Consider the following 57671-nt stretch of genomic DNA (forward strand, 5'->3'; position numbering starts at 1 on the left):
TTTCTTCCTCCGCTCCATTCTCATAGTCTGATTAAAACACAAATGACCCGTAAGAGGGCACTTTTTTCAAAGTGTCCATCTTACGGGTCACAGTTCATCTCACCCAGCAGACTGCTTTTTTCTTATGCGCATATAACGTCAATTACTCGCCCACCTGAGCGGTAGGCATAGCTGATTTACAATCGGCACAATAGCCAAATATTTCAAACCGATGGCTTTGAATCTCAAAGCTCTCCGGCAAATCCTTTACAAGCTTCATCGGACAGAACTCAAACGTCACAGTCTTCTCACAACTGACACAAATCATGTGATGATGATGATGGGACAAACAGCTCGCTTTAAACTTCAAGCCATCCGCCAAATGAAATTGCTCCAGAACACCCATCTCGCTCAACAATCGGAGATTACGATACACCGTATCGAAGCTTACGCCTGGATATTTCATTTTCATATGCTCATAAACATCCTTCGGCGATAAGTAACTGCCCGATTCTGCGAATAAGGTCGCTAAGCTTCTGCGTTGTTCTGTAATACGCCAGCCCTTCTGCGACATCGCTCTTAGCATCTCATCGATCGTATCCGTATGCGTACTCACTTGCATTACCCCTCTGTGTTGAAATGTTCTCCTATTATAGTGCAGCAAATAGGCCACTTGCGTCAAGTGTAGAACGATGACGAAAATTGTATTCACCGGATTTAGCCCAGGACTTGCCATTTCGGCTAGTTGTTCTTCTAGGTATCGGACTGCGCTTCTAATTTCAGCAATTCTGCGCGAATGACATCCTTGGCAAAGTTCTCCCCAATGAAGACTGCTACGTCAGGCACGTCGCCTTTAGGCGTTATTTTCACAAAATCCATTTCTCTATAGGCATATTGGAATAAGAACCGACTCGATGTATCCGAGAAGCTAAGAATCCCTTTGGCACGATACACTTCCTGAGGAAGTTGGCTCACGAATTGTTCAAATGCGTTACTATCTACAGCCCGTTCAAAAAAATGGGTATATGCCATTACATGGTTATGCGAATGATGATGCTCGTGGCTGTGCGGAACTGCCTCTTCGTTCGATTCTACCTGCATAGGTGACCCGGCAGAACCCTCTGTATGAATGTCTTCAATTAACTTGATATCAATCTGACTGAACACGGTATAATGCAAATCCGCATAAGGATTCCATTCCCGTACGAGATCATGCACTTCTTGAAGTGCCGATTCCTGCAGCAAGTCCGTCTTATTGAGCAAAAGTAAGTTCGCACAACGAATTTGATCACGCATAAGCCGGTAGGTTTTGCCGCGACTTGTTCGATTTAATTCAAGCAGCTGTGGGGCATCCACAACCGTGATAATGGCTGAAAGCTCTATCGGAAGTATGAGCGAAGCGTCCGTTATCTCATCAATAATTTCCATAGGGTTCGCAATTCCCGTCGATTCAACGAAAATTATATCTGGCTGCTCCCCTCTCACTAATTCGTTCAATGCTGTGGCAAGATCACCGCGACTCGAACAGCAAATGCATCCGCCAAGCAGTTCCGACATGGGGACTTCATTGGCGATTAACTGTCCATCCAAATTCACTTCGCCTATTTCATTCATGATCACAGCCGGCTTTCGGCCCGCTTCGGTGAAATAATCAATAGCTTTGGTAAGTAAAGTCGTTTTACCGCTCCCCAGAAATCCAGATAACACATAGACATGAACCCGTTTGTTGACCATTCGTGCTGCTCCCCCTTTGTCGTGAGGCTTATACGCCCACTACTCTGTCTTCACTTCAAATTTCGTAGCCAAGATAGGCCATTTCCCAACGATACCAGCTAAAAAAGGAAATAATTTTGCCCACAATAAACTTGTACTTGGATCTGCTGGTTTCAACGGAAGCTCTATGCGTTCGTACAGGATTTTCGCTGCTTCTTGGACAAGCTCAAGCGCCAAATCTGCTGGAGCCGCCTTGGCTATTGCCTCTAATCTAGGGAGATAATGCTCTACAATCGCTTCCGATAGTCGATGCTCCGCTAAGTTGTCTGAAGCCATCACTTCGCCCATACCCAAGCTGACTAGACGTGCTGTTTCTTCCTCAAAAGCGTGCGGGATACAGTAAATCTCCAGCGCCAAAGCCGCTACGTAAATGTCTCTTAACAGCTCATCTTCTTTGGCCATCGTTAAGACAGGTTGTGGTAGATAGGCAATGATAGTAGGCTTCAACGTGTCCCAGCTATTTTCTATACTTTTCATCGTAAACTGCATCATCGCTGCCGCCAGCTCCACAGGTGTAATTTGTTTCTTCTCTAACTCTTGCATAGGTGTTACCCCTCTTCTCTATCATTACTTGTAAAATGGAGCGTCAGCTCAATAATTTCCGATTGGCTGCCCAATCGTATCGGAGGTCCCCATGTACCGAAGCCCGAGGACACCAGCGCATGTAAATTCCCTTTGCGTAAATAGCCCCAATCTAGTTCAAAGATCCGTCTAGTGAACAAATGGTTCGGCGCTATTTGACCACGGTGTGTATGACCTGACAAATTCACATCAACGCCTGCGGCGGCCGCTACGTCTAACTGGTACGGTTGATGGTCCATAACGATAATCGGCTGCGCAAGGTCTAGTCCCTCCATCAAGGAGACTAACGATTTACGTCCCCCAGCGGCATGTTCCGCTGATTTATCTTTACGCCCCACTATAAATAAGCGTTCTTGGACATGGATGACTTCATCCATCAGCACACGAATGCCGATTTGTTCCATTTGTTCCACGAAGGCTGGAATATGTCCGCCATAGTATTCATGGTTGCCAAGTACAGCATACACGCCTAACGGAGCCTGCAACTCTCGCATGGTCTGTCCCATTTGATAACGAATAAAAGGTTTAATATCATCATCAATGACATCACCCGGCAGCAGAATCAGATCAGGTTTCATCCCATTCACATGCTTGACAAGCTTGCGCAAATGGCGGTTGCCAACGACGGCACCTAAATGAATATCTGAAGCGACTGCGACCCGAAGCTGTTTCCAGTCCCCCGCTTGCTTAGGAATCGTAATCTCATATTTGCGGATAACCGGTGTTCGCGCCAGATAAGAGCCTGCTAGGAGGAGAATAAGTACAATGGCTATAACGATCCACCCTAGGATAGGCACATAACTAGCTGACGAAACAGACGCACCATAAAGCACACCAATCGCCACATCCGTGACCGGCAAAATAAGAACACCGAATTGGATGAGAGCCAACCAGTAGGAACCCATGATGTTAAGCAGTCGTGTTAGCGTTGGAGGCAGCACCTTCGTTCCAAACCGTCCGATGACATAGGAGAACGCAACGATCCAAAACACAGGCCAATACAACCAGGGATGAAATGAAGCACCAAATAGATGCGATAAAAAAACCTTCAAGTGCCAGCCTATATAGCCGTTGATCGCCGCTACAATAGCAAGTATAATCGTGACCCTAAGCAACATACCATTTCTCATGTTTCTTGACGCTCCTATTCTCTACTACCCTCTACCGTTTAAAGCAAAAGACTGATCGGCTCTATACATAGCTCATCATCATTCCGCACATTCCCCACGCGGCTAGACACCGGGTACGCCATCATAAGCTCCGAAGGATATGGCTGCAGAAGTGGACGAAGTTGATCCACACTCTTCCTACTGCGATCTAACCAAACAGCTTCCTTCTCCCGTGGCAAAATGACTGGCATACGCTCATGAATATCCTTCATCATCTCGTTCGATTCCGTTGTAATGATCGTACAAGTTGAGATACGCACACCTTCGGGAGATGTCCATGTATCGTAAAGCCCTGCCATACTGAACAGTTCCTTGCTGCGCAACATGATGCGCATGGGCTGCTTATGCTTGCCGCTTCCTTTCCAGTCATAGAAAGAATCTGCTGGGATCAGGCAGCGTTTACGTTCAAATGGCTTGCGGAAGGCAGGCTTGTCCGCCAAGGTTTCGGAGCGCGCATTAAGCATCTGATAGCCAATTTTCTCATCTTTGGCCCATTCTGGAATCAGCCCCCAGCGCAGTTCACCTAGCTTATTTCGCTGCCCGTCATGGACGATCGCCATCACCTGCTGTCCGGGCGCAACATTATATTTAGGGCTATATCTCGGCATAAAAGTATCGTACATATCGTAACGCAGCATCAATTCCTCTAACGTTACAGTGATCGTGTAGCGTCCGCACATAGGTTAACATCCTTCTCCTTCACACCGTTATCCCATTCCCCTTTCTCCATTATGGAAAAAAGATAGGCTTACGTCAATTCGTACAGCCTGAAGAACTGTTCTTCTTCAGGCTGTACGAAGGGGCGCTAGCGATATATTCAGGCAGATTCACGATTTCTTCTTCGTTTCCTTCTCTAACACACTCACACGCGGATCCGTTCCATAAATGGTTGTAACCAGACTGTCGGCATATCGACCGATTCGCGCACCAATTTCCGCACGCATATAGTCCCTCGTCATCGTAAATCGATCTTCATGCTCACGGCACCGATACCGGTAACGGATCATCTGATCGTCTTTCTCCTCTTCCGCGACATGCATGTCATTCTCAAGCATATGACGCTTCACTTTGGCTAAATCGGCGTGCATATTCTTGGCCAGCACCTGGGCTACCTTCGAATAGAGTGTCCTTAGCATCTCGGAGGAACGCTCCACTTCACGCGCCCTTCGTACAATAATCGTATGCATGAGCGGCAGAAGCACAGATTCTCGTATAATATTAATGTCATCCGCTGTCGGGCGCTTCGTAGAAACTGGTTTGTCATGACGCTGGCTTTGCGCTGCTTCCCGGTGCTGGGGCAGCATCATGCGGCTTGACTCCCATAAACCGTTATTCTGCAATTTTTTGCTCATTTATAATGACCTCCGATTTTGAGCGAGCGAACCTTCGCTTGGCCAGCTGTCGTCAAGGAGGACGCGCGAACAATCGCCGCATTGCCGAACCGATCCTTAATGCTATCCGTTACCTTCTCCAATTCACGTGCCTTCACCTGATCTTCAAAAAGGGTGAGCTGATACGTTTTATCGTCCACAAACTGGCTTAACATAACACCTGCACGACGAACGGGCATCGTGTCCCAGAATTTATAGAAAAGCTGCTTCACAGCTTGGAAAACAGTGCCAGTATGATTCGTCGGATCTGGCATCTTCATCTGGCGCGAGAAGCCTGTCGGCGCATCAAAGGGACTGCACATACAGCTGACCGTCACGATAGAAGCCATATAGCCTTTGCGCCGGCAATCCCGGCACACCTCCTCTGTCAGCTCCATGAGGATCGTATTTACTTCTGATGATTCTGCATAGTCCCTCGGCAGCGTCATCATATGGCCGATCGACTTCGGAGGCGTATCGAACGTACCCGGCGTGACTGGGCTATCGTCTAACCCGTTCGCGGTTCGCCACATGACCTCCGCGTGAATGTCCGACTGCTTGCCAAAACGCGCACGAAACTTCTGCTTCAGCTGCGGCAGCGGCGTCCGCGCCACATCACCAATGCTATACATGCCCAATTTGGCAAAATGGGCCGTCATCCGCGAACCCACACCGAACATTTTACTGACAGGTTCCTTCCACAAGTGCTCCTCGATAGCGGATGGCAGCAGTGTGAAAATGCCGGTTGCATTCTTTTTGGCCCAAATATCTGTCGCGATTTTCGCTAGGATTTTATTGGAACTAATCCCCACCCGTAGCTTAACACCCGTTTGTTTGAGTACTTTATACTGCAAGGTCTCAGCAATTGTCATCGCATCTCCGAAATGCGGAATACTTCCAGTTACATCCAAAAACTGTTCATCTATACTGAAGATTTCAACTAGATCCGTAACTTCCTGGTAAATTTCGGTTATTTGCAACGAAACATTAATATAATGTTGCATCCGTGGCCGCATAACGATCAGCTCAGGGCACTTCTTCAACGCTTCACCCAACCGTTCGGCTGTCGATACACCATATCCTTTGGCAACAGGGCAGGCAGCTAAAATAATACCTGACCTTAACGCAGGGTCTCCTGCTACGGCAACCGGCTTATTATCTAGACCTGGATGATCGGCCTTTTCTACACTTGCGTAGAAGCTCTGACAATCCGCCAGGAAGATCGTTCGTTCCCCACCCTTGTTCCCCTTACTCATCGCAATTCCCCCCGCATATTCATCAGCATAGTCATAAGCTCAGCCTTGACCAAACTACGCAGCATCGTGAAATGATGAATGTAACCACGAACTTTGTATTCGACTTGAATCCCTAAAGCATTCATTTCCGTGTGAATCACCTTAATCTCTCGCTGCTTCATCTTACTTTTCAACTGCTGTAATTCTGGATAAATCCCCATCTCAACCTCTCTGAGATAGAAAAGAATATGATTATAAACAATTTTATCTTTATAAACCTTAAGCTCCTCCATATCTCTTGCAAGCATATCAAGCAAAATCGGCAACAGTGTGTATTCCTTAATCATTTGAACATCCTCTTCTGTCTCTACTCTTGATGAACCACTCATGTTCTCACCACCATATGCGAACATATATTCGTTTTTCCATATTATATACCGAACACGTATTCGTTATGCAAGTGGTTTTTTGGATATTTTTTCACCAATAAAAGGATGAACTACAGTTAATTTCAATTACTCTACCTAATTTTTACCTATTAATTGAAAACATTCAGGCAGATGTCCAAGCGTTCAGTGTAATGAATTTCAGCTTAATATGCTTGTACTCATGTCTCCCCATGGATAAAAATGTACCCATATGAAAAAGGACCTTACGGAGTTTACCCAAAGGTCTTTCGCAGCTATTCGATTAGATTGCGGTAAGCGTAGCCATGACATCAAATATCACAGGAGAGCTTTGTGTCACTCTCTGCTATGCCACATCGGCATAGGAAGAAACGCCACAAGCAGAGCATCTCACGCTCCACATGTGGCGTTTTCATCACGCAGCTATCGAAATATAGACCATAATCGAATCAAGTGAAACGTGTTGTTCGGATCAATCTTTTGCGCCAGGATAAACGTTAAAATCTGATGCGTTTGGTTCCCACTTAGCTTCTCTCCAAAAATGCCCGCAGCGAGACCGATTAGGCGCGTAACCTTCGCCGTGTTTTGTAAATCCGCCTTCGTGACGCCTTGCAGCAACATTTTGATGCGTTCCTTTACCTCGGGGTTTTTCAACTTGAACTTTACACGCTCCACGAGCGCAGGATCGATGCCATATTGCTGATAACTCATACCCGCACCTCCGATACCCGTCATGCTCCTATCTTATGAGTGAATGTAGGCAAACTTGACTGAGGCGGATGCATATAAGAAAAACCTAAGAGGTTAGTTGTAAACGGTACAAGATATTTACAGCAAAATGATCGCTACTCGGGTACTTTCCCCGCTGTACACGCAGCGCGTGAATCCGGGGCCGCGGTGAGGTTCGACGCAAGGCAGGGGTATCATATAACTGGAAAAGGTACAGTTAAATACGAACTATTTATCGAAAAATCACAATTAACTGGGTTTCATACATGTATTCTGCTCAAATATACGAAGAACTTCTAAAATCATTGATTTTACCTGCACAATATCCATCTAATCTTCAATAGTGGGGTATTTCAGAGAAAATAACTGGAGTTTTTCCCGTTAAATTGTCAGGGGTAAGTGCGCGACCGGCTAGGTGGGGGTTCGCGGTTCGGCAGGAGCCATCATCCTACCTAATACCACAAAAAAAACAGCCACCGTTCCCGGCAGCTGTCCCCTTCACTTACATATACACGGCAATGAAAATAACGCAAATGCAATTTAACGCAATGAGCAGCGGAAAGCCCACAACAAACGAAGTATGCTTCGTTTTGTGACGCCACATGCGCATGCCGAGCCAACCGCCTATCCCACCGCCGAGAGCAGCGAGTAGGAACAGGCGTTTTTCCGGTACACGGCGTCCGCCTTTTTTGGCTTGTCCTTTGTCATGTCCCATCTCAATAAACGTAATGATATTCATCAATAATAAATAAATAAGAAAATAAGTCACGGCAGTACACCTTCATTCCCCTAAAATAGTGCAACTACTCCTATCTTAAAAGGGAACTCGCTAGGGGTCAACTTGTGTCGCAGTCCATTATCTACTAATCTAGCACTTCGCTGTCAAAAATATGAGCCCGCTCCAAATACGCCCTCAGCGGCATGAACGAAGCCCCCGTCCAGAAGGACGAGTCGCCGACCAACTCGGCTGCATCATCTCGCGCCTGCTCCATGATTTCGAAATCCGCCATCATATCGGCGATGCGGAACTCCGGCAGCCCGCTCTGCTTCGTGCCGAAGAAATCCCCCGGCCCGCGCAGTTCGAGATCGCGCCGGGCAATCTCGAAGCCGTCGGTAGTCTCCGTCATCGCCTTCATGCGCTCCTTGCCGACCTCCGTCTTCGGGTCGGCGATGAGCACACAGAAAGACTGGTGCTCGCCCCGCCCGACCCGGCCGCGAAGCTGGTGCAGCTGCGACAGCCCGAAGCGGTCAGCGTCGTAGATCACCATCAGCGTGGCGTTCGGCACGTCCACGCCCACCTCGATCACCGTGGTCGACACGAGCGCCTCCACGTTGCCTTCCTTAAAGGCGCGCATGATCGCTTCCTTCTCCTGCGCGCTCATACGCCCATGCAGTAAGCCGATCCGCATCTGCGGAAAATGCTGCTGCAACTGAATATGGACGTCGATTGCATTCTGCACGTCCAGCTTGTCCGACTCCTCGATGAGCGGACAAATAATATACGCCTGACGGCCAGCGGCCACCTCGCGCTGAATAAAGCCGAGCACACGCTCCAGCATCGCATGCTGAACCGCGTACGTCTTGATCGGCTTACGCCCCTTCGGCAGCTCGCGCAGCGTCGAAACGTCCATGTCGCCGAATGCCGTAATGGCCAGCGTGCGTGGGATCGGCGTCGCCGTCATCGTCAGCACGTCCGGATTCATCCCTTTGCGCCGCAGGATGCTGCGCTGGTTCACCCCAAAGCGATGCTGCTCGTCCGTCACAACCAGACCTAACTGGCGGAAATACACATCCTCTTGAATCAGTGCATGCGTCCCGACCAATACATGGATCAAGCCCATCTGTAAAGAGGCCAGCAGATCCCGTCGCTGGCGGTCTGTTGAGCTTCCGGTCAGCAAAGCGACCTGCAGCCCATAAGGCTCGAACAACGTGCTGAGCGAGCGATTATGCTGCTCAGCGAGAATCTCCGTCGGCACCATCAACGCGCCTTGGTAACCGGCCTTCACCGTCGCGTACAGCCCGATAGCCGCGACGATCGTCTTCCCCGCACCGACATCGCCCTGCAGCAGTCGGTTCATCGCGTAGGGCTCCTGCATGTCGTGCAGGAGCTCACCAACGACCTTCTTCTGCGACTCCGTCAGCTGGAAGGGGAGCGCGCGCACGAAGGCGCGTACAGCAGGCAGATCGACCTGCTGCTTCAACCCATCCGTCCGGCTGCGCGTCACAGCCCGGTAAGCTTGAAGCTTGAGCTGGAATAGGAACAGCTCCTCATATACCATGCGCCTGCGCGCCTGCTTGCCCTCCTCCACGCCACTCGGCGTGTGGATGACAGCCAGCGCCTTGCTGCGCGGCATAAACCCATACCTGCCGGTAATAACCGCCGGCAGCACTTCACTGATCAAAGCGCTGTACTGCGTCAGCGCCTGCCCGATCACTTTACGCATCCATTTCTGCGTAATCGAGCCCGCAACCGAATACACCGGCTGAATCGTGCCGCTATTCGAATCCCCTTGTCCGGGGAACTCCGAATCGGACACACTCATTTGCCGCCGCTTGGCGTCCCACTTGCCAGTCAGGAGTATCTCCTGCTGCGGCCGCAAGCGATCCTTCAGAAAATGGCGGTTAAACCACACCGCCGTCAGCAAGAAATCATCGACCATCACCTTGCAGGATAGGCGAGATTTGCCGCTGTAGCGCTGCATGACCGGCTCGCCGATGATATAGCCTTTTACAGTGACACGATCGCCATCCTTAACACTGGCTAGATCGCGAACCGTATAATCCTCATACCGGAACGGAATATATTCCAGCAAATCCATAACCGTAAAAACGCCCATGGCGTTTAGCTCAAGTGCTTTTTGAGCGCCAACTCCATGGACTTCACGTACTTGACATTGATTTAGATCCATCTCTTACACCGTACTCACGAAGGCTGCTATAGTACCTGGACCAGCATGTGCGCCAATAACAGGGCCTAGGGTAATATACGCCACGTTCTCCACAGCAAACCGCTGCACGATGGCCTCCCGCAGCTGCTCCGCACCTTCCAAATTATTAGCATGAGCAATATGCAGCGAGCGAATCGTCTTGTCCGACACATCCGCCGCTAACAGTTCAAGAATGCGTGCAATCGCCTTTTTGTTACCACGAACCTTATCAACGACGCTCACTTCACCTGCGCTGTCCAACGAAAGAATTGGCTTAATGTTCAATAAAGAACCAAGAAGCGCGGACGCTTTGCCAATTCGACCACCCTTTTGAAGAAACTCCAACGTATCGACAAGGAAGTATATATAAAAGTTCGCTCTCATGGTCTGAACTAGCGCTACAATTTCATCGACACTCTTGCCTGCCTGAACAGCCTCAGCAGCAGCCACAACGAGCGCGCCAATACCATACGAAGCAGAGCAGGAATCGACGACGTGAACCTTGCCGAGCTGATCGCCCTCTAGCAGCGTAGAAGCTAGCTCAGCCGTCCTGTACGTACCACTCAACACAGAAGACAAATGAATAGAGATGACCTCTGTATCAGGCTTTTCTAACAAGCTTTGATACACGTCCAGAAACTCACCTGGTGATGGCGTTGATGTTGTTGGAAAATGCGCAGATGACGTCAGCTTGCGATAGAAGTCCTCCGACTGAAGCGTCACCGTATCCAGATACTGTTCTTCGCCAAAATTAATTTTGAGCGGCACCATTTCGATGTTCAACGCTTCTCTGACAGCCAATGGAATATCGGCCGTGCTATCCGTTACAATACGAATATTTGTCACAGGGCTCACTCCAATCACGAATTTACACTACCTGCTTGTACGATCCTATTCAACGGAGAAAAGGTAAGCATACAAGGGTTGTCCACCTGGATGAAGCTCAATTTCCATATCCGGATACAACGTCTGGATAAAAGCTTCCAGCTCGCCCGTTCCTTCCTCCGTCGCATCTTCGCCCGTCAGGATCGTTACAATTTCGCTGCCTTCATCGATCATTTCCTCCAGCAGCTTCTTGCAAGCGTCCATCAGACTTGGCTGTGAAGAAACAATCCGCCCATCTTGAATACCGATGAAATGCCCCTGTTTAATATCTATCCCATCCATGTTCGTATCACGCACCGCATACGTCACTTGACCGGATTTCACACGTCGCAGTGATTCATTCATCGCGTCCGTATTCGTCTGTGCATCCGCCTTCTCCTGGAAAGCCAGAATAGCTGCTAGTCCTTGCGGAATGGATTTGGATGGGATGACGATCAGTGTTTTGTTATCGACTAGATCAACCGCTTGCTGCGCGGCCAAAATAATATTCGAGTTGTTCGGAAGCACATAAATCGTATCCGCATCAATACTGTTCACTGCGTTCACGATATCCTCTGTACTTGGGTTCATCGTTTGTCCGCCAGACAGCACGACATCCACACCCACACTGGATAAAATGTCCGTAATCCCGTCACCCAGTGCAACTGCAACGAAGCCATACGGCTTATTTGGCACTGTGATTACTGCAACAGCAGCAGGACTCACGACAGGAGCCTCGTACCCATGCGTCACGTCTTCTAATATATGTGAATGCTGATCACGCATATTTTCGATTTTGATCCGGCTGAGTGCGCCGTAATTCATCGCTTGATTCATAACCTCGCCCGGGTATTCCGCATGAATATGCACTTTCACGAGCTCTTCATCAGCAACAACAAGGAGCGAATCTCCTAGCTTGCTAAGCTGATCACGGAACGTACCTTCATCGAATGTAAAACCCTTGACCTTGCCTGGAGCAATCGTAAGCATAAATTCCGTGCAATAGCCGAATTCGATATCTTCCGTGGCTAAATGGGCCTGTGCTGGCATGTGAGCATGTACTTCTTTGGCCAAGTTCATGCCAGGAAGAAGCGATACCTCACCTAGATTCGTATCCATCGTTGCAAAGTCCTCGTCGACTTGTACCAATCCGCCGCTTAACGACGTAACGAAACCTTCGTAGACACAGACAAGACCTTGGCCTCCCGCATCAACAACGCCGACCTGTTTAAGAATCGCAAGTTGATCCGGTGTTTTGGCCAGTGCTTCCTTGGCTCTGCCCAAAACCTCGTTCATCAAATCCAATACATCACTGCTGCGGCGGAATTGCACGGCATGTTTAGCGGCTTCCTTGGATACCGTTAAAATCGTGCCCTCAACCGGTTTCACAACAGCCTTATACGCTGTTTCTACGCCTTGCTGCAAGGCAGCCGCGAATTGTTGACCATTCACACTTTCTAATTCATGCACATATTTCGCGAAACCGCGGAACAATTGTGACAAAATCACACCGGAATTGCCTCTTGCACCCATCAGTAACCCTTTGGACAATGCATCAGCTGCTTTCCCAATATGAGAAGATGGCTTCTTTTTCAGTTCCTCACAGCCTGCTGTGAGTGTTAAATTCATGTTGGTGCCAGTATCTCCATCGGGTACAGGGAATACGTTCAATCCATTAACCTTATCTACATTCCTGCGAAGGTTATCCGCACCCGCCAAGACCATGGCAGTGAAGTCATTTCCATTTATTGAAATAAAGCGCTTACTCAAAGTGATTCCCCTTCCTGGTTATCGGGCTTTTATTTGGCCACTCGCACGCCTTGAACAAAGATGTTCACATCGTCTACTTGCAGCCCTACAACTTCATTTAAAATATATTTGACTTTCGTTTGGACATTACCTGCCACTACGGATATTTTGGTTCCATAGCTGACAATAATATAAAGATCAATTTCAAGTCGGCCGTTCTCTCTACGAACTTCGACACCACGGCTCAAATTGTCTCGACCTAGCAGCTCAGCTATACCATCCTTCAATTGCTTTCTCGTTGCCATGCCTACAAGTCCATAGCAATCTAATGCAGCAGATCCGGCCAGAGTTGAAATCACTTCATTGGTAATATACACTTTTCCATACTCGGTTGTGAGTTCAATCGGCATTATGTAACAACTCCTTCAAGTTTCGCTTTACCAAGACTAATCTTCATTGTACTATAACATACTTCATAAATAAACGGCAAAAATGCGCTTAATTCGTTGACTAGGCTCCTTTTGCTATGCTATTATGTTTAAGTGTGTTTTTGCTGGTTACGTTCACGTATCACAAGTAAAAATTTGAGGAATACTGTCATGTCAAGCTTAGGCTTGCCACCCAGGCTTCTTTGTATACTGCCGAAGGAGGTGTCAAACATGTCCCGCAAATGTTTCATTACAGGTAAAAGTCCTAGTTCAGGAAATCACGTGTCCCACGCTAACAATAAAAACAAGCGTACTTGGGGAGTTAACGTTCAAAAGGTTCGCATCCTCGTTGATGGTAAACCGAAACGGGTTTACGTAAGTACTCGTGCGTTGAAATCCGGAAAAGTGGCTCGCGTTTAATTCGTAGCTACGGATACTTAACTTACTTATGTGAATGACAAAAAGCACCTTAATCGGTGCTTTTTTTGCATTCCTGGGGAGAATGACGTAAGTATGGGCAAACCCTAGTTTTTACTAAACGTATTAAGTACAGCTTTCACGAATCCTCCCAAAAATCTCGGCAGTTTGATTGTGTAGAATTTCATTCTCTACCCCTCCTTAGAGTTTTCGTCAGAAAACTGGCTTCGAAAGCATCAGCTTAGAATTGTCGTCAGCTCACTGACCTCGTTCAAGCATTCACTTCGCGGCCCGTCAGCCGCCTTATTCACAAGCTTCTGCTTGTTCTAGCGCCAGTTCACTGACCTTCTTGAGCAAACGTTTCACAACGTGCATGACTGCTCCTAAAACATCATTACAACAGTGTATGCCCAGAGCGTAGAAAAAGTGCCTTCTATTTTTACTTCCTCCCACAATTCAGTTGCTTCCAGAAAGCAAAAAAAGCTACAAGAGCGCATCACTCTTGTAACTATATGTATGCGGCTATGGAGCCGTTATGCCCACCTCATTGTACAATGCAACAATTAAACTGAAAATGAAATAGAAGAATACCGAGATGACGATAAACCATACGCGGAAGCTAATTTGCTCAAATCGACGGAAGAACCGCATCCCTACGTAAAGAGCACCAAGCGAGAAAATGTACTTCACAAAATCGTCTATGTGTGAGAAACACGTCAATAATACCGCGCAAAGCAGACTGTACATCAGTAACCAGAGAAATCTCATTGTTCTTCGTCCCCTTTTAGCCGCGTATTCGTCTAATGGCCTCAGCACGGTCCTGTTGCCCGAATACGGCATTGCCGGCTACTAAGACGTCAGCCCCCGCCTCTATGACCTGACGAGCTGTTATCTCGTTGATACCGCCGTCTACTTCAATGTGAAGCCCCGTGAGACCCTTCGCATTCGCCTGCTCACGCAGCGCGCGAATTTTAGTCAGCATCCCAGGGATGAACGCCTGCCCACCAAAGCCTGGATTCACCGTCATAATAAGCACGAGATCCAAGTGCTCATCAAGCACATGCTCAATCAGCGAAATTGGTGTAGCAGGATTCAACACAACGCCAGCTTTAATACCGCTTTGTTTAATTAGGTCGAGCGTCCGGTGTAGATGCGTACAGGCTTCTACATGCACAGAAATCAGATCCGCACCAGCTTTTACAAAATCAGGAATATAGCGGTCCGGCTTTTCGATCATCAAATGAACATCCAGCGGAAGCTTGGTGACTGGACGAATCGCGTCAACGACTAAGGGACCAATTGTAATATTTGGCACAAAATGTCCATCCATAACGTCGACATGAATCCAGTCCGCTCCGCCCTGCTCCACTGCCTTAATCTCATCGCCAAGCTTGGCAAAATCGGCAGATAAAATAGAAGGTGCTACATATACCATTACGCCTAATACCTCCTCTTCCGATCCTTGATTTCAGTTAAAAATAACAAGTAATGATCATAACGAGAAGCTGCGATCGTCCCACTGGCCACGCCGTCCCGCACTTTACAGTCCGGTTCATGCAAATGCAAGCAACCTCTAAATCGACAGCCCTCAGCAACAGCCGCGAACTCTCTGAAGCAGCTGCTAAGCCCTTCCGCCTCGACCTCCATGAAGTCCAACTGGCTGAAGCCCGGTGTATCGGCAACAAGGCCCCCATTAGCAAGAGGCAACAGCTCCACATGACGAGTTGTATGCTTTCCTCTCCCTAATCGTTGAGAGATCGCATTCGTCTCTAGATCAAGACCGCTAATCATTTTATTCAATAAAGAGGACTTGCCAACACCGGATTGTCCAGCAAACACACTCACTTTGCCATCCAAATGCTGTAGAATCGCTTCTACGCCCTCTTCAAGTCTAGAACTCGTCGTAACGAAGGGATAACCTATTCCCTCATAGAGGGTCGTAATCCGCTTAAATTCCGTCGAAGTCATTTCTTTGGCATGAGAGGCATTGTCATCCGTCTCCGTCAGCAAATCGCTTTTGGTGAAGCATAACAGCACATCAATCCCTGTATTCTCGATATGAACCAGAAACTTGTCCAACAGCTGTGTATTCAGAACAGGCTCTGTCACCGAAAAAACAAGCACAACCACGTTCACATTCGCGATCGGCGGACGAATAAGCTCCGAAGAGCGAGGAAGGATTTCCGTAACGGTTCCCTCCCCGTTCTCTGTGGCTTCGTACACGACACGGTCTCCAACAAGCGGCGTTATATTTCTATTTTTGAACACGCCTCTTCCACGACAAGTAACCGTATTCCCCTCTAGAAGAGCAGCTCCTTCAGGCAATACATAATAATAACCGCTAAGCGCTTTGACAATGAGTCCTTGCGGCATTAATTGGCCCCTCCAGCAGGTGGTTTAGAAGCTGTTCCACCAGTTTGACCTTGGCCATTCCCACCAACGGGGATAGCGGGTCCGGTATTTTGTGTCTTCGGAGTCGGGGATGGACTAGGCGATACGTTTTTCCCATTTTTTTGATCCAAATAATCTTGATAGGTGCGTGTGATTGAATTAACCAAGCTGTCTCCTTCTTTGATCAAGATTACGGCTTTTTTGTCCGGTGAAACAATGACTTTGACATCCAAGTTTTGCGGCTTCGAGACTTTTTCCGTCAAGTATTCGAAGTTCTCATATTGGGCGTCGCTCACAATAATTTTGAACACAGAGTCCTTGCCTTCTGTTGTCGGCTTTACAGGTACGCTAACCGTGAGTTGACCAGCTTCCTCTGGCAAACCATCACTAATGACGAGTGAAATTTCCCCGCCAATGGAGGCTTCCTCATCTTTTTTATAAGGAAACTGGGCGATTACTTTCCCTTTAGCTACTTTGTAGCTCTTCTCACGAGTAATGCCATTGACGGGGAGCTTCAGACCCAGCTTCGTAATTTGTGCCTTCGCCTCTGCTTCCGCCAAGCCAACTAAGTCTGGCATTTTAACCGTTTCCTTCGCTTTGCTCACCGTTAAGGTAATTGCGGCTTTTTCCAGTTCAAACTCCTCACCAGGAGGCGGTGACTGCCTGAGAATCAGATCCGGCGCATTGTCGGATGTTTCAGGTTTGATCGTAATTTGGTCATCCTTAATACCGAGTCCCTGCAGCTTTAATTTAACATCGTTTAGGGTTTGCCCTGCATAGTTGTCCATTTTGACTTTCGGTATGCCTTTACTCACGTAAAGAATGACCTTAGTACCAACATTCAGCCTTAACCCGCTTGGATCTTGACGAATGACCGTATCCTTGGGCAATTTGCTATCCGCGTCGTATTCGACCGTCCAGCCTAATTTGGCAACCGTTAGTTCAGCTTGCGCTTGTGTCAGTATCTTGTTCTCGACATTCGGGACCTCAACGGTCTCAATGGCGAACATCCCTTTCACATAACCAACCATGTACCACATGGCGCCCAGCACAATTAACAACACAGCAATCCAGATGAGCGGCTTAATCCAGCCTTTCCCCTTGGAAGGAGCTGGCTCTTCTCGCCAAGCTGGCTTGTCTGGTTCATCATCGTCGTCGTCATCGAATTGAGCTAGCTGATCAGCGCGAATGGCTGGCATAACCAGCGTACGCTCTTCATCCATACCATAAGCATCCCAGAAAGCAACCTTCGCTTCATTCCGACGATCTGGAGCCAAGCACGTATCGAGATCGGCCATCATCAGCTTCGCAGATTGATACCGTTCTTCCGGCTTTTTGCGCATCGCCTTGAGTATAATGTTCTCTACACTTTGCGGAATCAGCGGATTCACCTTACGCGGCTCTTCCACATCTTCCTGCAAATGCTTCAAGGCGACGGAAATCGGACTTTCCCCTAGAAAAGGAAGTCGACCGGTCAGCATTTGATACATCACAATGCCAAGCGAATACAGATCGGATTTCTCCCCCGTATTCGTGCCTTTCGCGTGCTCAGGTGAGAAATAGTGAACTGAACCGACGACAGACCCCGTTTGGGTAATCGTAGATGATGTCGCAGCTCTAGCAATACCGAAATCCGTCACCTTCACACGGCCGTTCTTGCCAATTAGAATATTGTGCGGCTTGATATCGCGGTGAATAATTTCATTATGGTGGGCGTGATCAAGTGCATCTGCAATTTGACTTGCATAATGAACCGCGTCTTCCACCTGTAATGGGGCCTTTTCCTTAATCAAATCATTCAGCGTCTTGCCTTCGATATATTCCATCACGATGTAATGGACATCCTCTTCTTGCCCAACGTCATAAATACTGACAACATTAGGATGAGATAGGGAAGCGGCTGCTTGTGCTTCTCTGCGGAAACGACGAATGAATTCTTCATCGTGCACATACTGTGAACGCAGCACTTTGACAGCCACTTTACGATTCAAAAGCAAATCATGCCCTTTGTAGACTAAAGCCATGCCGCCTCCGCCAATACGTTCTAAGATCTCATAGCGGCCTCCAAGCTTTCTACCGATCAATTCCCATCACCCCTTTTTTCGTCCGAATCCTGATCATGTGCAAATAAAAGGACCGTTACATTATCATCTCCGCCTTCGCGAAGCGCGCTCTGGATTAACGCATCTGCCGCATCTTCCAACTGCTCGTTTTCCCGAACAATTCGCAAAATATCCGCATCATCGACCAATCCGCTCAAACCATCCGAACAAATGAGAATAACATCGTCTGGACGCCACGTGTACTCATACAGATCCACTTCCACACTAGGCTCAGTGCCTAGTGCACGTGTAATCCAATTACGTCTTGGATGATGGTCAGCCTCTTCCATCGTCAGCTGCCCATTCTTAACAAGCTCGTAAACTAAGGAATGATCCTCCGTCAGTTGTTGGATAGATTCCCCAGTCAGTTTATACGCACGGCTATCCCCGATATGTCCAATAATGAGAAGCTCCTGTGAAGCAATAATGGCAACGACAGTCGTTCCCATGCCATGGTACTTTTCTTGATCCGACGCAAAAGCATAAATCTCCTCATTCGCCTTCTCAATCGCTTCCCTCAATATTTGCTTACAGGACTCCACCGACATTCCCCAATGGATGGATTGCAATTGCGCTCCAATCGTGTCAATGGCCATTTGACTGGCAATATCACCAGCTTGATGCCCCCCCATTCCATCCGCAACAATAGCCAAAGATAGACCATTGAGTTGATGGTAGATAGCGGCACGGTCCTCATTGACTTGACGGACCTTCCCTATATCGGTACGACTTACCATCTTCATCCGGCTCTCACCTCATTTACTGCTCTCCATATGCTTAGCTCGCAATTGTCCGCAGGCAGCAGCAATATCACTACCTTGTTCACGGCGTATGGTGGCATTAATTTTGCCCTTCTCCAGAATACGTTGGAAGGTAAAAATATCATCTCGGGGTGTACGCTTGAAATCACGTTCAGCCACAAAATTGACAGGAATCAGATTCACATGGCTGAGCGGCATATCTTTCAAGACAAGCGCCAACTCTTCCGCATGTTCAGGCTGGTCATTCACTTCGCCCATGAGGGCATATTCAAACGTAATCCGTCTGCCCGTTTTGGCAATGTAGTACTTACAAGCTTCGATGAGATCTACGAAAGGGAACCTGCGATTAACCGGCATTAGCTTCGATCGCAGTGCATCATTCGGCGCATGGATCGAAATCGCCAAATTTACTTGCAAATTCTCATCCGCGAACTTATAAATGTTCGGTACGATGCCACTCGTGGATACCGTGATGTGACGCTGTCCGATATTCAACCCTTTCGGGTGAATCATGACACGCAGGAAATTCATGGTCGCTTCATAATTTTCGAAAGGCTCACCAATCCCCATGATCACGATGGAAGAGATACGCTCCCCCGTCTCATCAAGCAATTTCTGCGCTTTCACAACCTGAGCGACAATCTCACCTGGTCGTAGATCCCGCTTCAACCCGCCCAAAGTGGACGCACAGAACGTACAGCCGACTCGACAGCCGACTTGGGTCGTCACGCAAATACTGTTGCCGTAATTATGCTTCATCACGACGGTTTCAATAGCGTTCTTATCTTCAAGTTCAAACAAGAACTTGACCGTGCCATCCTGGGATTGATATTTCGTAATCTCGGAGAGGGTAACGAACTCAAACTGATCCTTCAACTTGTCGCGAAGTGTTTTCGGCAAATTCGACATTTCGTCGAAGCTGAAAACGCGCTTAATGTATAACCAATCAAAAATTTGACCGGCACGAAACGCAGACTCCCCATTTTCTTTGACCCAGTTTTGCCACTCATCCCAATTCAAATCATATACAAACGGTTTCTCTTTCAGATACGGCTTAATACCCACATTTATCACAACCTGTTGTTATTTCGTCTATTTTAAAATATTTTAACACAAAGCAGGAACGAACACACGTCCCTGTCTGTTACACGTCACGCTTACGCAGGCGAGCGATAAAAAAACCGTCCGAGTGGAACTGCTGCGGCAAAATTTGCACCATGCCAGACGTAGCCGCCTTCGGGTCAATCTCCGTGAAAACATCCGCTGGCAGCGGAGCTAGCTCGAACTCGCTGTGTTCGGCAAGAAAACGCTCGACCATGCCCTCATTCTCTGCCTGTTCAATCGTGCACGTGCTGTACACCAGCACACCGCCTGGCTTAAGCAGACGATGTACATGACTCAGAATCGCATACTGCGTTTCACTGATCGCTTCGATCTCCGCCTCCTGTTTCGCCCACTTGAGATCCGGCTTGCGGCGAATAACCCCAAGGCCAGAGCAAGGTGCATCAAGCAGGATGCGGTCGAACGACTCCGCCGCAAAATGCTCATCCAGCTTCGCAGCATCCATCACGAGCGTCTGAATCGACGATAGTCCCAGACGCTCCGCTTGATCTGCGATTAATTTCTGCTTGTGCTCATGCAGATCACAAGCCCAAATCTGACCCACATCGTCCATCTTCTCCGCGATGTGGGCGGTCTTGCCGCCAGGGGCGGCGCAGCAGTCCAGCACCTTCATGCCTGGACGCGGGTCAAGAGCCTCAGCGACGAGCATCGAGCTCTCGTCTTGAATCGAGAAGTCCCCTTGCTGGAAGCCGGGGACTAACGCCATGTTCCCGGCCCCCTGCACAAGGATGCCGGCCGGGGCCAGCTCTGACGCTTCCGCGCTGAGGCCGCTAGCTTGGAGCTGCTCCAGCAGCTCCAAGCGGCTGCGCCGCCTCGCGTTCGCGCGAATGCTCACGTGCGGCGGCTCGTTGTTCGCCGCACAGATCTGTTCCGTCAGCTCAGGTCCGAGCTGACGGATCCACCGGCGCACAAGCCATTCCGGATGGGAATGGCTCAGTGCGATGCGCTTCACGTCGCCGAGCGCAGCCGGCAGCGTGAGCTCGTCCTTGCTGCGGATGATCGCGCGCAGCACGCCGTTGACCATGCCCGAGATGCCTTGGTGGCCTCGGCGCTTCGCAATATTGACCGCTTCGCTCACGACCGCATGGTCAGGGATGCGGTCCAAGTAATGCAGCTGATAGAAGCTCAGCCGCAGCAAGCACCTCACCCAAGGCTCCAGCTTCGCAAGACCCTTGCTGACGAAACGCTCCAAGAAGAAGTCAATCGTATTCTGGCGCCCAATTGTACCGTACACTAACTCCGTCGCCAATCCCGCGTCTGCACGCTCAAGGGCATGCTTCTGCAGCACTTGGTTCAACAGCAGATTGCTGTAGGACTGATTCTCTTCAACTCGAATAAGTACATCCAGTGCCGCATCACGGGCAGAACGCTTAACAGCGCTGCTCTTCGCAGCGCCCGAGGATGATTTTGGCGCAGAGGGCTTACCCGATCTCTGCGAATTCGTATGTCCATGTTGCGGACGAGTTGGTTTAGTCGTAGACAAAATCAAATACCTCATTTTTTTCGTGGCATTGTAAATTGATTTTCATCAATCTCAAAAATTATTCTTACATGAGCCCATTCGGCCCAAACGTGCGCAATATTTCGATTTTACCTTTACGCGTTCCCCAGTACCGTACCCGCAGGAATTTGCACGCCGCGAATGAATTCAGATACTGGCATCGCCTTTTTGCCAGCAGGTTGAATCTCCGTTAGCCACAAGGTACCTGCTCCCGTCATGACTTCAATCCCTTGCTCGCTGCAGCTAAGCACAGTTCCTGGCACTATACCAGACCGATCTTGACCTGATTGCTTAGGCTTCAAGCTCGCCCATACCTTCAGCACATCTCCATTCCAGAACGTGTAAGCGCCAGGATATGCGTTTAATCCCCGAATGTGATTCCATAGCTCCGTTGCAGAGCGTGACCAATCCAAAAGCTCATCTTCCCTGCGAATATTAGGGGAATAAATCGCATCAGCCTCATTCTGAGGAACAGCCTTGATCCGACCAGCCAATAAATCTGGCAGCGTCCGCTTCAGCAAATCAGCCCCAGCTATACTCAGCTTCTCAAACAACATCCCCGTCGTATCCGTATCCTCAATCGGAAGTGCAACACGCGAGATCATGTCTCCCGTATCCAATCCAACCGCCATATACATGATGGTTACGCCGGTTTCGGCCTCACCTCGCATGACAGCATGATGAATCGGCGCTCCTCCCCGATATTTCGGAAGCAGCGATGCGTGAATATTAATGCAGCCATACTTAGGTAAATCTAACACCGATTTCGGTAAAATTTGGCCATAAGCCGCTGTTACGATTAAATCTGGTGCAAGCTGGCGAATCAGCTCAACGGAATCTGCTTCACGCAGCTTCACTGGTTGAAGCACCGGAATCCCATGCTTCTCCGCCTCTACCTTCACTGGCGTCGGCGTAAGGACGCGTTTGCGTCCCTTCGGCCGATCCGGCTGCGTGACAACCGTTGTCACGTTATAGCCTTCCTCCAAGAGTGCCTGCAAGGAGGGTACTGCGAAATCTGGTGTACCCATGAAAATAATATTCACGCTTCTTCTTCCTCTTCTTCATCGGCCGTATACGTTTTGACCGCAAGATCCGTAAACAATACGCCATTTAAGTGATCAATCTCATGGAAAATACAACGAGCAAGCAGCTCCGTGCCTGTCACTTCAATCGGGTTGCCATTACGATCTTGCCCTTTCGCCGTTACGTTCAGCGCACGAAGGACATCACCACGAAGACCAGGAATACTCAAACAGCCTTCTGGCCCCATTTGCTCACCACTGGAAGTAACGATCTCTGGGTTTACCATTTCGATCAAACCGCCATGTTCTTCACCGCAATCCATAACAATTACACGTTTCAGAATACCGATTTGTGGAGCAGCAAGACCTACGCCTTCCGCCTCATACATCGTATCTGCCATATCATCAAGCAATTTATGCAGATTGGAATTAAATTTCGTAACTGTGATCGCTTTCTCGCGCAGCACAGGATCTGGATCTTTAACAATAATACGAATAGCCATGAATGTGCACCTACCTTTAAGTCTTCTCGATTAGGGGTTATTACATCAAATATTGCGGGTCAACATCCACGCTTATTAGCAGCTTTTCTTTGGCTGAGCGTTCCTCAAACCAAGCTACTGTCTTCCCAACGATCTCTGCAGCTAAATCTTCCCCACGATATTTTACCACGCATTGGAATCGATATCTATCTTTGATTCGGGAAATAGGCGACGCAACAGGTCCTAACACATCAAAATGAAAGGATGAATCCATCGATACGGCTTCCGAAAACAAATCTACCTGCTGTCTCGTATAAGGGAGCGCGATCTCTTTCAACCGTGTAACAAAGGCTTCCGCCATGCGCACCAAGAGCGGTACTTGCTCGTGTGAGAACGTAATTAAAATCAATCTTTGATAAGGCGGATAACCTAAATTAGCACGAATATCCATCTCATGGTTGGCAAACGCAATATAATCATGATGACTCGCATATTGCACACTGTAATGCTCAGGGGTATACGTTTGTACAAACACTTCTCCTTGCTTCTCATGCCGTCCCGCTCGACCTGCAACTTGCGTTAAGAGCTGGAACGTTCTCTCAGCGGAGCGAAAATCAGGTATATTTAGCACCGTATCCGCCGCGATGACCCCAACTAAGGTAACATCAGGAAAATCTAACCCTTTTGCCACCATCTGCGTCCCCAGAAGAACATCCGCCTGCTTCTCGCGAAACATCGTCAACCATTTCTCATGAGAGCCCTTTTCAGTCGTTGTATCCACATCCATACGGATGACCCTAATGCCAGGAAATATCTTACTGAGCTCTTCCTCAACACGCTGAGTCCCGGTCCCAAAATGGCGAATATGCTCGGACTGACAGCTCGGACACTCCTTCACTTCACGCTCTGCATAACCGCAATAATGACAACGCAGGGCATGTGAGCTTTGGTGATACGTTAATGAAATGTCGCAATGCGGACACTGTGAAACGAAACCGCACGTCCGGCACATCACGAAAGTCGCGTAACCGCGTCGATTCAGCAGCAATACTGTCTGTTCTTTCTTGTGTAACCGTTCTTCGATCGCTTTATACAAAGATCTGCTAAACATCGACCGATTGCCGGTTTTTAGCTCCTCACGCATATCCACAATCGTCACGGGCGGCATAGGTCTGCTAGCAACGCGTTCCTTCATGGTCAGCAATGTAAAAGGAGGTTTAGGTCGATCCCGCCTGCGTCTCGTTTTCTCCATACTTTCCAGAGATGGCGTAGCGGAGCCTAGCACCACAACTGCATCTTGCTGCTTCGCCCTTTGAACAGCAACATCACGAGTATGATATTTCGGACTCTCTTCTTGCTTATACGAGGATTCATGCTCTTCATCTATAATGATCAAGCCAATGTTCGTAAAAGGGGCAAAAATCGCCGAACGTGCGCCGATTACGACCTTCACTTGCTTGCGTGTAATTTTACGCCACTCGTCATATCGCTCGCCATTGGACAGTCGGCTATGCAAAACAGCAACAAGGTCGCCGAATCTCCCTTTAAAGCGCTCCACCATTTGCGGCGTCAATGAAATTTCCGGCACAAGAACAATGGCTTCCTTATCCATATCCAAGCATTGCTGGATGGATTGTAAGTATACTTCTGTCTTTCCGCTTCCCGTCACGCCATGCAGCAGAAATACCTCATGTCGATCTTCGGCCACCGCATCGCGAATAGGGGCAAACACGCCGCTCTGTTCCTCCGTCAGAGTAAGCGGCTTCGTCCGTTCAAAAGCACGCCCCATATACGGGTCGCGCATCACTTCCACCTCGCACAGCTCAATCCAGCCGCGATCCGCCAAGCTTTTGACCGTGCTTGCTCCGACCTCAATCGTTTCCATCAGCTCCGTCAATCGAATGGCATGCGGATGCTCGATCAAATATCGCAGTACATCCTTCTGCTTATTCGCTCTGGCCGGAAGTTCAGCAAGGCCTTCTTCCAAGCCACGACCATCTGCTGGAGGAAACACGGTTAGCGCCTTTTTGGTATTCATCCGGTCCTTCACTAGCTGTACTTCCGTCAGCCTACCCGATGACAGCAGCTCTTTGATCAGAGCGCCTTCCTTCGAAAAACGCTCCAACAGCACGTCCATGGAAACCGATTCCTTACTCTTCACAAAGCTAATAATAGCTTCAATATCTGGCATATCGAGAAAAGATTGATCCTCAGATTCATCCCCTACGATAATTACACGCTCATATTTCGCTTTCAAAGCCGCAGGAAGCATCGCCTGCAGAGCCGTTACTTCATGACACATATACATACGACTGATCCAGCGTCCAAGACTGACAAGTTCACTCGTCAAGGGTGGGACCAGATCCAACACATTTTGAATCGGCTTGATGCGCTTCGCATCGACTTGCGTTTCCTCTTGCAGTTCAACCACAAAGCCTTGCAGAACACGTGGTCCAAACGGTACACCCACTCGGCTGCCGACTTCGACCCACTTACTCAGAGATGAAGGCACTTCATAGTCGAACGCCCGATTGGTTTGCTTGGCTGGGACATCGACAATGACTTTGGCGTACATCAGGATTCCCCCGCCGCGGCAGCCATTCGCTCTGCAGCGAGTTCGAGCAGTTTGCGCGCAACGTCCCATTTACTTTGTATAGGCAGTGCTTGTACAAGCCCGTTCTGATCATAGAAGCGAACCACATTCGTATCCCCGCCAAAGCCAGCACCCACTTGTGACACATCGTTCCCTACGATGAGATCACAGTTTTTGCGCTTCAGCTTGTCCATCGCATGTTCATCCAACGCTTCCGTTTCCGCTGCAAACCCGATGACGAACTGTTTCTTTGTCTTCAGCGTCCCGATTTCCTGCAAAATATCGGGATTCTTAATGAGCTCAAGCGTCAGCGAGTCCGCTTTCTTCTTGATTTTTTGCTCAGCAACCACAGCAGGACGATAGTCGGCTACAGCAGCAGCCTTAATGATGAGCTGGCTTTCTCCGAGCCTGCTTAACACCGCTTCGCGCATATCCAGCGCAGACTGCACAGGAACAAGCTGAACACCTTCAGGTACGGTTAGAGCCGATGGTCCTGAAACCAATGTTACCTTCGCCCCCATCCGCACAGCTTCTTCCGCAATCGCATAACCCATTTTGCCTGAAGAGTCATTGGTCAAATAACGAACAGGATCTAGACGTTCTACCGTGCCTCCGGCCGTCACTAACACATGTTTACCTGCTAAGCGCCCAGGCTCCCCTTGAAAATGCCGCTCAACCGCGGCAAAAATCTCCTCTGGCTCAGCAAGACGCCCCTTGCCCACATAGCCACAGGCCAGTTGCCCTTCACCTGGTTCAATAAAACGGACGCCGCGACGAAGTAACGTCTCCATGTTGGTTTGTACCGCAGGATTCGCGTACATGTGCACATTCATCGCAGGTGCCACCCAGATCGGTGCCATGGTTGCAAGCAGCGTAGTACTCAGCATATCATCGCCAAGCCCTAAAGCTAGTTTGCCGATCGTATTCGCCGTAGCTGGGGCGATCAGCACAAGATCCGCGCTGTCCGCCAAATTAATATGAGACACAACTGCGGGATCCTTCTCATCGAAGGTATCGACAAAAACATGATGCCGTGACAAAGTTTGAAACGTTAACGGCGCAACGAATTGCACCGCGGAGCGTGTCATAATGACCCGCACAACAGCCCCAGCTTGTGTTAATTTACTCGTTAACGCCGCAGCCTTATAAGCCGCAATGCCTCCACAGACACCGAGCACGATCGTTTTGCCTTGCAATACACCCATGGGAATCCCCTTTCGAAATGCCAAATGAGAAAAAAATAACAACCACGAGGGTTGTTGGGTAAGGCAGTTTATTTCTTCGCGTATTTCTCGCTCTCGTTTGTGTTAATTTTCTCATAACCGATGTAATTACCATAAAGTTCTTCTAAGGCAACACCAACATGTTTATGAGCTTTCTGGCCTTTCAAATCCGATTTCGCACCATCACGAAGGGATCTCGCTCTTTTGGAAGCTGCAACAACTAGGGAGTATTTGCTGTCTACGATATCAAGTAGTTTATCAATTGAAGGGTATAACATTCAATTCACCTCATCCATCCATTGTACGATTTTTGGAAACATACGATCTTTTTTGCAATGCTCAGCGGCTAATATCGCTTGTATTTTCGCGCATGCGGTATCTACATGATCGTTCACGATCGCATAATCATAGTGTTCCATCAGACGAATTTCATCGATGGCCACTGACATGCGACTGCGGATGACCTCATCCGTTTCCGTGCCACGTGTAACAATACGATTCTCAAGCTCATCTAGAGATGGCGGCAATAAGAAAATAAATACACCTTCGTCAAACTTCTGCTTGACCTGAAGTGCACCTTGAACCTCGATTTCCAAGATCACATCGTGGCCTGAACGCAGCGTCTCCTCTACGAAACGTCTTGGTGTTCCATAGAAGTTGCCCACATATTCAGCCCATTCCAGCACTTCATCGGTTTCAATCAACTGCTGAAACTGCTCGCGGGTTTTGAAAAAATAATTAACACCGTCTACTTCACCTTGTCTAGGAGAACGTGTTGTCGCTGATACCGAGTAGACAATATCAGGAGCAACCTTGCGCAGCGCCGCACAAACCGTTCCTTTACCAACACCAGACGGTCCGGATAAAACAATCAGAATACCTCTCTCACGCTCAAGAGTGTTCGTATTACTCGTCATGATCATCGTCCTTATTCGAAAGTCTATGCGCTACCGTCTCTGGTTGTACTGCCGACAAAATCACATGATCGCTGTCCGTGATAATAACGGCACGGGTTCTTCTACCATATGTAGCGTCAATCAGCATGTGACGATCACGCGCTTCTTGAATGATTCTCTTGATCGGAGCGGATTCTGGACTCACGATCGAGATAATGCGGTTCGCCGATACGATGTTGCCGAACCCGATATTGATTAATTTGATAGCCATCTAGGACTTCCTCCTCGCGAAGCACATGCAAGCTTCACTCGATATTCTGTATTTGTTCCCGCATTTTCTCAAGCTCTGCTTTCATCGCAATCACTCTAGCCGTAGGCTCCGAATGATTCGACTTCGATCCGATCGTGTTCACTTCCCGATTCATTTCTTGAATCAAGAAGTCCAACTTTCGACCAACAGGCTCTTTGTCTAAAAGCAATGCCTCACATTGCCCAAAATGACTCTTCAGACGCGTTAATTCCTCATCCACATTCGAACGATCTGCGAAGAGAGCAATCTCAGTCGCTAGGCGTTGCTCATCTACAGGTATCCCATCGAGAACGAGGGACTGAATGCGAATCGTCATCTTCGTCGCATACTCCTGAACGACTTGAGGAGCAAGTGCTTCTAACTCGATATGAATTCGCTTCATCTCGGCTAGGCGTTCGCGGATATCCTGCTCTAAGAATTCACCCTCGCGGTGTCTCATTGTGGATAGCTGAGCGACAGCCTCCTGTAAGCAGGTGCATAGCTCCTGTTCAATCTCGTCATCAGGCTCTTGACGTACGTCTTTCATTTGAATCAGCTCAGGAAGTTTCAATAAATCGTTGAGGTCTACCTGACCCGTGATCCCATACCGTTGCTTCAACTGCTCAGCTGCTTCCAGATAAGCATCTGCCAAAGCATAATTAACCGTTACGTTCTTCGGGGAAGCTGCTTCACGTTCCGCCGTGATGAAGACATCTACTCGTCCTCGCTTCACAGCATGCAATACCGTTTTCTTCAAAGCGTCTTCAAAAGCCGCCCATTCCTTCGGCAACCGAATCGACACTTCACTATACCTATGATTGACCGATTTCACATCGATAAACACGTTGTATCCCGCAAAAGAACGATTCGCTTGTCCGAACCCGGTCATACTGCAAATCATTCTAATCACATCCATTACCCTATTTTAATTCATTTTGAAAGTGGGTACAAGTGGAAATCATGCCTTTTCGACTTTTCCCACACATAGTTCGTCAGATCTACGCACATTTCATACGCCAGAAATGGCGTCATCAGATAAATACCATTAAAGTATTGCATCGCCGTATCCAGCAATTCTTTGGCAATTTCCACACCCATTGCGCGGCCTTCTGGGCCTTTCAAGCCATCCATCCGTGCTCTAACTTCATCCGATAGACGAATACCTGGGACCTCATTGTGCAGGTATTCGGCATTGCCACCACTAGCCAGCGGGGCGATTCCGATGAAAATAGGAATTTGCAAATGCTTGGTCGCTTCATAGATGTCTTCAATGAGCTTCGCATCGTACACAGGCTGCGTCATGATATAATCTGCGCCTGCCTCAATCTTGCGCTCCAAGCGCTGAACGGCTTTATCTAAATGCTTCACATTCGGATTGAATGCCGCACCAACAACGAAATTAGCCTTCTGCTTCAAAGGTTTACCTGAGAAGGCGATGCCTTCGTTGAGCTGTTTGATCATCCGAATAATTTCGAATGAGGTAAGGTCATACACAGAGCTGGACCCGGGGAGATCGCCAAACTTGGCGGGATCGCCGGTCACGGCCAGCACGTGGTCTATCCCCAGCGCGTGCAAGCCCATGAGATGGGACTGCGTCCCAATCATGTTGCGGTCACGACACGCGATGTGAATGAGCGGACGCGCGCCCAAACGCTCCTGCACGAGGTAGCCGAGTGCTAGGTTGCTCATGCGCGTCACAGCAAGGGAATTGTCGGCCATCGTAATGGCGTCGACATGCGCGTCCTGCAGGGCCTTCGACCCCTGCATGAACTTCTCGATGTCGAGATCCTTCGGAGGATCCAGCTCGACAATGACAGTTTTGCGCTGCTTCACGATGTCCAGCAGAGAAGGTATGCCCGCCGGCGGCGCAGGCTTCGCCGGTGCCGGCTCGATCACGATCGCAGCGGCTCCGACAGGAGCTGCGCCTGGTGCAGCCGGCACGTAGCCTTGCAGCGCCTTCGCCACAGCGGCGATGTGCTCCGGCGTCGTGCCGCAGCAGCCGCCGATGATGCGCGCGCCAAGATCGGCAAAGCGCAGCGCGCTTTCGGCGAAGTACTTCGGCGTCGCCGTATACGTATAGTGCCCGTCTACGTAGTCGGGCAAACCTGCGTTCGGAAACGCCGAGAATGGAATGCCAGGAATCGGGGCGATCTTCTCCATCGAACGCAAAATCCCGTTCGGGCCTACTCGGCAGTTGAAGCCGATCACATCAGCACCTTCATCACGCAGCCGCAGGAAAGCTTCTTGCAGCGGAACACCGTCCTGCGTGCTGCCCGTGCCCTCATTGGCAAACTGGCAAATCACAGGAAGTCCACTCATGCTGCGGATAATTCGCAAAGCAAGCTGCAGCTCTTCCAAATCGTAGAAGGTCTCTAATAACAGCCCGTCAACTGGTGAGTCAAGCAGGATACCTATCTGTTCCCGTAAGGATTGCTCAACCTCAGAGGTTCTCACATTCTTCCGCTTGCCGGCGCGAATAGATCCAATGGCTCCAACGACATAAGCGTCATCGCCAACAGCGTTCCTAGCCAGCTCAACACCCGCACGGTTAATGGCTTCAACATCGCCTTCCAACCCATATTTCGACAATTTCTCCCGATTCGCCGAAAACGTATTCGTTTCAATAAGACGAGCACCTGCCTCGAAATAACGGCGGTGCACGTCAGCGACCGTTTCTGGTCTTAGCAAATTCAATTCTTCATATGAAATGCCGACGGGAAATCCCATCTGATATAAGTATGTCCCCATAGCGCCGTCACCGGTCAAAATCTCCTGTTGCAGCGCTGCACGAAGATCCAATTTCATGCATCATTTCCCCTATCTATAGTTTGCCTGTAAACACTTCTTCTGCAGGCCCCGTCATATAGACGTGATTGTCCTCTTCCAGCCACTCGATGAACAGGTCTCCACCTTTGAGTGAAACGGTCGCTTCACGATCAGATAGACCATTCAGCACGGAAGATACTAGCGTAGCACACGCACCCGTTCCGCAAGCAAGCGTAGGCCCAGCGCCACGCTCCCAAACACGCATATCCGTATAAGCGCGATCTCGAACGGTTGCGAATTCGACATTTATTTTACGCGGAAACATAGGATGTGCCTCAAGCTTAGGCCCCCATGTTGCCAGGTCAAAATTCACAGCATCCTCTACATAAATGACACAATGCGGATTCCCCATGGACACCGCTGTGAAACGAAACGATGTGCCTTCTACCTCGATTGGATAATCGATCACCTCGTCAGCATCAACAGTCGTTGGTACCTGAAGTCCTTGTAGAATGGGCTCTCCCATGTCCACACGTGCAGTCACAACTCGACCATCATGCACATGTACTTGAACCTTCTGTACACCAGCGCCAATGGTCTCAATAGTAATTTCAGTAGCATCAATCAACTTATGATCGTAAACATATTTAGAAACACAGCGGATCGCGTTGCCGCATTGCTCGGCCTCAGATCCATCCGAGTTGATAATGCGCATTTGAAAATCAGCTTTCTCAGAAGGAAGAATAAAGACAACACCGTCAGCACCGATGCTAAAAAATCGATTACATAACTGAATGGCCAACTGGTCCGCCCCGGCAGGCAGCTCTTTCTCTCCGGCTACGACAATAAAATCATTGCCAAGACCGTGCATTTTCGTAAAATTCATGTCAAGCACCCCTATGTGCGGTTTAGCCATTATCATAGCGTAAAATCGTCGGTATGCATAGCCCTGCGCCCTCGCAGCACGTCATAGTCGCTAAATCGCCATAGTTGTAAATCTACAGTGACTTTTGGAGTTGGTGCAGTTGGTGGGAGTTTGCTAGGGGGATGAGATGGGATAGAGTAAGGATTAGCGTGTGTTGGTGGGATGAGTTACGGTAGGTGAGTAGTGTGAATTGGGTGTGCTGAATAAATTACTGGAAAACCTACATCTATTTCGAGCGAATATGATCTAAAATTGAGTTTAAATGGAAAATGTGTAGTTAATCCCTTCCATTCTATTCAAATCCAAAGAAAACCCCGAAAATAACTGGAGAAAATCTATTTATTCGGAGATTCAAGGGAAATTCCAGTATATTAACTGTATAAAATACATCTACTCGTAGGCGGAACGGGAGTCTGGTGAGTCAGTGTCGAGGTAAAGATGGGGCCCTAAACAGGAAAAAGCTGCCTCACGGCAGCTCTCCATCTTTCCATCTCTCAATGTCCCTTATCGGAAGCTCGGTTTAGACGATTTATTATACACAGAGGCGCTTGAACCTCTCGAACCTCTTGAACCTTTGTTGCGTTTAGGCGATAACACGCTGCCTAGACCCATAAAGAAGGTCGGAATACCAGCTGCAATTAAAACAAGAATCCAATCTTTCCAGCCTAGAGGAACGGTTTTGAAGATCGGTTGGAGTGCTTCGATGTACATAACGCCGAGCATGAGTATGAGCGATGATAGTACAGCCAGAACAAGGTACTTATTTTGCAAAGGATTCCGGTGGAAAATGGAACGTGAACTGCGACAATCAAAGACGTGGATGAGCTGCGCCATAACCAAGGTCGCAAATGCGACACTTTGTGCTTTTAACAAGGTCTCTGCATCCGTTGGATTCACGCGTAAGATGAGCCAGAAGGCCCCCAGTGTGCATACTCCGATGAGGATACCACGGGAAATAATTTTCCATCCTAAGCGTCTTGCAAAGATACTTTCCTTCGCTGAACGCGGCTTATGCTGCATGAGGTCTTTCTCCGCCTGATCCACACCTAGTGCCATCGCCGGCAGACCATCAGTCACTAAATTCACCCAAAGAATTTGAATAGGCACAAGCGGAAGCGGTAGCCCCGCCATCATGGCGATGAACATCGTCATAATCTCGCCAACGTTAGAGGCAAGTAAATAACGAATGAACTTGCGGATATTTTCATAGATGCTGCGCCCCTCTTCAATCGCTGCAACGATCGTCGAGAAATTATCGTCGCTAAGAATTAAGGAGGAAGCCTCTTTGGATACATCGGTTCCCGTAATCCCCATAGCAATTCCGATATCAGCCGCTTTAATGGCGGGTGCATCGTTAACGCCATCACCCGTCATGGCAACAACGTGTCCATTGCGCTGCAACGATTTCACAATACGCAGCTTATGCTCAGGGGACACCCTCGCATAAACGTAGGTATCATTGACTTTGGCGTCTAGCTCATCATCCGATAGCTGTCCAATTTGCTGACCGCTCATACTGACACCATTGGTCGGAATCATCCCTAGCTGCTTCGCAATGGCTTCTGCTGTCGTTTGGTGATCCCCGGTGATCATAACGGTCTTGATGCCCGCTTTACGGCATTTGGAGATCGCTTCACGTACTTCTTTGCGCGGAGGATCAATCATACCCGTTAACCCTACGAAGACTAAGCCATTCTCAACATCCTCGTGATCATCATATCGATCACTCGCTTTAAGTTCCTTATAAGCAATACCCAATACCCGCAGGGCTGATTTGGCCATACCTTCATTCGCTGAGATGACCTTTTGTTTCAGTGTTGACGTGAAAGGAATGACCTTGCCATCCCACAAAATGTAACTGCAATGCTGCAGCAACACATCCGGCGCCCCTTTGGTACAAGCCATACGGCCATTCTCGGAGGACACGAGTACAGACATCCGTTTGCGTTCCGAATCGAAAGGGAACTCGGCGATCCGTTTATATTTTTCACTCAACGAAACTTGTGTAATCCCACTCTTGGCACTCAGAACAACTAAGGCTCCTTCTGTTGGATCCCCTTTAATGTTCCAAATCGAAGCTGCTCCCTCGCTGCCCTCTTTCCCTTTCTTTCTCTTTGTTTCTTGTTTTTCTTCGATTAAGGTTGCGTTATTGCAAAGGGCTGACACGTGGAGTAGCTTCGAAAGTGTTGGATGCTTGTGTGCGTCCGTATGTTGACCGCTCAGAAGAATGTTACCAACGGGCGCATATCCGTCTCCTGTAACCTCAAGCACATCACCACCGACCCATAAATGGGTCACAGTCATCTTGTTCTGCGTGAGCGTCCCCGTTTTATCTGAACAAATAACGGAAGCACAACCTAACGTCTCCACCGAAGGCAGCTTCCGGACGATCGCTTTCCGCTTAATCATTCGCTGAACGCCGAGCGCTAGTGCGATAGTTACAATCGCTGGAAGCCCTTCTGGAATAGCAGCAACAGCTAAGCTGACGCCTGCTAAGAACATCGCATACGGTGGTTGTCCATGCATGATACCAGCTACAACAACAAGAATCGTTAACGCGATTGCGACGATAATTAAGATTTTACCTAGCTGCTCCAAACGGTGCTGTAGCGGTGTTTCCATGGATTCAGTATTTTGAATCAGGTCAGCGATTTTGCCCATTTCCGTGCCCATCCCGATTCGAACGACAACTGCTTTCGCCGTGCCACGAGAAACCATCGTCCCCATGAAGCCCAGATTACGCTGATCCCCAAGCGGTACTTCGTCATGAGGAATAGGCGCAATCGATTTACTGACGGCAATGGACTCACCGGTTAAGGCGGACTCTTCAATATAGACGCCATTCGTCTCGAGAAACCGAACATCTGCTGGAACTCTATCTCCGCTCTCCAGGAACACAATATCACCTGGCACCAGATCACGCGCCGGAATTTGATGAACGGCTCCTTCTCTCCACACATTGGCATTCGGCGCAGACAGCTCTTTCAGTGCACGTAGTGAGCGTTCCGCTCGAAACTCTTGTGTAAAACCCAAAATCCCATTCATCACAATAATGATGACGATGGTAATCGCATCTAAATATTCACCTAGCAAGCCGGATATCAGAGTCGCCCCCAATAGCACCAGCACCATGAAATCTTTAAATTGATTTAAGAGCAGTGTGATTGGTGATACACGCTGCCCCTCTGAGAGCTCGTTTCGCCCTACCTCAGCCTGCCGTTTCCAAGCCTCTTCCCAGGGCAATCCTTGCTGTATATCCACCTGCTGCAATTGCAAGACATCCTCCGAGTTCAACTGGTACCACTTATTCTGACTCATCCGCCCTTCTCCCTCCCACATCCACTTGATCTTGTCTCACACTTATACGTATTTGTATTCAGACAAGCAGGAAAATATCCCTGAAATCATCTTTCCTGTCCAGAGCCCCTTAAGTTTTTGTGAAAAGTATGGCATCATAGAGATTAGCAAAGTTGTCAGCTCCGGTATGCAGAGGTAACGGTAATGACAAATGACAACTAGCCTCAAAGAATGGAGTTGTATGCATCATGGCTTTAGACGGACTCGTCCTTCATGCAATTGTTCACGAACTTCAAATGTATGTAGGAGGCCGCATTAATAAAATTCACCAACCGAGCGAAAATGACGTCGTACTTCAAATTCGCACCCAAAGGCAGAACGTGAAGCTGCTCCTTTCCGCCAACCCTACGTATCCACGCGTCCAAACGACAGAACAAGTTACCATGAATCCGATGGATGCGCCGATGTTCTGTATGCTGCTTCGCAAATATTGTGAAGGTGGCGTCATTGAGGTCGTGGAACAAATCGGTATGGAACGTGTCATTCGTTTGCAGATTCGTCATCGTGACGAATTAGGAGATATATCCCTCAAGCATATTATTGTGGAAATCATGGGACGTCACAGCAATATCATTTTGCTTGATCCAGCTACAGGAACGATTCTAGATGGGATCCATCATGTGACGCCAGCTATCAGTTCTTACCGGGTAGTCATGCCAGGGAGTACATATGTGACACCGCCTGAACAAGATAAGCTAAATCCACTTGAGGTTGATAGCGCAGCGTTCATCCAGGCATTAGAGCGGACATCGGCGTCAGATGAGGTTTCCGTATCTCCATCGCCGATTAAACCTGAGCAGCAGCTGGTTGCTGCATTCAGCGGACTCAGTCCACTGATCGCCAAGGAAATCGTATATCGGAGTATGCAAGGAAATACGGAAGTCGATACCACATCGCTTTGGCAGGCGTTCAGTGAAGTCATGACCGCGATGCGCGAGGATCGCTATGAACCTGTCATTGTAGAGCAAGAACCTACAGGCAAACTATTCTTCGCGATGACACCACTTACGCATATCAAGGGCACGTCGAAATCATACGCTACGCCAAGCTTGTGTTTGGAGCAATTCTATGGCGACAAAGCGGAAAGAGATACGGTTAAACAACGTGTATCTGATTTATTGAAATTTTTACAAAATGAAGTCAATAAAAATGTAAAAAAACTGGAAAAGCTCCAGGATACGATCGAAGACTCCAAGGACGCGGATAAATATCGCATTCTCGGAGAACTGTTAACCGCCTCGCTTCATTCGATCAAGAAAGGCGACAAAGAAGTCCAAGCCATAAATTACTACGATGAAGATCAGGCGATGATTACCATCACATTGGACCCGCTTCTTGGCCCGGCGGAAAACGCTCAGCGCTATTTTAAGAAATATAGTAAATTGAAAAATAGTACGGTTATCGTCGAGGAACAGATTGCCCAAACGCATCAAGAGATCACCTATCTCTCGACGCTGCTGCAGCAGTTGAGTGTTGCCTCCTTGCCAGATATTGAAGAAATTCGTGATGAGCTTATGGAGCAAGGCTATGTGCGCGACCGCAACAAAAAGCAGCGTAAGAAAAAGAAAAAAGACAAACCAGCTCTAGCCTGCTACGAATCCAGCGAGGGTGTTCCTATCTATGTTGGGAAAAATAATACGCAAAACGAATATCTGACGAATCGTCTTGCTTCTTCTATGGATACATGGTTGCACACCAAGGATATTCCTGGCTCCCACGTCGTCATTCGCGGTGAGTTCAGCGACACCACCTTACTTGAAGCCGCGCAGCTAGCTGCTTACTTCAGTCAAGCCAAAAACTCCAGTCAAGTTCCTGTGGATTATACAACAATCAAACATGTCCATAAACCAAACGGCTCGAAGCCTGGCTTTGTCATTTATGTGAATCAGAAGACACTTTATGTGACCCCGGAAGAAGAGGAAATCAAGCAATTGAAAGTGACCATTAAATAGACATACAAAAAAACCTATCAAGAGAATAATTCTCGATAGGTTTTTCTATTTTCTAGGTAAATCACCACTGCTACAAGTCCCATTGCTTAATTAATGATAGTAAATAAGCCTTTACTTGTTCTTGCAAGTCCGGACGCTGTAAAGCGAGTTCAATGGTTGCTTCAATATACCCCAGCTTGTCCCCAACGTCGTAGCGCTTCGCTTGCATCAGGTAAGCCGCCATCTGCTGTTCCTTGTTCAGCACACGGAGTGCATCCGTTAATTGAATTTCACCGCCGCGGCCAGGCTCTTGACGCTCCAAAATGCGGAAAATTTCCGGCATAATGATATAGCGGCCAATTACTGCTAAATTCGAAGGCGCTTGATCACGATCAGGCTTCTCTACCAGATCCTCAATCAATCGATAGTTCTCGTAACTCGTCGCAGGAGAAACGATCCCATATTTGCTAACATCAGCCCAAGGCACCTCTTGAACCGCAATGACGGAGGTTTCCGTCTGCTCATAAATATCCATCATCTGTTTAAGCCCTGGCGGAGAAGATTGAAGAATATCATCCCCAAGTAATACAGCGAATGGCTCATCTCCAATAAATTTGCGCGCGCAGAGAATAGCATGACCCAAGCCAAGCGGCTGCTTCTGACGAATGTAATGAACATCCGCTAGATTAGACACCGATTTGACAATCTCCAGCAGCTGAGTGCTGCCTTTTTCTTCAAGCATCATCTCAAGCTCTACAGATTTATCAAAATGATCCTCGATCGCACGTTTGTTACGCCCTGTAACGATGATTATATCCTCAATGCCGGACTCAATCGCTTCTTCTACAATGTACTGAATCGCTGGTTTGTCAACGATGGGCAGCATTTCCTTTGGCTGCGCCTTAGTTGCAGGCAAGAACCGAGTACCAAGTCCCGCCGCGGGAATAATGGCTTTCCGAATTTTTTTCATGAAAGATCCTCCTAAAAGTTTTGAGTAACCCGTGCAAGCGAAGTGTAAAATGGCAACCTCAAAACTCGCTTCGGAAGCATGCGCTTGACTTTAAAACCTCCACGACATCCATGCCAATGCGTTTCGAACCGATGGCCCCGTGGAAAGCCGTATCACCACGTACACCATGGAAATCAGAGCCTGCCGTAATCAGCAGCCCCTTACGCTCTGCAAGAAGTCTATATCTTTCCTCATCTTCTGGCGAATGATCAGCATGATACACTTCAATGCCATCTAATCCTTGTGAAGTAATGACCTCTACTAGAGCATCATCGTGATAAATACCGGGATGTGCAAGCACCGCTTTGCCGCCAGCTTCATGAATCCACGTAATCGCTGTAGCCGGCTCGATACGAGGTGGATTGGCGTAAGCCGCCGCTCCAGTAGCCAAATAGCGATCGAAAGCTTCAGTTATCGTACTCACATAGCCTTTATTCATGAGCACAGCAGCAATATGCGGTCGGCCAACTGTATCACCTTTGCGCTTCACATTGGCAACCTCTTTGAGAACTTCCTCCATCGTAATGTCGATGCCAAGCTCCTGTAGCCGTGCAATAATCATCTCATTGCGGGTATCCCTTGTTTCACGTAAAGACGATAAGCGTTGTAGAAATTGTTCATCGGCAATGTTCATGTAATAACCCAGAATATGAATATCCTGACCATTGGCAACCGTTGAGATTTCTACCCCAGGAACAACGACAATGCCCAATTCCAAGCCTGCCACAAGTGCCTCCGCTACCCCCGAAATCGTATCATGATCGGTAATCGCAATTGCCCCTAATCCTGCTTCTAGAGCCATAACGACATTCGCTCTCGGCGACTGCGTCCCGTCTGAAGCTGTTGTATGTGAATGTAAGTCTGCTTCCATTCAATCCCCCGTCCTTCTTATAGAAAACGACTTAAATCTTCTTGTCTCAAGAACGTCATGAAGCTAACGGCCGAAATAGGCAGCAAGGTCGAGTTTAAATAAATCGCATAAAAGCTTCGCTCAAACACGATATTCTCGATTTTCTTCACTTTAAATAGACCTAGCGTTACCTCATGCTTCACGGACGATTGCGAAAGAATAGAAATCCCTAATCCCGCTTCAACAGCCGATTTGATGGCACCAGTGCTTCCAAGCTCCATTACAATCTTCATCGAGGAGCAATCCATGTTGCAGCGAGCGAATTCCTCCTCCATAACTCTCCGAGTACCTGAGCCCTGTTCACGCAGAACAAACGGATACTTCAATAATTCTTCCAACGTAACAACCGGGGCATCTGCTAGCGGATGATCTGAAGGGACAATTAGTTTCAGCTCATCGCTAAGAATTGGTTCGGTATGAACATCCGGATGATGAATAGGTGCCTCAACAAGGCCGAAATTGAGTTGATGACTAAGCACTTCATCCAAGATTTGTGCCGTATTCATTACTTTCATTGAAACAGAGATGTTCGGGTAATCCTTGCTGAAGGGGCCAAGAAGCCGTGGTAAAATGTACTCCCCCATCGTTAAGCTGGCACCTAACTGAAGCCGCCCTTCAATCATCATTGTAAATTTCGACATTGCAACATCGGTGTCTCGAATAAGTTCAATGCTATTTTTGGCAAATGGCAGTAAAGCTCGTCCCGCTTCGGACAGTTCGATCTTCTTGGTGCTGCGATGAAAGAGTTTCACACCAAAGTAATCTTCAAGTGACTGTACCTGCATCGTCACGGCAGGCTGTGTCATATGTAACGCACCGGCTGCATGTGAGAAACTGCCTTTTTCCGCTACGGTATAGAAAATGTGTAATTGATGAAAATTAAGTGCCATGATATACCGCCTCTCTTTGCTCCATTATATGAAATCGAACCCGTACAGTCCATCAAGACGACAAAAAAGAGTATGTCTGCCCTAGCTCCAGACATACTCTGCTCAATGACATGATTAGCGCCGCTTGCGACTATTCTTGATTAAGGTCATACGACGAGAGTGTCTCAACCAGGAATAGTACGATTTCAAATCGCGCAGCTCCATGGTCTCTGACATTTTGCCAAGAAAGGTAACGATGATCATTTTGTGCAGAGGATTGCCTACAAGATCCGTCTCATGTTCCAAATGGGAGAATTCGGCCACGACCACCAAATCATCATCAATCAGATAGACGTCTTCTTCGTTCCGATAATAAGGGACCATGCTATCATTTTTAAGCTTCTCCCAAAGAAACGCACAGATTTCCTCAAGTGAATTGTTATCGCTAGAAATACGATCGCTCCATCTCAGCTTAGCATGATTCGTGATCACGATATCCGCCACTTTCTTATCACCTAGCTGTACGAAGAATGGTTCGTAAGTACTCCATCTCCCCATAACCTTATCTTTCATGATCACATCCCCTTTCCTATTTAAATGGGACTCAATACCTACTCCCTGAAGTTCTGTAAGTTATATTTTACTGTATTATAACTTTTTTTCCCATGGAAGAATATATAAAATTATTAATAAGTATTTATGAAGACAACAAACTATGCCTAATTTTCGGAAAATTGAGAAAACTTCTAACAAAGTCATTCAAACAAGACTAACCATGATCCATATAATGAGAAAAAAAAAGAAAAAAGCTTCTCACGAAGCTTTCATTTTGCACTGCAGCCTCAAAGCGTGTAAAATCTAGTTTTGTCAGGAACATCACTACTATACTCTGTTTTAATTTCATTACGATATGATTTCTCTACCTTCTTGACGTAAGGTAACTTGAGTAGGCTGCGTGTGGTCTCTTCCAATTTGCTGGCATGTATATAAAGAACTGCATAATTCATTTTCTTGGATATGTAATGAAGGGAACCGAACCGCTCCAAATTCCTGGCGGCTTTAATATCGTTTACCCAAATGATTAATCCGCTTCGCTCAATCATCATGATTGCAACCTCTTTTCAATAATCCTAGTATGGAGTGATCTCACAACATGAAGCCATCAGACACTATTGTCCGCGTGTCTCGCGGACATATAACAGAAAGCATACATCGCATCCACCTTGCTGTTGTCGATAACCAAGGAACGCTCCTGCACAGTGCAGGCGATCCACACCTGCTCACCTTCGCCCGTTCGACAGCGAAGCTGATTCAAGCCTTGCCGGTCATTGAATCCGGCGCGGCTGATCATTTCGGCCTGACAGAGACCGAAATTGCCTTATGCTGCGCTTCCCACAATGGGGAAGATGAGCATGTAAGCACGGCCCGCGGCATCCTAGGCAAGCTAGGGTATCATGCCAAGCATCTGCAATGCGGTGCGCATGAGCCGTACCATGCGCCAACTGCACAAGCGATGCGTGAACGGGGAGAGTCCCCGTCAACTTTGCACAACAATTGCTCGGGCAAACATTCGGGTATGCTATCCTTAAGCAGCCATCTTGGCGCCTCACCAGACACCTATATGAGCCCGGAGCATCCTGTTCAGGTGTTAATGTTAGATGCTGTGAGCGCCATGTCAGATGTGCCTAAGGAGCAGATGGAGCTCGGAATTGACGGCTGTGGCGTCCCAGTGTTTGGGATGCCGATCAACCATCTCGCGCTCGCTTTTGCCCGATTGGGCAGCCCCCAAGGACTATCTGCAGAGCGTGCAAACGCTTGCCAGAGAATTGTCAATGCTGTGCGAAAATATCCTCAATTCCTCGCAGGAAGCGACCGCTTCGATACGCGATTAATCGAGGTTACAAAGGGTCGAGTCATAGGCAAAATGGGCGCTGAAGGAATCTTCGCCCTCTCCATACCTGAGCAAGCCATCGGCTTCGTCTTAAAGGTAGAAGATGGTAACATTCGTGCCTTGTATCCCGCAGTCACTGAAGCTTTAAAGCAGCTAGGCTATCTATCGGAAACCGAGGTCAGTGAGCTCAAGGATTTCCACACACCTGCCGTTCACAACTGGCAAGGAACCGAGGTCGGACGCATCCGCCCCGATTTCTGCCTGTAACGCCGTCGCCTTACATTAACCGCAATTCCCACTGCAGCTTCCACCGGAGCTGCAGCCTTTGCCGGTTGGCAAGGGGTTATTGCTTGGCACTTTAATCGAATCTGATACCGCGTGAGCAATCGTCGTTGAAACGGTGAACAACAAGTCATCCAAGCGATCCTCAGCTTCTTTGTACTTACGAACAGCCTCTACAGCTAGGAGCTTCTCTTGCACATCATTCACAGCTGCTAAGGCATCATGATAGCTCGGGTGATAATGCCCAAAACGCTCGCACTCCTCAAAAGCATCTTTCTTCCTAGCAAACACAGCTTGCAAATCTTTCACTTCTCTGCTGTTCGCGACCTCGGTCTTCCAATATAAATAATCTGCAACTTCCGCAGAAGAATTAATCATATCACCCATATCGTAAGCTTGCATAAGGATAGCCGACATATCCAGTGTTTCTGTTTCCATTGTTTGTAACATTACGACAACCTCATCCTTCCTCGCGAAAAAGTCTATAACACTTCTATCATATCACAGTTCGCCAAGACTTTCTTCCTTTTCTCACACAGATCCATCGTTGATTCCTGGTAATATGAGCTTCATCTCTTTCCAATCCTCGCTGGTCCAAGCGATCTCCTCATATTCTTCCCACCCCTCCAGAATCCAACCTGTTCGATCTTCACGCAGCATGCGGGGGATAATGAAGCAGTCGCGTCCTTCTTTTCTCAACTGCAGTACACTTTTCCATTCGATAGCTTTACGAATCATATCCTTTCGAGTAGAGGCATGATAGTCGCGTAACTCTTTAATCCAACTCATGGGAATTTGCTGCATATCTGGATATAAGTCCTCCCGCTGCGGCAAATACGGATCAATTTCATATAATTGAATCGTATCTTTAGAGTAACAGAGACCTAATTGAGGCTCATTCCATGATGGAATCTCCTGCTCTTCATCACTCCATACATTCGGAATTGTACTTTGATTGGGGTGGAACCCCATCGCTTCCAAGCATTTCGTCAAATGTTTAATATGCGCGTGTGAAATAATAAAATTAGTTTCTCCCATGCGCTCTCCGAGCAGTTTGCGGCACTTCTCATTCCGAAGCAAAGCTTCAGCTACCTCATTCGTTTGACAGCGAAGCAGTGTCACATCTGTTAGGTAGAGCTTGTCCTTCTGTTCCTCCCACTGCTGTAAGGTGATGATTACTTGTTCTGGAACCTGATAATAAGCATGATCTCGCAGAACTTGAATCACGTTTGAGGCCCTCAGACCGTGATCTAACGCTCGCCCAAAGCTTTCTTTGGTCAAACGATAGGTACGTACGAGATCAGCGTTCTGCAGGTCAGCAAATGCGGCTACTCCCCACTCTAAGCCCAGAGAAGCATTGGGTGGTAAAAGCACTTCGAAATCGGGCTGAACATAGAGCGAGGGCTCGGTTTGGAGAGACCGTTCGATGTGAAAGTCTGAACCCTCTCCTGTAATCAACCGCGGTTTGATCAGCCATCTGAACCAAAGTTCCCCCCCTTGATCTTCCGCCAATTCGACAAAACGAAATGTAAACAATGGCCTGATCCAAACTGCCATCAACTCCTGACGAAGAGCCACCTCGTCCATCGGTTTATGTCCAATCGAGCAGCAAGAGAGCACGGCTTGGATCAGCTCCGAAAAACTGTACCAGTGTAAGTCAGTCGCCTTATCCATGAATGAGATCCCATGCTCGAGCCAAACCGGCGCTGGAATTAATGCCTGCCGCCAAATACGATACAATTGAGTTTGTTGGTGTTCATAGGAGCTTTGAAGCCAACTCTCGAAATTACGATGATGGAATAGGAACCGGTTGCCCACTTCATTCTTATAGAGAAAGCCCATCCGCATGCCCAATTCAAGCATCAACGCAGCAGGCTCATCATACACGTCCGTGAATGCGTAAGTAAGTCCTGACTGCGTGAGGATTCTTGCGGGTAAACTCACATGTTCTGTAATCTTCTGCAACTGCTTCTTATGTAAAGTTCCTTTATTCGTAAGAGAAAGTTCGGACTGCCGCGAACAGCTGACCATACAATGAAACAATTGCTGCGCGAGTCCCCGTGGATTCGAAGAGACGCCTTCATCCATATCTGCCATACGTTCGCTGAGATCGAGATCACTTAACTCGTCTAACTCATTTTGCCGGGCGGGCCATACGGTAGGAAATACTAGGCTCTGCCACCCTGAGAATGCATCCTCAGGCAACGTATACAACTGTTCTCCCCATGATTTACGGAAAGCAACAATGATACCATAACGACGAAGTCCCCATAGCCCCAAACTGACTTGAGCACCAGCCATTTGAATCACCGCTTCTTTTTCCAACCTCTCGCTAGTAAAAGGCAGACAGCCGAACGTCGACATCACTAGGTGCAGCGTACGCTGCTCATCGGATGAAAGCTGACGATAGAGTTCAGCAAGGTGAGTAGGCTGCGTGAGAATCTCTCCTAAAGAGTCCCCTGACGTACGGAGTGCTGAGCACCAGGGTTGTCTTAAAATAGACTCCTTTAACGAAAGCGGCATTTTCCTTTCCACATGCTCGTACTTCATTTTCCAAGCCTACCTCCTCATCTTATCGCTTCATTCCAGCTTGTAATCTCATATTGATAGCCTTGCTCTACAAGAAAAAGCTGCCTCTTCATTGCAAAATCCTGTTCTTTCGTGTCTGCGCTGACGAGCGAATAGAAGACGGCTGTGTTCTCACCATTTCGCTTCGGCCGAAGAATACGACCCAATCGTTGTGCTTCTTCTTGCCTCGAGCCATAACTTCCCGAAACCTGAATGGCGATTGCTGCATCTGGGAGATCGACTGCGAAATTCGCCACTTTGGAAACGATGAGCAGTGGGAGCTGTCCCTTTTTGAATTGCTCATATAGCTCTTCTCGACGTTCGTGAGGAATACTGCCGCATATCATGGGAGCACCTGTATGAACGGCAATTTCTTCAAGCTGATCAATATATTGACCGATAATTAACGTCGGTTCATCCGGATGGAGCTTCAACAAATAATCAATGACCGCAAGCTTCGCTGTATTCTCCCCAGCAATCCGGAACTGGTGCCGAGATTCTGAGGCATGGTAACGATCACGGTCCATAATTGATAGAGGTACGCGCACTTCTTGGCAGGTCACCTTGGCCAGCCACCCCATCGTTTCAAGCTGCTTCCACGCCATGTCATATTTCTTGGGGCCGACCAATGAGAAAACGTCACCCTCTAAGCCATCTTCTCTAATTAGCGTTGCCGTTAAACCAAGCCTGCGCGTGGCTTGTATCTCCGCAGTCGCACGAAATACGGGGGCAGGCAGAAGGTGAACCTCATCATAAATGATGAGGCCCCACTCCCTCTCGCTAAATAACCGTAAGTGCGAGAATTCAGCCTCTTTGCTCCCGCGGTGCGTTAGAATTTGATAAGTGGCAATGGTGATGGGCCTAATCTCCTTCGTGGTGCCATTGTACTCACCTACTTGGTCGCTCGTTAGACCTGTCTTACTTAATATTTCGCGCTTCCATTGCTTCACCGACGTTACATTCGAGGTAAGGATCAGTGTTGCACAGCTTGCTTTCGCCATTGCGGCGATCCCCACTACCGTCTTACCTGCTCCGCAAGGAAGCACCAGAACACCGCTTCCACCATGGCCAACCTGCTGAAAAGCGTCTACGGCTTGCTTTTGATAATCACGCAGTTGGAACGGTTCATCCATCTGATCTTCCTCACGCCAAGGAATTTCCAGAAATTCGCCGCTGCGGTAGGAGGCTAGATCCTCCACTGGATAACCGAGCTTCATTAATTCTTGCTTTAAAATCCCCCGATAGCTCGGTGATATGGCAATAGCCCGTTCACCACGGGCATCCTTGAGATATTTTTGCAAGGATTCATAGGCACAAATTTCTTTGAATACGACGGTATCCTCGCTTACTAAGAAAAGTTCCTTCCCCACATGCAGCATGCGTAGAATCCCATAGCGCTTCGTATATTTGCGAATCATGCTAAGAACAGCAGAAGGGACACCGAATTTGGCATGCTGCTGCAAGCAAGCTGTCATCTCCTCCAACCCCATGCCTGCTGCAGCTGCATTCCATAAAGACAGCGGAGTAACCCGATAGGTGTGAAGATGTTCTGGACTTTTCACTAGATCTGCAAAGCGAGCCAGCTTACCTTGAAGCTTGTCAAATTCAGGATGATTCGTTTCGAGGAGGATAGATAAATCGCTCTGAACAATCAGAGGCTTTGAAGGATCCATAGTCAATCGCATATTCCCTCCTTTTTCCTTTAGTATGAAGGGAAAGTACTTGATTTAAACATGGACTCCATGCTAACGTATCTCAAAAGAGTTCATACACGGCGATAATCCCGACAATCATGATGGCAAATAACGACACCCAACTTGCAACTACGCCAGGGCGCACACCAACTTTCTCCTCTTTCGTGTACCAATGTGCTTTCCTCGCGCGCGCTTCAACATCTTTCACATGAGCCTCAAATTTTTTCTCTATATCGTATAAGTTCCACATGGTAATTCCCCCCATCCTTTGGTTGGAATTGATTTTAACATGGCAAGAAGTACCAGAGTTATCTATAATAAATGATCGTTTCGATCGAAAATTGTGATGGTTGAGGAGTGCATACGGATGGATCTTACCTTATATAAAACACTGCTCGAAGTAGCGAAATGGCAAAACTTTACGAAGGCTTCCGAAAAATTGGGATACGCTCAGTCTAGCGTGACCTCCCAAATTCAAAAGCTAGAGATCGAATACGGGGTTGAAATCTTCGAGCGGATCGATAAAAAGATGAGACCTACGCCTGCGGGGGACATTTTACTGCGATATGCAGCGAAAATTTTGAAGTTATATGAGGAGTCCAAAATCAATGTAGCTGGTCAAACGACAGGAAGCTTTATGATTGGCACACACGAAACAACGCTCTTCTCCTACATGCTGCCGCCGTTCCTCGGCGCTTTCAAAAAGTGCTTTCCAAACATTACAATCACCATCAATGAATTATTGGAAAATGATACGTCCCGTGCGCTGAAGGCAGGCGAATGCGATTTAGGATTCATCGTCGACAAGGAACTCAGCGATCCTGATTTAATCTATAGGACGATACAGGAAGAGGAATTTGTCATTGTGGCAGCACCTGATCACCCCTTAGCCGCGAAATCGGCTATTGTACCAGAGGATCTCAATGGCGCTGAAATTCTGATGTCCATCTCAGGAGGACGCTGCCGGAAATTATTTGAAACGATGCTGCGTAAGCATAATGTGCAGTATACACTCACCTATGAGATCAACAACTATGAAACGATCAAAAAATGCGCCATGCATGGGCTCGGCCTTTGCTTACTGCCAAGAACGACCGTAACGACGGAAACACAAAACGGGCAGTTAGCGATATTACCGCTGAACTACCCGAATTTTAAATTGAATGTGCAATTATGCTATCATGCCAAAAGACAATTATCTGTACCCTTGACAAACTTCATCCAGCTCATGTGTGAAACTACTCCACACGAACGGCTTTCTCTTGGGCAATCAAGCACAATTCAGCCGCTTTGAACGTATGTGCTTGTGTCATCGCATTTTCTGTACGATGAATGCAATCCAGAATCAACTGACCGAAGAAAGGAAAGCCTACTTGTCCATGCAGACTGTAGTGCTTTTCTCCTTGTTGGTTGACTAGATACAATTGATCCCCTTGCGGATCGCGAGCAATATCAATATATTTACGCAGCTCGATATAACCCTCAGTTCCAAGAATCAATGTGCGCCCGTCTCCCCATGTTCCTAAGCCATTAGGTGTCAGCCAGTCTACACGGAAATAATTCGTTGCCCCATTGTCTCCAATCAGTGTCGCATCGCCGAAATCCTCAAGCTCTGGATAATCCTTCGCATGATAATTCGCAACTTTACTACTTACGACTGTCGCATCTTTACAGCCCGAATAGAAGAGGAACTGCTCGATTTGATGGCTGCCGATATCACATAGAATACCGCCATATTTATCCTTCTCGAAAAACCAATCCGGACGGCTTGAGGCATTTAAACGGTGAGGTCCTAATCCAATAACTTGAACCACGCGACCAATCGCGCCTTCTTCAATCAACTGACCTGCGAAAACCGCACTTTCCACATGAAGTCGCTCACTATAGTAAACAGCATACTTACGTCCTGTAGCTTCAACTACGGCCTTCGCAGCAGCAAGCTGGTCTAGGGAAGTAAATGGTGTTTTATCTGTGAAATAGTCCTTGCCATGTTCCATCACACGAATCCCTAAAGGACCACGCTCTGAAGGTACAGCTGCGGAAGCGACAAGCTTCACTTCAGGATCATGAAGAATCTCCTCTTCAGAAGCAGCAACCTGAGCTTGTGGAAACTTCGCGACAAATGCCGCTACTTTCGCTGGGTCTTGATCGTATACCCATTTAAGTTCAGCCCCAGCTTCAAGAAGTCCGTTACTCATGCCATAAATATGACCATGATCCAACGCAATTACTGCAAAGGTAAACTCCCCTTTTTGAACAACAAGGTTCGGTTTCCCTTTTGGCGCATAATTCATGCCATCATTTTTTTGCATATTGAATTTCCCCCATGATCTTAGACATCAAGTGTTTTAAAGGAGCCTGCTTCTTTACTTGATTTGGAATTTTTGATTTTCTCTTGCAAATGCTGTTCAAAAAGATCTTCATCAATCGGCAAATCAACCCAATTATCTGTGAATGTTGAGAGCATGATCGCATTGGAAATCATTAACCCTTTAATGCCTTCTGCTCCTGGTGCAATCAATGGTGTGCCATGAAGAATGGCATCAACAAAATTCTGTGTGATACCCATGTGGCCTGTTTCTGTACCTTCAACTGGGATTTCACATTTCCAACATTCCGGTTGACCAAAGCCACCCTTGTAAGTTTCATTAAATTCTCTTTCGGAAACACGCAAACGCCAGAACGTCAATTTGCCATCTTCAACGACAATTTTACCGCGGTCGCCCGACAATTCGAAACGATTCGTCCCTGGTGCTTCACCAGTTGTCGTCACGAACAATCCTGTTGCGCCATTTTCATACTCAACGAATGCCGTTACATCATCTTCAACTTCGATATTGCGGTGCTTCCCGAAATAACAGAATGCACGAACACGCTTCGGCATCATATCAATCGTCCACTGCCATAGGTCCAGTTGATGCGGATCTTGGTTAATAAGTACACCGCCGCCTTCTCCAGCCCAAGTTGCACGCCAGCCGCCTGAATCGTAATAGCTTTGTGATCTATACCAATTGGTAATAATCCAGTTCGTTCTGCGAATCTCACCTAGTTCACCAGAAGAAACCAGATCCTTTAATTTTTTATATAGAGGATTTGTACGTTGATTGTACATCATGCTGAATACTTTACCTGAAGCTTCTGCTGCTTCATTCATTTGACGCACTTGTTTGGTATACACGCCAGCCGGCTTTTCACAAATAACATGCAGGCCTGCTTGGAAAGCGCGTACAGCTGTTTCAGGGTGATCATAGTGAGGCGTTGCGATCAAAACCCCATCAATTAAGCCAGAAGCCAGAAAATCATCAAGATTGTCAAATAGCTTGACACCTTCACCAAGATTTTCCTTTGCCCACTCTAGACGATCTGCGCGCGGTTCACAAATAGCGGTAAGAACGCCGCCCTTGACTTCATTTTTCACTAAATATTTGGCATGTCCAGTTCCCATGTTACCTAGACCAACGATACCAATCCTTACTTTCTCCACTGTACGTCACCTTTTTCTTGTCAGATTCACAATTATTAAGCACGTTTTCACTTTAGCATATTTAAGAGGAGGCATCTTGTCGCAGATTGACTACCTTATTGCGAACTTTGACAGTTACACACGATTGAGACCAAGTTTACTGTACAGATGCCGGTAATTGAATACTGACTGTCGTTCCAACACCTAGCTTACTTTGATATCGGATCACACCGTGGTGCTCTTCAATGATTGTAAAACTCACCATCATACCAAGCCCTGTCCCTTTTTCCTTTGTCGTATAAAAGGGTTCACCTATCCGCGGCAGTCTGTCCTCTGAAATGCCTTGGCCTTGATCCACAAACTGCAGGTTGACCCCGTTAGTTTGGTTTTGTGCTGTGATGGTCAATATACCGCCAGATGGCATCGCTTCAATCGCATTTTTGATCACGTTGACAAAAACTTGCTTGATTTGATTCCGCTCACAATTGACAGATGAAAGAATCGTATTGGCAATCAGCATAATTTCAACATTATTCATGATGGCTTCTGTATTTAAGAGCTGTATCACTTCTTCAAGTATTGTTACAGGATCATGCGGCATGTAAGCGACTGCTTGCGGCTTGGCAAGAATGAGCAGCTCTCCAAGAATCAACTCAATCCGATTAAACTCTTCTTGCATGATATGATAATAGCGCATTTTACTTTCTTCATTGGCGTGGCACATCAGCTTCACGAAGCCCTTAAGCGCCGTCAACGGGTTGCGAATCTCATGAGCAATACCAGCTGCCAATTGACCAGCAACATGTAATTTCTCTGTTTTACGAAGCAGTTCCTCCGTCTGTTTCTGAACCGTAATATCCTGAACTGTGCCAAATAAACACAGCGCTCTACCCCATTCATCATACGTAGTCTTAGCTAAAGTATGCAAAATTCGCACATCACCTCTAACCACGACTCTAAAAATGATATCCAAGGAACCTTCATTTAAAGCTTTTTTTGTTGCCAACTTCATCTTCAGACTGTCTTCAGGGTGAATACTTTCATGAAGTACCTCTATAGGCAACGTTTGGACCGCATCTTTGCAACCAAATAATGCGTTCAATTCATCTGATACATACACCATGTTATTAATTGTATCCCACTCATAATGGCCCAAGCCTGCTATTTCTTGGGCTATTTCCAATTTAGCTTTGCTTTGAGTCAACTCCTGCTCAATTCGTTTGTGAATGGTAATATCATGAACCAATCCACGTACGGCCATTCGCCCCCCATCTAGAACCACTCGCTCAATTTGGGAACGCAAATGGCGAATATCGCCATCTTGTCGAATAATTTTGTATTCTATATCTGACATTCCTACCAGTATTGCTTGCTTAATAGCGAGCGCTACTTTCTCACGGTCATCTACAACAATAGGCTCAATAGCTTTACATAAATCGATTCTTAAACCAGGTTCTAGCCCATGTATTCGAAACATTTCAACCGACCACGAAATCGAATCTTCATCCAAATCTTGTTCAAAACTGCCGAATTGACCTAAACGTTGTGCCTGTACGAACCGATCTTCAACAATCTTACGTTCTGATATATCACGCCAAATCCCTAAATTCTGAGTACGTTTACCTTGCTCGTCCGATAACCATTTGAAATTATTTTCTAACCAAACATACCAACCCTTTTTATGAAGGAAACGACAGGTTACAATGCCTTGATCATTTGTAGCACACGCTATTTCGTTGATAAAAATCTTCTTCAGCCCATCGATATCTTCCGGATGACAAAAAGCTAATACGCTTGCACCGTACATATCCTCCAGCTCAAATCCAAGAAGGTTTTTTACGGAGGGCGAAACATACAGCAGAATGCCATCTTCTGAAGTCAATGTAATAAGATCTTGAACATAGTTTGTGTACTTTTGATTGAGATCGTTTTCCATGGCAAAATGATTGTCAAGCATTTCTGTTTTACGAATAACAATATGTAAGTTCTCACCAACGGGATAGGCACTAACATGTATCCTTTGATTGGATGGCTTTACATATTCATTGAATGAAGTTTCTTTACCACTTTTGCGGGCTTTATGAAAATAACTGTAAGAAGCATGCCGAATAGCAGCAGGGAACTCAGCCCACGCCATTTTACCAAGAAGTTCTTCAGGAGATCGATTTAAAAGACTTGCACCATAGTCGTTTGCGTATATAAAATGCCAGTTTGAATCTAGAATGATAAATCCCATGGAAGCGTTTTCTTCAAACGTGCTCATCTATTCTATACGGACCCCCTTCGCCATTTCGTTATTATTATCGCTCACTTGGATGCACCTCGTAAAGAGAATATAAAAAAAAAAGCAACCCTCCCTCAATTTCGGGAAAGCTGCTTTCGCATGAAAATCGACTTCGTTAATGACTTCCAACCAGCGTTCGTTCTTTGGAAATTTGACTTAAGGCTTCGCCAGCCTCATCTTCAAATTTCCCTCTAACAGCCAAATCGCCAATCGCTACAATACCGACAAGTTTCCCATTATCAATAACCGGTAAGCGCCTAATCTGGTGCTGTGCCATCATCTTAGCGGCTTCATCGACAGTCGTACTAGGACTCACGGTGGTCATCTCTTTGGTCATAACGGTTTCTACAGCCGTTGACCCGGAATGTTTTTCCGCATAACCTCGAATAACAAGGTCCCGATCCGTCACACCTCCTATGAAGGTATCCCCGTCCAGAACCCCAACAAATCCAATGTCGTGTTGTTTCATTTTCAAAGCAATCTCGAATACATTATCCAGCAAGGTAACCGTCACGCAATCTCTACTCATGATGTCCTTCACTAGTTTATCTGACATTCTCATCATCCTCCTCGGTGTCATGTTAGGCAACAAATAATTGCTACATTAGCATTCACCAAAGCACGGAGGGCATTCATGCCATATAATCCAAGGCCATGGATAGGAGTAAATTTGCTGCGTTCAGCATAGATCTTTCATCTATATCGAACTTCGGGTGATGATGAGGATAAACGATGCCCGTATCCACATTACCAGCACCTACGAACATAAAGCAACCTGGCTTCTCCTGCAAATAATAGGAAAAGTCTTCTCCGGCCATAATAAGAGGAGATTCATGTACAGCCTCCTCACCAAACAAAGCGGCGCCTACTTGGAAGAAACGAGCTGCTTCGTTAGCATCATTGATAACCGTCGGATAACCTAGCTTATATTCCAGCTCGTAGGTTGCTTGCGACATGTCACAAGTAGCCTGTACGATTCTCTCCATGCGCGTTCTCACTTCTTGTCTTAACTCTGGATTGAAGGTACGTACAGTTCCATTAAGTACACTCGTTTCAGCAATGACATTGAAGCTAGTCCCTCCATGGAACGAGCCTACGCTCACTACACAAGGCTCAACAGGGTCAACTTGACGGCTCACAATCGATTGCAAGTTAACGACTAATTGTGAGGCGACGTACACACTGTCAATCGTTTGGTGAGGCAATCCGCCATGTCCGCCTTTCCCTTGGATGCGAATAGTGAATTCATCTGGCGCGGCCATAAAAGCCCCTGATCGCGTGTAAACATGACCAACAGGGAACGGTGTCCATAAATGAACGCCAAATACCGCATCTACACCATCTAGGGCGCCGTCTTTGATCATCGAGTCAGCTCCACCAGGTGAAATTTCTTCAGCATGCTGGAATAGAAAAACCAGATTCCCTTTGATCTCCGTCCGATGCATGCTTGCAACCTTGGCAATCCCAAGCAAAGTTGATGTATGTGCATCATGTCCACAGGCATGCATAATCCCGTTCTTAGTTGATGTATAGTCACAGTTCTTCTCATCCTGAATGGGGAGAGCATCCATGTCTGCACGCAGAGCTACCGTCGGTCCTTCGCCGTTGCCGCGAAGTAAGCCAACAACACCGTTCCCGCCTACGCCAGTACGCACTTCAATATCCCAGCTTAGCAAATGCTTCGCTACAAATTCTGCGGTCTGATATTCTTGGTAGGAAAGCTCAGGATGCTGATGTAAATAACGTCTCCAGCCCACCATTTCTTCATAAATGGCTTGGAGATCTTCATGAAAATGATTCATAAGTTCATCCACCTCCTAAGGCGTGATCACCTAACTATATATCTAAAATGATCTCTTGAAACCTATTCTATCAAATATCAATCACGGTTTCATCTCTAAAGTGCCATCAAATATTAGAATTTACAGATGGCAATCGACTTGCAGAACCTTTAGAAACATACTATCATGAGAAAAGAATGCATACGTACAATATGGAGGCGTTAAAATTGATTATTGAAGCAACTGGCTTAAAAGGCCTAAAAAGCGATTTGGCTCACTTGGACGAAGTAACAACTAAACTTGGTTTCGTGCGCTGGCAATGGGAATACACCCGTGCTACTTACGATTTTAAAATGGAAGATAAAGCAAGCAAAGCTGTTTACTTCTTACGTGTAAATGCACGTGTAGAAACAGGTAAGCTAGAATCTCCCTATGCCGTATTATATCTAGAGGAAGCTTACATAGGCAAAGAAACGTTCCCACACGGTTTGGACTACAACTCTCCAATCCCTGAGAACGTACTTAAGATTTCCAAACAAAAATTAGACCAACTGCAACAATTATTAGCAGACTAGGCGAGGAATCAGCATGAATCCCCCTCGAAGAGGAACGCCGGATTTTCTGCTGCTCTTATTAACCTTTGTGTTGGTCTGTTTTGGTTTAGTTATGGTGTTCAGCGCAAGCTCAATGACAAGTGCCTATCGGTGGGACGACCCTTGGTTCTTTACGAGAAAGCAAATTTTTGCTGTCGGGGTCGGCACCATTGGTATGTTATTTTGCATGAATATCCATTACACGAAGTTAAAGAAGCTTGTTATCCCTGCTTTCTTCTTCATTGTACTTGGCTTAATCTTCGTTGTCTTTACAAGTAAAGCGAATGGGGCGAGCAGCTGGTACTCACTTGGCAGATACGGGATACAACCGACCGAGTTTGCCAAATTAATCGTCATTCTCTACTTAGCTTCTCTGATCAGTAATAAAGAAGAGAAATTCAGAAGTTTTCGTAAGGGACTACTCCCTGCCATCTTGATCGTAGGCTTCGTGTGCAGTTTGATCCTCTTACAGCCCGATTTCGGTTCCTGTATGATTCTCTTGGCGTGCTCAGCTATTGTCATTATGGTCGGCGGGTCTAACCTCAAGCATATTTTTTATCTTGGAACTATTCTTACGATTTTTCTTGGTATTGCAATTCTCTTGTACTTGTTATTAGGTGATACTGACTCTAACTTTAGGCTCAATCGGATAACTTCCTTTATGGACCCATTCGCTGACCCGCAAGGCTCAGGCTTACAAGTTGTGCAATCCTTGTACGCATTCGGTCATGGCGGACTAACTGGCGCCGGATTCGGACAAGGTATTCAGAAGCTTCACTACTTACCGGAAGCACATAACGATTTCATCTTTGCTATTATAGGCGAGGAGCTCGGATTTATTGGCAGCTCTCTCTTCCTTCTCATCTATTTAATCTTCATTTGGCGAGGAATTCTCATTGCAGTGCGTTGTCCAGATATGTTCGGTATGTTATCCGGTGTAGGAATCATGGTCATGTTCGCTATACAAGCCTTTATTAATATCGGCGGCGTCACCAATACCATTCCACTTACAGGTGTAACGCTCCCCTTCATCTCAGCAGGCGGCTCCTCGATGATGGTCTCTCTCATCAGCATGGGGGTTATTCTCGGGATTTCTCGTGAACAATCCTACAAAGAATTACCAGCTTCACAAAAAACGCAAAAACCCCATAAAAAGAGACCCTTATCGACATAATATAACGTCGATAGGGTCTCTTTTTTATGGGTCTTATTTAACTCGAAGTTGATCTTCTATTTCTTCTTCAGTAAATGCGACACCTTCTACTTTCACATTGACTTCCACAACATTTAACCCTGTCATATTTTCAACGGCTTCCCGAACGTTCTCTTGGAGATCTCTGCAAACATCTTGGATTCGGGAACCATATTTAACGATCACTCGTAAATCAATCGCTGCTTCAACTTGTCCTACCTCAACAGAAACGCCACGCTGCACATTTTTACCACTTAAACGCTTAGCTAAGCCTTCTGAAATACCACCTGACATGCCCGCGATGCCTGCTGTTTCCAAGGCGGCAAGCCCTGCAATTGTCGATACTACGTCATCAGAAATTCGAATTAAGCCGGTTTGATTGTCTTCGGACATACGGATCACTCCCTAAACTTGGTATAAATCTATTGTAATAAGAACAAAAGCTTAAAGCAAGAACTCCCTGCTTGTATCCATTTTAATTTACATTGGTACGCAAAGTAGGTATATTAAAAGAAGTGTAAAAATTTCCAATACATTAGAGTCGGAGGGTTCCCATTGAAAGGAAAATTGTTCTACATAGGCTTGTTAGTTTCGTTCATAGCAGCCGGAATCGCACATTATACGCACCAGAATACAACACTGCAATTCGTAATCGCATGTATCGCCATCGTTTTTGTGGCTGGATTCTTAGGAAAAGCAACAGAAAGTGTTGCACATTATGCAGGAGACCGTATGGGTGGGTTCCTCAATGCAACCTTTGGAAATGCAGCTGAGCTCATTATTGCTTTCTTCTTAGTCAGAGATGGGTTGTTCGAAGTCGTCAAAGCCAGTCTAACTGGTGCCATCATCGGGAACTTGTTGCTCGTACTTGGACTCAGCATATTCGCAGGCGGTTTAAAGTTCAAAGAACAATCCTTTAACGTTAAATTGGCTGCTCACAACTCTTCACTGATGATATTAGGTGTTGTCGCACTCTTCATTCCCGCATTATTTGCCCGCGGTTTGACCACTGACGAAACATCCTCCATGAGTATGATTGTAGCTATTATCCTAATCATAGCTTATCTACTCTGGCTGTACTTCTCCATGGTAACCCACAAAAGTGTGCTGTCGGATGAAGCCATTGAACATGGTGAGGCTCCATGGTCCAAAGGCACCTCGATTCTATTCCTCATCATTGCGACTGCTATGGTTGCCTTTACGAGTGAATGGTTAGTAGGAACCATTGATGAAGTTAAAGATAAATTCGGATTGTCCGACCTATTTGTCGGTGCATTCCTAATTGCTATTATCGGGAATGCAGCAGAGCATAGTGCCGCGGTCATGATGGCTATGAAGAATAAAATGGGCGCAGCCGTGGAAATTGCGGTCGGAAGCTCCTTACAAATTGCTCTATTCGTTGCGCCAGTGCTAATCCTTCTCAGCTTCTTCATCAGTGGTACGCCAATGAACATTGTCTTTACCACCTATGAGATTGCAGCGATCGGCGTCGCCGTCTTCATTACCAAATCCATTACACAAGATGGATCTACGAACTGGTATGAAGGACTTCTTCTCTTGTTCGTCTATATCATCCTTGGTGTCGTATTCTTCTTAGTCTAAATACCTAGATGCAAACAAAAAAAGTAACCCCTCGGGGTTACTTTTTATTGTTCAACGCTTCATACAGCTGCGCAAGATTACGTTCAAGCTTATTGAGAATTTGTTTGCCTGGTAATTCGGAGATCAGTCCCGCTCGAATGGCAAAATCAATTTCTCTCGATAGTCCGTACATTTGCGTATCTAATACCTCTTCGTAAAGTGGACATTGACGTGTCGTCAAGTTTTCCATCTGAACTTCGATCAGCTTTTCGATTTTATCTGCATCTTCTTGAAGAAGATTAAGCGCCTTTTGATTCATATCCAGCAATAAATCAGATGAAGACATTCCCAACTTCCCCCTATACGCAAAGTCATCCGTCCTTATATGATCTATATTAAGCGAAATTGCCGTAATATACAAGAGAAGGTACCCTCAGAGATTCTGAGAATACCTTCTCTCTATTCAAAACTACTCTTGAACGACGTTTACGCCTAGATTATGCTTTGCAAATACTTCTGCCATAGCTGTTTTCGCTTCTTCAGCATCCGGTCCATGAACATGTA

At 47.2% G+C, this 57671-nt stretch carries 57 protein-coding genes (1 of these 57 running past the window's edge); 7 read left to right on the plus strand and 50 right to left on the minus strand.

What is annotated here, in order from left to right; translation table 11 throughout:
- Positions 1-142 precede the first annotated feature (142 nt).
- From ASL11_RS08150 to ASL11_RS08215, 14 genes are all read right to left on the minus strand, one after another.
- On the minus strand, positions 143-601 hold the full coding sequence (locus ASL11_RS08150) for a Fur family transcriptional regulator (RefSeq protein WP_056612313.1): 459 nt from the start codon (positions 599-601) through the stop codon (positions 143-145).
- A 131-nt stretch (positions 602-732) separates the two neighbouring features.
- Entirely contained in the window at positions 733-1713 is a 981-nt protein-coding gene (locus tag ASL11_RS08155; RefSeq protein ID WP_056612315.1) for a CobW family GTP-binding protein, read from the minus strand.
- 39 nt (positions 1714-1752) lie between these two features.
- Positions 1753-2295 carry a hypothetical protein gene (locus tag ASL11_RS08160; RefSeq protein WP_056612317.1) on the minus strand — a complete coding sequence of 181 codons (543 nt, stop codon included), beginning with the start codon at positions 2293-2295 and terminating at the stop codon, positions 1753-1755.
- 5 nt (positions 2296-2300) lie between these two features.
- Complete coding sequence (locus ASL11_RS08165; RefSeq protein ID WP_056612318.1) at positions 2301-3464, minus strand: metallophosphoesterase; 1164 nt, start codon at positions 3462-3464, stop codon at positions 2301-2303.
- Between the two features lie 38 nt (positions 3465-3502).
- Positions 3503-4183, minus strand: a complete 681-nt coding sequence (locus ASL11_RS08170; RefSeq protein WP_056612323.1) for an SOS response-associated peptidase — start codon at positions 4181-4183, stop codon at positions 3503-3505.
- A 147-nt stretch (positions 4184-4330) separates the two neighbouring features.
- Entirely contained in the window at positions 4331-4855 is a 525-nt protein-coding gene (locus ASL11_RS08175) for a hypothetical protein (protein ID WP_063795517.1), read from the minus strand.
- Complete coding sequence (locus ASL11_RS08180; RefSeq protein WP_056612326.1) at positions 4852-6129, minus strand: DNA polymerase IV; 1278 nt, start codon at positions 6127-6129, stop codon at positions 4852-4854. Before ASL11_RS08180 ends, ASL11_RS08175 begins: the two co-directional genes overlap by 4 nt.
- On the minus strand, positions 6126-6497 hold the full coding sequence (locus ASL11_RS08185) for a hypothetical protein (RefSeq protein ID WP_063795520.1): 372 nt from the start codon (positions 6495-6497) through the stop codon (positions 6126-6128). The genes ASL11_RS08180 and ASL11_RS08185 overlap by 4 nt, the downstream gene beginning before the upstream one ends.
- A gap of 441 nt (positions 6498-6938) precedes the next feature.
- The gene (locus ASL11_RS08190) at positions 6939-7226 is read right to left on the minus strand and encodes a stage VI sporulation protein F (RefSeq protein WP_056612331.1); all 288 of its coding nucleotides are present in this window, start codon (positions 7224-7226) and stop codon (positions 6939-6941) included.
- A 520-nt stretch (positions 7227-7746) separates the two neighbouring features.
- On the minus strand, positions 7747-8013 hold the full coding sequence (locus ASL11_RS08195) for a DUF1294 domain-containing protein (protein WP_200962419.1): 267 nt from the start codon (positions 8011-8013) through the stop codon (positions 7747-7749).
- Between the two features lie 94 nt (positions 8014-8107).
- On the minus strand, positions 8108-10153 hold the full coding sequence (recG, locus tag ASL11_RS08200) for an ATP-dependent DNA helicase RecG (RefSeq protein WP_056612333.1): 2046 nt from the start codon (positions 10151-10153) through the stop codon (positions 8108-8110).
- A 3-nt stretch (positions 10154-10156) separates the two neighbouring features.
- Entirely contained in the window at positions 10157-11017 is an 861-nt protein-coding gene (locus tag ASL11_RS08205) for a DegV family protein (protein WP_056612335.1), read from the minus strand.
- Between the two features lie 45 nt (positions 11018-11062).
- Positions 11063-12805 (minus strand): DAK2 domain-containing protein, encoded by a 1743-nt coding sequence (locus tag ASL11_RS08210; protein WP_056612337.1) that lies wholly within the window; start codon positions 12803-12805, stop codon positions 11063-11065.
- 29 nt (positions 12806-12834) lie between these two features.
- Positions 12835-13194 (minus strand): Asp23/Gls24 family envelope stress response protein, encoded by a 360-nt coding sequence (locus ASL11_RS08215; protein WP_028558212.1) that lies wholly within the window; start codon positions 13192-13194, stop codon positions 12835-12837.
- Between the two features lie 249 nt (positions 13195-13443).
- Here ASL11_RS08215 and rpmB point away from each other — a divergent pair, with 249 nt between their 5' ends.
- Complete coding sequence (rpmB, locus tag ASL11_RS08220; RefSeq protein WP_029197753.1) at positions 13444-13632, plus strand: 50S ribosomal protein L28; 189 nt, start codon at positions 13444-13446, stop codon at positions 13630-13632.
- 104 nt (positions 13633-13736) lie between these two features.
- Here rpmB and spoVM read toward each other — a convergent pair whose 3' ends face one another.
- The 19 genes from spoVM to ASL11_RS08315 all read right to left on the minus strand — a co-directional run bounded on the left by spoVM (position 13737) and on the right by ASL11_RS08315 (position 35020).
- The gene (gene spoVM / locus ASL11_RS08225) at positions 13737-13817 is read right to left on the minus strand and encodes a stage V sporulation protein SpoVM (RefSeq protein ID WP_036634233.1); all 81 of its coding nucleotides are present in this window, start codon (positions 13815-13817) and stop codon (positions 13737-13739) included.
- 334 nt (positions 13818-14151) lie between these two features.
- Positions 14152-14397: a hypothetical protein gene (locus tag ASL11_RS08230; RefSeq protein WP_056612340.1), complete on the minus strand. Its 246-nt coding sequence runs from the start codon at positions 14395-14397 to the stop codon at positions 14152-14154.
- A 16-nt stretch (positions 14398-14413) separates the two neighbouring features.
- Positions 14414-15064, minus strand: coding sequence for a ribulose-phosphate 3-epimerase (gene rpe, locus ASL11_RS08235; RefSeq protein ID WP_056612343.1), 651 nt, complete (start codon positions 15062-15064; stop codon positions 14414-14416).
- A 5-nt stretch (positions 15065-15069) separates the two neighbouring features.
- Positions 15070-16002, minus strand: a complete 933-nt coding sequence (gene rsgA / locus ASL11_RS08240) for a ribosome small subunit-dependent GTPase A (protein ID WP_056612345.1) — start codon at positions 16000-16002, stop codon at positions 15070-15072.
- On the minus strand, positions 16002-18104 hold the full coding sequence (gene pknB, locus ASL11_RS08245; RefSeq protein ID WP_056612346.1) for a Stk1 family PASTA domain-containing Ser/Thr kinase: 2103 nt from the start codon (positions 18102-18104) through the stop codon (positions 16002-16004). Before pknB ends, rsgA begins: the two co-directional genes overlap by 1 nt.
- Positions 18101-18865: a Stp1/IreP family PP2C-type Ser/Thr phosphatase gene (locus ASL11_RS08250; RefSeq protein WP_056612347.1), complete on the minus strand. Its 765-nt coding sequence runs from the start codon at positions 18863-18865 to the stop codon at positions 18101-18103. The genes pknB and ASL11_RS08250 overlap by 4 nt, the downstream gene beginning before the upstream one ends.
- Before the next feature lie 12 nt (positions 18866-18877).
- On the minus strand, positions 18878-19948 hold the full coding sequence (rlmN, locus tag ASL11_RS08255) for a 23S rRNA (adenine(2503)-C(2))-methyltransferase RlmN (RefSeq protein ID WP_056612348.1): 1071 nt from the start codon (positions 19946-19948) through the stop codon (positions 18878-18880).
- A gap of 79 nt (positions 19949-20027) precedes the next feature.
- Positions 20028-21503, minus strand: a complete 1476-nt coding sequence (rsmB, locus tag ASL11_RS08260) for a 16S rRNA (cytosine(967)-C(5))-methyltransferase RsmB (RefSeq protein ID WP_082595331.1) — start codon at positions 21501-21503, stop codon at positions 20028-20030.
- Positions 21504-21601: 98 nt separating this feature from the next.
- Positions 21602-22549: a methionyl-tRNA formyltransferase gene (gene fmt / locus ASL11_RS08265; RefSeq protein WP_235550424.1), complete on the minus strand. Its 948-nt coding sequence runs from the start codon at positions 22547-22549 to the stop codon at positions 21602-21604.
- A complete protein-coding gene (gene def / locus ASL11_RS08270; protein WP_056612351.1) occupies positions 22546-23031 on the minus strand; it encodes a peptide deformylase in 486 nt (161 codons plus the stop codon). Before def ends, fmt begins: the two co-directional genes overlap by 4 nt.
- A gap of 40 nt (positions 23032-23071) precedes the next feature.
- Complete coding sequence (priA, locus tag ASL11_RS08275) at positions 23072-25585, minus strand: primosomal protein N' (protein WP_056612354.1); 2514 nt, start codon at positions 25583-25585, stop codon at positions 23072-23074.
- Positions 25585-26808 (minus strand): bifunctional phosphopantothenoylcysteine decarboxylase/phosphopantothenate--cysteine ligase CoaBC, encoded by a 1224-nt coding sequence (coaBC, locus tag ASL11_RS08280; protein WP_056612360.1) that lies wholly within the window; start codon positions 26806-26808, stop codon positions 25585-25587. Before coaBC ends, priA begins: the two co-directional genes overlap by 1 nt.
- Before the next feature lie 68 nt (positions 26809-26876).
- Positions 26877-27104, minus strand: coding sequence for a DNA-directed RNA polymerase subunit omega (rpoZ, locus tag ASL11_RS08285; RefSeq protein ID WP_056612362.1), 228 nt, complete (start codon positions 27102-27104; stop codon positions 26877-26879).
- Positions 27105-27743, minus strand: a complete 639-nt coding sequence (gene gmk / locus ASL11_RS08290; protein ID WP_056612367.1) for a guanylate kinase — start codon at positions 27741-27743, stop codon at positions 27105-27107.
- On the minus strand, positions 27733-27993 hold the full coding sequence (gene remA / locus ASL11_RS08295) for an extracellular matrix/biofilm regulator RemA (RefSeq protein WP_009672664.1): 261 nt from the start codon (positions 27991-27993) through the stop codon (positions 27733-27735). Before remA ends, gmk begins: the two co-directional genes overlap by 11 nt.
- Positions 27994-28027: 34 nt before the next feature.
- Positions 28028-28912, minus strand: coding sequence for a YicC/YloC family endoribonuclease (locus tag ASL11_RS08300; protein WP_056612374.1), 885 nt, complete (start codon positions 28910-28912; stop codon positions 28028-28030).
- A 29-nt stretch (positions 28913-28941) separates the two neighbouring features.
- Complete coding sequence (locus tag ASL11_RS08305; RefSeq protein WP_056612376.1) at positions 28942-30816, minus strand: bifunctional homocysteine S-methyltransferase/methylenetetrahydrofolate reductase; 1875 nt, start codon at positions 30814-30816, stop codon at positions 28942-28944.
- Positions 30817-30832: 16 nt separating this feature from the next.
- On the minus strand, positions 30833-31663 hold the full coding sequence (gene dapF / locus ASL11_RS08310; RefSeq protein WP_056612380.1) for a diaminopimelate epimerase: 831 nt from the start codon (positions 31661-31663) through the stop codon (positions 30833-30835).
- A 543-nt stretch (positions 31664-32206) separates the two neighbouring features.
- Positions 32207-35020, minus strand: a complete 2814-nt coding sequence (locus ASL11_RS08315) for a calcium-translocating P-type ATPase, SERCA-type (RefSeq protein WP_056612382.1) — start codon at positions 35018-35020, stop codon at positions 32207-32209.
- Positions 35021-35247: 227 nt separating this feature from the next.
- Between ASL11_RS08315 and ASL11_RS08320 the strand changes: the two genes are divergently transcribed.
- Positions 35248-37011 (plus strand): Rqc2 family fibronectin-binding protein, encoded by a 1764-nt coding sequence (locus ASL11_RS08320; RefSeq protein WP_056612384.1) that lies wholly within the window; start codon positions 35248-35250, stop codon positions 37009-37011.
- A gap of 70 nt (positions 37012-37081) precedes the next feature.
- Here ASL11_RS08320 and galU read toward each other — a convergent pair whose 3' ends face one another.
- The 5 genes from galU to ASL11_RS08345 form a co-directional block, all read right to left on the minus strand.
- The gene (gene galU, locus ASL11_RS08325; RefSeq protein WP_056612386.1) at positions 37082-37960 is read right to left on the minus strand and encodes a UTP--glucose-1-phosphate uridylyltransferase GalU; all 879 of its coding nucleotides are present in this window, start codon (positions 37958-37960) and stop codon (positions 37082-37084) included.
- 58 nt (positions 37961-38018) lie between these two features.
- Entirely contained in the window at positions 38019-38870 is an 852-nt protein-coding gene (locus ASL11_RS08330; RefSeq protein WP_056612388.1) for a PHP domain-containing protein, read from the minus strand.
- 17 nt (positions 38871-38887) lie between these two features.
- Positions 38888-39799, minus strand: coding sequence for a selenium metabolism-associated LysR family transcriptional regulator (locus ASL11_RS08335; protein ID WP_056612395.1), 912 nt, complete (start codon positions 39797-39799; stop codon positions 38888-38890).
- Positions 39800-39913: 114 nt separating this feature from the next.
- Positions 39914-40351 (minus strand): hypothetical protein, encoded by a 438-nt coding sequence (locus ASL11_RS08340; protein WP_056612399.1) that lies wholly within the window; start codon positions 40349-40351, stop codon positions 39914-39916.
- A gap of 269 nt (positions 40352-40620) precedes the next feature.
- Entirely contained in the window at positions 40621-40884 is a 264-nt protein-coding gene (locus tag ASL11_RS08345) for a YlbG family protein (protein WP_056612401.1), read from the minus strand.
- Positions 40885-40931: 47 nt separating this feature from the next.
- Between ASL11_RS08345 and ASL11_RS08350 the strand changes: the two genes are divergently transcribed.
- Positions 40932-41936, plus strand: coding sequence for an asparaginase (locus tag ASL11_RS08350; RefSeq protein WP_056612404.1), 1005 nt, complete (start codon positions 40932-40934; stop codon positions 41934-41936).
- A 15-nt stretch (positions 41937-41951) separates the two neighbouring features.
- Here ASL11_RS08350 and ASL11_RS08355 read toward each other — a convergent pair whose 3' ends face one another.
- The 4 genes from ASL11_RS08355 to ASL11_RS08370 all read right to left on the minus strand — a co-directional run bounded on the left by ASL11_RS08355 (position 41952) and on the right by ASL11_RS08370 (position 46463).
- A complete protein-coding gene (locus ASL11_RS08355) occupies positions 41952-42401 on the minus strand; it encodes a YlbF family regulator (protein WP_157256856.1) in 450 nt (149 codons plus the stop codon).
- A gap of 81 nt (positions 42402-42482) precedes the next feature.
- Entirely contained in the window at positions 42483-44501 is a 2019-nt protein-coding gene (locus tag ASL11_RS08360) for a helicase-associated domain-containing protein (protein ID WP_056612406.1), read from the minus strand.
- A 17-nt stretch (positions 44502-44518) separates the two neighbouring features.
- On the minus strand, positions 44519-46204 hold the full coding sequence (locus tag ASL11_RS08365) for a DNA repair helicase XPB (RefSeq protein WP_056612410.1): 1686 nt from the start codon (positions 46202-46204) through the stop codon (positions 44519-44521).
- A gap of 70 nt (positions 46205-46274) precedes the next feature.
- A complete protein-coding gene (locus tag ASL11_RS08370) occupies positions 46275-46463 on the minus strand; it encodes a hypothetical protein (protein ID WP_056612415.1) in 189 nt (62 codons plus the stop codon).
- Between the two features lie 117 nt (positions 46464-46580).
- On the opposite strand from ASL11_RS08370, the gene ASL11_RS08375 reads away from it, so the two are divergent.
- Positions 46581-47507 carry a LysR family transcriptional regulator gene (locus tag ASL11_RS08375; RefSeq protein WP_056612418.1) on the plus strand — a complete coding sequence of 309 codons (927 nt, stop codon included), beginning with the start codon at positions 46581-46583 and terminating at the stop codon, positions 47505-47507.
- Here the strand turns inward: ASL11_RS08375 and ASL11_RS08380 are convergent.
- The 5 genes from ASL11_RS08380 to ASL11_RS08400 all read right to left on the minus strand — a co-directional run bounded on the left by ASL11_RS08380 (position 47452) and on the right by ASL11_RS08400 (position 53762).
- Complete coding sequence (locus ASL11_RS08380) at positions 47452-48525, minus strand: Gfo/Idh/MocA family protein (protein WP_056612419.1); 1074 nt, start codon at positions 48523-48525, stop codon at positions 47452-47454. The two genes, ASL11_RS08375 and ASL11_RS08380, sit on opposite strands and share 56 nt — an antisense overlap.
- A gap of 20 nt (positions 48526-48545) precedes the next feature.
- Positions 48546-49697 carry a Gfo/Idh/MocA family protein gene (locus ASL11_RS08385; protein WP_056612422.1) on the minus strand — a complete coding sequence of 384 codons (1152 nt, stop codon included), beginning with the start codon at positions 49695-49697 and terminating at the stop codon, positions 48546-48548.
- Between the two features lie 136 nt (positions 49698-49833).
- Positions 49834-51939 (minus strand): PAS domain-containing sensor histidine kinase, encoded by a 2106-nt coding sequence (locus ASL11_RS08390; RefSeq protein WP_056612425.1) that lies wholly within the window; start codon positions 51937-51939, stop codon positions 49834-49836.
- 136 nt (positions 51940-52075) lie between these two features.
- Positions 52076-52516 carry a CBS domain-containing protein gene (locus ASL11_RS08395; protein WP_056612428.1) on the minus strand — a complete coding sequence of 147 codons (441 nt, stop codon included), beginning with the start codon at positions 52514-52516 and terminating at the stop codon, positions 52076-52078.
- Between the two features lie 76 nt (positions 52517-52592).
- Positions 52593-53762 (minus strand): M20 family metallopeptidase, encoded by a 1170-nt coding sequence (locus ASL11_RS08400; protein ID WP_056612433.1) that lies wholly within the window; start codon positions 53760-53762, stop codon positions 52593-52595.
- Positions 53763-53968: 206 nt separating this feature from the next.
- Here ASL11_RS08400 and ASL11_RS08405 point away from each other — a divergent pair, with 206 nt between their 5' ends.
- Together ASL11_RS08405 and ftsW are read left to right on the plus strand one after the other, a co-directional pair.
- A complete protein-coding gene (locus ASL11_RS08405; protein WP_056612435.1) occupies positions 53969-54316 on the plus strand; it encodes a YugN family protein in 348 nt (115 codons plus the stop codon).
- 13 nt (positions 54317-54329) lie between these two features.
- The gene (gene ftsW / locus ASL11_RS08410; protein WP_056612438.1) at positions 54330-55508 is read left to right on the plus strand and encodes a putative lipid II flippase FtsW; all 1179 of its coding nucleotides are present in this window, start codon (positions 54330-54332) and stop codon (positions 55506-55508) included.
- Between the two features lie 33 nt (positions 55509-55541).
- Here the strand turns inward: ftsW and ASL11_RS08415 are convergent, their stop codons facing one another.
- Positions 55542-55919, minus strand: coding sequence for an Asp23/Gls24 family envelope stress response protein (locus ASL11_RS08415; protein WP_056612440.1), 378 nt, complete (start codon positions 55917-55919; stop codon positions 55542-55544).
- Positions 55920-56081: 162 nt separating this feature from the next.
- Here ASL11_RS08415 and cax point away from each other — a divergent pair, with 162 nt between their 5' ends.
- Positions 56082-57128 (plus strand): calcium/proton exchanger, encoded by a 1047-nt coding sequence (gene cax, locus ASL11_RS08420; protein ID WP_056612442.1) that lies wholly within the window; start codon positions 56082-56084, stop codon positions 57126-57128.
- A 37-nt stretch (positions 57129-57165) separates the two neighbouring features.
- Here cax and ASL11_RS08425 read toward each other — a convergent pair whose 3' ends face one another.
- Together ASL11_RS08425 and ASL11_RS08430 are read right to left on the minus strand one after the other, a co-directional pair.
- Positions 57166-57453, minus strand: coding sequence for a YlaN family protein (locus ASL11_RS08425; RefSeq protein WP_056612445.1), 288 nt, complete (start codon positions 57451-57453; stop codon positions 57166-57168).
- Between the two features lie 123 nt (positions 57454-57576).
- Positions 57577-57671: the end of an HPr family phosphocarrier protein gene (locus tag ASL11_RS08430; RefSeq protein ID WP_056612449.1), read on the minus strand. It continues 154 nt past the right edge of the window; 95 of the gene's 249 nt are visible here — the last part of the coding sequence; the start codon falls outside the window, past its right edge — the gene reads right to left on this strand; it ends in the stop codon at positions 57577-57579.

Origin of the sequence: Paenibacillus sp. Soil750 (assembly GCF_001428045.1) — a bacterium.
Classification (GTDB): Bacteria; Bacillota; Bacilli; order Paenibacillales; family NBRC-103111; genus Paenibacillus_E; species Paenibacillus_E allorhizoplanae.

What these genes read in the sequence shown, in the direction of transcription:
- ASL11_RS08150 (WP_056612313.1), bottom strand. Translation starts at nt 601, where the DNA reads ATGCAAGTGAGTACGCATACGGATACGATCGATGAGATGCTAAGAGCG.
- ASL11_RS08155 (WP_056612315.1), bottom strand. Translation starts at nt 1,713, where the DNA reads ATGGTCAACAAACGGGTTCATGTCTATGTGTTATCTGGATTTCTGGGG.
- ASL11_RS08160 (WP_056612317.1), bottom strand. Translation starts at nt 2,295, where the DNA reads ATGCAAGAGTTAGAGAAGAAACAAATTACACCTGTGGAGCTGGCGGCA.
- ASL11_RS08165 (WP_056612318.1), bottom strand. Translation starts at nt 3,464, where the DNA reads ATGAGAAATGGTATGTTGCTTAGGGTCACGATTATACTTGCTATTGTA.
- ASL11_RS08170 (WP_056612323.1), bottom strand. Translation starts at nt 4,183, where the DNA reads ATGTGCGGACGCTACACGATCACTGTAACGTTAGAGGAATTGATGCTG.
- ASL11_RS08175 (WP_063795517.1), bottom strand. Translation starts at nt 4,855, where the DNA reads ATGAGCAAAAAATTGCAGAATAACGGTTTATGGGAGTCAAGCCGCATG.
- ASL11_RS08180 (WP_056612326.1), bottom strand. Translation starts at nt 6,129, where the DNA reads ATGAGTAAGGGGAACAAGGGTGGGGAACGAACGATCTTCCTGGCGGAT.
- ASL11_RS08185 (WP_063795520.1), bottom strand. Translation starts at nt 6,497, where the DNA reads ATGAGTGGTTCATCAAGAGTAGAGACAGAAGAGGATGTTCAAATGATT.
- ASL11_RS08190 (WP_056612331.1), bottom strand. Translation starts at nt 7,226, where the DNA reads ATGAGTTATCAGCAATATGGCATCGATCCTGCGCTCGTGGAGCGTGTA.
- recG (WP_056612333.1), bottom strand. Translation starts at nt 10,153, where the DNA reads ATGGATCTAAATCAATGTCAAGTACGTGAAGTCCATGGAGTTGGCGCT.
- ASL11_RS08215 (WP_028558212.1), bottom strand. Translation starts at nt 13,194, where the DNA reads ATGCCGATTGAACTCACAACCGAGTATGGAAAAGTGTATATTACCAAT.
- rpmB (WP_029197753.1), top strand. Translation starts at nt 13,444, where the DNA reads ATGTCCCGCAAATGTTTCATTACAGGTAAAAGTCCTAGTTCAGGAAAT.
- spoVM (WP_036634233.1), bottom strand. Translation starts at nt 13,817, where the DNA reads ATGAAATTCTACACAATCAAACTGCCGAGATTTTTGGGAGGATTCGTG.
- ASL11_RS08230 (WP_056612340.1), bottom strand. Translation starts at nt 14,397, where the DNA reads ATGAGATTTCTCTGGTTACTGATGTACAGTCTGCTTTGCGCGGTATTA.
- rpe (WP_056612343.1), bottom strand. Translation starts at nt 15,064, where the DNA reads ATGGTATATGTAGCACCTTCTATTTTATCTGCCGATTTTGCCAAGCTT.
- rsgA (WP_056612345.1), bottom strand. Translation starts at nt 16,002, where the DNA reads ATGCCGCAAGGACTCATTGTCAAAGCGCTTAGCGGTTATTATTATGTA.
- ASL11_RS08250 (WP_056612347.1), bottom strand. Translation starts at nt 18,865, where the DNA reads ATGAAGATGGTAAGTCGTACCGATATAGGGAAGGTCCGTCAAGTCAAT.
- rsmB (WP_082595331.1), bottom strand. Translation starts at nt 21,503, where the DNA reads ATGAGGTATTTGATTTTGTCTACGACTAAACCAACTCGTCCGCAACAT.
- def (WP_056612351.1), bottom strand. Translation starts at nt 23,031, where the DNA reads ATGGCTATTCGTATTATTGTTAAAGATCCAGATCCTGTGCTGCGCGAG.
- priA (WP_056612354.1), bottom strand. Translation starts at nt 25,585, where the DNA reads ATGTACGCCAAAGTCATTGTCGATGTCCCAGCCAAGCAAACCAATCGG.
- coaBC (WP_056612360.1), bottom strand. Translation starts at nt 26,808, where the DNA reads ATGGGTGTATTGCAAGGCAAAACGATCGTGCTCGGTGTCTGTGGAGGC.
- rpoZ (WP_056612362.1), bottom strand. Translation starts at nt 27,104, where the DNA reads ATGTTATACCCTTCAATTGATAAACTACTTGATATCGTAGACAGCAAA.
- gmk (WP_056612367.1), bottom strand. Translation starts at nt 27,743, where the DNA reads ATGACGAGTAATACGAACACTCTTGAGCGTGAGAGAGGTATTCTGATT.
- remA (WP_009672664.1), bottom strand. Translation starts at nt 27,993, where the DNA reads ATGGCTATCAAATTAATCAATATCGGGTTCGGCAACATCGTATCGGCG.
- ASL11_RS08300 (WP_056612374.1), bottom strand. Translation starts at nt 28,912, where the DNA reads ATGATTTGCAGTATGACCGGGTTCGGACAAGCGAATCGTTCTTTTGCG.
- ASL11_RS08305 (WP_056612376.1), bottom strand. Translation starts at nt 30,816, where the DNA reads ATGAAATTGGATCTTCGTGCAGCGCTGCAACAGGAGATTTTGACCGGT.
- dapF (WP_056612380.1), bottom strand. Translation starts at nt 31,663, where the DNA reads ATGAATTTTACGAAAATGCACGGTCTTGGCAATGATTTTATTGTCGTA.
- ASL11_RS08315 (WP_056612382.1), bottom strand. Translation starts at nt 35,020, where the DNA reads ATGAGTCAGAATAAGTGGTACCAGTTGAACTCGGAGGATGTCTTGCAA.
- ASL11_RS08320 (WP_056612384.1), top strand. Translation starts at nt 35,248, where the DNA reads ATGGCTTTAGACGGACTCGTCCTTCATGCAATTGTTCACGAACTTCAA.
- galU (WP_056612386.1), bottom strand. Translation starts at nt 37,960, where the DNA reads ATGAAAAAAATTCGGAAAGCCATTATTCCCGCGGCGGGACTTGGTACT.
- ASL11_RS08330 (WP_056612388.1), bottom strand. Translation starts at nt 38,870, where the DNA reads ATGGAAGCAGACTTACATTCACATACAACAGCTTCAGACGGGACGCAG.
- ASL11_RS08335 (WP_056612395.1), bottom strand. Translation starts at nt 39,799, where the DNA reads ATGGCACTTAATTTTCATCAATTACACATTTTCTATACCGTAGCGGAA.
- ASL11_RS08340 (WP_056612399.1), bottom strand. Translation starts at nt 40,351, where the DNA reads ATGAAAGATAAGGTTATGGGGAGATGGAGTACTTACGAACCATTCTTC.
- ASL11_RS08345 (WP_056612401.1), bottom strand. Translation starts at nt 40,884, where the DNA reads ATGATGATTGAGCGAAGCGGATTAATCATTTGGGTAAACGATATTAAA.
- ASL11_RS08350 (WP_056612404.1), top strand. Translation starts at nt 40,932, where the DNA reads ATGAAGCCATCAGACACTATTGTCCGCGTGTCTCGCGGACATATAACA.
- ASL11_RS08355 (WP_157256856.1), bottom strand. Translation starts at nt 42,401, where the DNA reads ATGTTACAAACAATGGAAACAGAAACACTGGATATGTCGGCTATCCTT.
- ASL11_RS08360 (WP_056612406.1), bottom strand. Translation starts at nt 44,501, where the DNA reads ATGAAGTACGAGCATGTGGAAAGGAAAATGCCGCTTTCGTTAAAGGAG.
- ASL11_RS08365 (WP_056612410.1), bottom strand. Translation starts at nt 46,204, where the DNA reads ATGCGATTGACTATGGATCCTTCAAAGCCTCTGATTGTTCAGAGCGAT.
- ASL11_RS08370 (WP_056612415.1), bottom strand. Translation starts at nt 46,463, where the DNA reads ATGTGGAACTTATACGATATAGAGAAAAAATTTGAGGCTCATGTGAAA.
- ASL11_RS08375 (WP_056612418.1), top strand. Translation starts at nt 46,581, where the DNA reads ATGGATCTTACCTTATATAAAACACTGCTCGAAGTAGCGAAATGGCAA.
- ASL11_RS08380 (WP_056612419.1), bottom strand. Translation starts at nt 48,525, where the DNA reads ATGCAAAAAAATGATGGCATGAATTATGCGCCAAAAGGGAAACCGAAC.
- ASL11_RS08390 (WP_056612425.1), bottom strand. Translation starts at nt 51,939, where the DNA reads ATGAGCACGTTTGAAGAAAACGCTTCCATGGGATTTATCATTCTAGAT.
- ASL11_RS08395 (WP_056612428.1), bottom strand. Translation starts at nt 52,516, where the DNA reads ATGTCAGATAAACTAGTGAAGGACATCATGAGTAGAGATTGCGTGACG.
- ASL11_RS08400 (WP_056612433.1), bottom strand. Translation starts at nt 53,762, where the DNA reads ATGAATCATTTTCATGAAGATCTCCAAGCCATTTATGAAGAAATGGTG.
- ftsW (WP_056612438.1), top strand. Translation starts at nt 54,330, where the DNA reads ATGAATCCCCCTCGAAGAGGAACGCCGGATTTTCTGCTGCTCTTATTA.
- ASL11_RS08415 (WP_056612440.1), bottom strand. Translation starts at nt 55,919, where the DNA reads ATGTCCGAAGACAATCAAACCGGCTTAATTCGAATTTCTGATGACGTA.
- ASL11_RS08425 (WP_056612445.1), bottom strand. Translation starts at nt 57,453, where the DNA reads ATGTCTTCATCTGATTTATTGCTGGATATGAATCAAAAGGCGCTTAAT.